This is a genomic window from Cellvibrio chitinivorans, from assembly GCF_035117775.1.
GTDB lineage: Bacteria > Pseudomonadota > Gammaproteobacteria > Pseudomonadales > Cellvibrionaceae > Cellvibrio > Cellvibrio chitinivorans.
In genome coordinates this window covers 1,499,458-1,557,128 of record NZ_JAYKKN010000001.1, presented here as the reverse complement: position 1 = coordinate 1,557,128, position 57,671 = coordinate 1,499,458, and the positions used below count along the sequence as shown (strand labels likewise).

The 57,671-nt window shown below is 48.8% G+C and carries 48 protein-coding genes (2 of these 48 only partly in view); 22 read left to right on the top strand and 26 right to left on the bottom strand.

The features are described from left to right. The 3 genes in view from SPL68_RS06545 to SPL68_RS06535 are tightly spaced (each overlapping or abutting the next) and all read right to left on the bottom strand, a layout consistent with a single transcriptional unit that may run on beyond the window. On the bottom strand, positions 1 to 588 hold the 5' portion of the coding sequence (locus tag SPL68_RS06545) for a COX15/CtaA family protein (protein WP_323814275.1). Its footprint begins 510 nt before the window's first position; the window shows 588 of its 1,098 coding nt (coding positions 1-588); its start codon is at positions 586 to 588; its stop codon lies beyond the left edge, outside the window. Further along, positions 585 to 1,124 (bottom strand): hypothetical protein, encoded by a 540-nt coding sequence (locus tag SPL68_RS06540; protein ID WP_323814274.1) that lies wholly within the window; start codon positions 1,122 to 1,124, stop codon positions 585 to 587. Before SPL68_RS06540 ends, SPL68_RS06545 begins: the two co-directional genes overlap by 4 nt. After that, entirely contained in the window at positions 1,121 to 1,864 is a 744-nt protein-coding gene (locus SPL68_RS06535) for an SURF1 family protein (protein WP_323814273.1), read from the bottom strand. Before SPL68_RS06535 ends, SPL68_RS06540 begins: the two co-directional genes overlap by 4 nt. Before the next feature lie 26 nt (positions 1,865 to 1,890). Here SPL68_RS06535 and SPL68_RS06530 point away from each other — a divergent pair, with 26 nt between their 5' ends. After that, positions 1,891 to 2,100, top strand: coding sequence for a DUF2909 domain-containing protein (locus tag SPL68_RS06530; protein ID WP_323814272.1), 210 nt, complete (start codon positions 1,891 to 1,893; stop codon positions 2,098 to 2,100). A gap of 35 nt (positions 2,101 to 2,135) precedes the next feature. On the opposite strand, the gene SPL68_RS06525 is transcribed toward SPL68_RS06530, so the two are convergent. From SPL68_RS06525 to SPL68_RS06480, 10 genes are all read right to left on the bottom strand, one after another. Further along, complete coding sequence (locus tag SPL68_RS06525) at positions 2,136 to 3,017, bottom strand: cytochrome c oxidase subunit 3 (protein WP_323814271.1); 882 nt, start codon at positions 3,015 to 3,017, stop codon at positions 2,136 to 2,138. Positions 3,018 to 3,059: 42 nt separating this feature from the next. Beyond that, positions 3,060 to 3,587, bottom strand: a complete 528-nt coding sequence (locus tag SPL68_RS06520) for a cytochrome c oxidase assembly protein (protein ID WP_323814270.1) — start codon at positions 3,585 to 3,587, stop codon at positions 3,060 to 3,062. Positions 3,588 to 3,626: 39 nt separating this feature from the next. Further along, complete coding sequence (gene ctaD, locus SPL68_RS06515; RefSeq protein WP_323814269.1) at positions 3,627 to 5,234, bottom strand: cytochrome c oxidase subunit I; 1,608 nt, start codon at positions 5,232 to 5,234, stop codon at positions 3,627 to 3,629. A gap of 2 nt (positions 5,235 to 5,236) precedes the next feature. After that, positions 5,237 to 6,397, bottom strand: coding sequence for a cytochrome c oxidase subunit II (gene coxB / locus SPL68_RS06510; protein ID WP_323814268.1), 1,161 nt, complete (start codon positions 6,395 to 6,397; stop codon positions 5,237 to 5,239). Between the two features lie 641 nt (positions 6,398 to 7,038). Then, positions 7,039 to 7,851 (bottom strand): symmetrical bis(5'-nucleosyl)-tetraphosphatase, encoded by an 813-nt coding sequence (locus SPL68_RS06505; protein WP_323814267.1) that lies wholly within the window; start codon positions 7,849 to 7,851, stop codon positions 7,039 to 7,041. A 39-nt stretch (positions 7,852 to 7,890) separates the two neighbouring features. After that, a complete protein-coding gene (gene apaG / locus SPL68_RS06500) occupies positions 7,891 to 8,259 on the bottom strand; it encodes a Co2+/Mg2+ efflux protein ApaG (protein WP_416377409.1) in 369 nt (122 codons plus the stop codon). 1 nt (position 8,260) lies between these two features. After that, on the bottom strand, positions 8,261 to 9,100 hold the full coding sequence (gene rsmA / locus SPL68_RS06495) for a 16S rRNA (adenine(1518)-N(6)/adenine(1519)-N(6))-dimethyltransferase RsmA (RefSeq protein ID WP_323814266.1): 840 nt from the start codon (positions 9,098 to 9,100) through the stop codon (positions 8,261 to 8,263). 22 nt (positions 9,101 to 9,122) lie between these two features. Next, a complete protein-coding gene (gene pdxA / locus SPL68_RS06490) occupies positions 9,123 to 10,127 on the bottom strand; it encodes a 4-hydroxythreonine-4-phosphate dehydrogenase PdxA (RefSeq protein WP_323814265.1) in 1,005 nt (334 codons plus the stop codon). Positions 10,128 to 10,263: 136 nt separating this feature from the next. Beyond that, positions 10,264 to 11,580 (bottom strand): peptidylprolyl isomerase, encoded by a 1,317-nt coding sequence (locus tag SPL68_RS06485; protein ID WP_323814264.1) that lies wholly within the window; start codon positions 11,578 to 11,580, stop codon positions 10,264 to 10,266. A 15-nt stretch (positions 11,581 to 11,595) separates the two neighbouring features. After that, positions 11,596 to 14,142 (bottom strand): LPS-assembly protein LptD, encoded by a 2,547-nt coding sequence (locus tag SPL68_RS06480; protein ID WP_323814263.1) that lies wholly within the window; start codon positions 14,140 to 14,142, stop codon positions 11,596 to 11,598. A gap of 180 nt (positions 14,143 to 14,322) precedes the next feature. On the opposite strand from SPL68_RS06480, the gene SPL68_RS06475 reads away from it, so the two are divergent. Further along, on the top strand, positions 14,323 to 15,423 hold the full coding sequence (locus SPL68_RS06475; protein ID WP_323814262.1) for an aminoglycoside phosphotransferase family protein: 1,101 nt from the start codon (positions 14,323 to 14,325) through the stop codon (positions 15,421 to 15,423). Continuing rightward, positions 15,420 to 16,109, top strand: a complete 690-nt coding sequence (gene murU / locus SPL68_RS06470) for an N-acetylmuramate alpha-1-phosphate uridylyltransferase MurU (protein ID WP_323814261.1) — start codon at positions 15,420 to 15,422, stop codon at positions 16,107 to 16,109. The genes SPL68_RS06475 and murU overlap by 4 nt, the downstream gene beginning before the upstream one ends. A 21-nt stretch (positions 16,110 to 16,130) precedes the next feature. On the opposite strand, the gene SPL68_RS06465 is transcribed toward murU, so the two are convergent. Continuing rightward, the gene (locus SPL68_RS06465) at positions 16,131 to 18,572 is read right to left on the bottom strand and encodes a mechanosensitive ion channel family protein (RefSeq protein ID WP_323814260.1); all 2,442 of its coding nucleotides are present in this window, start codon (positions 18,570 to 18,572) and stop codon (positions 16,131 to 16,133) included. A 240-nt stretch (positions 18,573 to 18,812) separates the two neighbouring features. Here SPL68_RS06465 and SPL68_RS06460 point away from each other — a divergent pair, with 240 nt between their 5' ends. Next, a complete protein-coding gene (locus SPL68_RS06460; RefSeq protein WP_323814259.1) occupies positions 18,813 to 19,790 on the top strand; it encodes a bifunctional transcriptional activator/DNA repair enzyme AdaA in 978 nt (325 codons plus the stop codon). Continuing rightward, positions 19,791 to 20,753: a DNA-3-methyladenine glycosylase family protein gene (locus tag SPL68_RS06455; RefSeq protein WP_323814258.1), complete on the top strand. Its 963-nt coding sequence runs from the start codon at positions 19,791 to 19,793 to the stop codon at positions 20,751 to 20,753. It abuts the gene before it with no gap. Here SPL68_RS06455 and SPL68_RS06450 read toward each other — a convergent pair whose 3' ends face one another. The 5 genes from SPL68_RS06450 to SPL68_RS06430 all read right to left on the bottom strand — a co-directional run bounded on the left by SPL68_RS06450 (position 20,754) and on the right by SPL68_RS06430 (position 29,223). Then, on the bottom strand, positions 20,754 to 21,227 hold the full coding sequence (locus SPL68_RS06450; RefSeq protein WP_323814257.1) for a tetratricopeptide repeat protein: 474 nt from the start codon (positions 21,225 to 21,227) through the stop codon (positions 20,754 to 20,756). It abuts the gene before it with no gap. A 32-nt stretch (positions 21,228 to 21,259) separates the two neighbouring features. Next, on the bottom strand, positions 21,260 to 22,102 hold the full coding sequence (gene yghU, locus SPL68_RS06445) for a glutathione-dependent disulfide-bond oxidoreductase (RefSeq protein WP_323814256.1): 843 nt from the start codon (positions 22,100 to 22,102) through the stop codon (positions 21,260 to 21,262). Positions 22,103 to 22,335: 233 nt separating this feature from the next. Further along, complete coding sequence (locus SPL68_RS06440) at positions 22,336 to 22,719, bottom strand: hypothetical protein (protein ID WP_323814255.1); 384 nt, start codon at positions 22,717 to 22,719, stop codon at positions 22,336 to 22,338. A 293-nt stretch (positions 22,720 to 23,012) separates the two neighbouring features. Then, on the bottom strand, positions 23,013 to 27,200 hold the full coding sequence (locus SPL68_RS06435; protein WP_323814254.1) for a sulfite reductase subunit alpha: 4,188 nt from the start codon (positions 27,198 to 27,200) through the stop codon (positions 23,013 to 23,015). A gap of 337 nt (positions 27,201 to 27,537) precedes the next feature. Next, positions 27,538 to 29,223 carry a methyl-accepting chemotaxis protein gene (locus SPL68_RS06430; RefSeq protein ID WP_323814253.1) on the bottom strand — a complete coding sequence of 562 codons (1,686 nt, stop codon included), beginning with the start codon at positions 29,221 to 29,223 and terminating at the stop codon, positions 27,538 to 27,540. A 173-nt stretch (positions 29,224 to 29,396) separates the two neighbouring features. On the opposite strand from SPL68_RS06430, the gene SPL68_RS06425 reads away from it, so the two are divergent. From SPL68_RS06425 to SPL68_RS06400, 6 genes are all read left to right on the top strand, one after another. Continuing rightward, on the top strand, positions 29,397 to 31,247 hold the full coding sequence (locus SPL68_RS06425; RefSeq protein WP_323814252.1) for a hypothetical protein: 1,851 nt from the start codon (positions 29,397 to 29,399) through the stop codon (positions 31,245 to 31,247). Between the two features lie 320 nt (positions 31,248 to 31,567). Beyond that, entirely contained in the window at positions 31,568 to 33,676 is a 2,109-nt protein-coding gene (locus SPL68_RS06420) for an EAL domain-containing response regulator (RefSeq protein ID WP_323814251.1), read from the top strand. Between the two features lie 526 nt (positions 33,677 to 34,202). Next, positions 34,203 to 35,264 (top strand): cellulose binding domain-containing protein, encoded by a 1,062-nt coding sequence (locus SPL68_RS06415; RefSeq protein ID WP_323814250.1) that lies wholly within the window; start codon positions 34,203 to 34,205, stop codon positions 35,262 to 35,264. A gap of 27 nt (positions 35,265 to 35,291) precedes the next feature. After that, positions 35,292 to 38,687 (top strand): DUF1592 domain-containing protein, encoded by a 3,396-nt coding sequence (locus SPL68_RS06410; RefSeq protein WP_323814249.1) that lies wholly within the window; start codon positions 35,292 to 35,294, stop codon positions 38,685 to 38,687. A 45-nt stretch (positions 38,688 to 38,732) separates the two neighbouring features. Further along, complete coding sequence (locus SPL68_RS06405; protein ID WP_323814248.1) at positions 38,733 to 39,959, top strand: DUF1552 domain-containing protein; 1,227 nt, start codon at positions 38,733 to 38,735, stop codon at positions 39,957 to 39,959. Positions 39,960 to 40,080: 121 nt separating this feature from the next. Beyond that, complete coding sequence (locus SPL68_RS06400; RefSeq protein ID WP_323814247.1) at positions 40,081 to 40,647, top strand: DUF2214 domain-containing protein; 567 nt, start codon at positions 40,081 to 40,083, stop codon at positions 40,645 to 40,647. Positions 40,648 to 40,804: 157 nt separating this feature from the next. On the opposite strand, the gene serB is transcribed toward SPL68_RS06400, so the two are convergent. Then, positions 40,805 to 42,034 (bottom strand): phosphoserine phosphatase SerB, encoded by a 1,230-nt coding sequence (serB, locus tag SPL68_RS06395; RefSeq protein ID WP_323814246.1) that lies wholly within the window; start codon positions 42,032 to 42,034, stop codon positions 40,805 to 40,807. Between the two features lie 327 nt (positions 42,035 to 42,361). On the opposite strand from serB, the gene SPL68_RS06390 reads away from it, so the two are divergent. After that, positions 42,362 to 43,504, top strand: coding sequence for a hypothetical protein (locus SPL68_RS06390; protein WP_323814245.1), 1,143 nt, complete (start codon positions 42,362 to 42,364; stop codon positions 43,502 to 43,504). Here the strand turns inward: SPL68_RS06390 and SPL68_RS06385 are convergent. Continuing rightward, the gene (locus SPL68_RS06385) at positions 43,494 to 43,622 is read right to left on the bottom strand and encodes a hypothetical protein (RefSeq protein ID WP_323814244.1); all 129 of its coding nucleotides are present in this window, start codon (positions 43,620 to 43,622) and stop codon (positions 43,494 to 43,496) included. The two genes, SPL68_RS06390 and SPL68_RS06385, sit on opposite strands and share 11 nt — an antisense overlap. Positions 43,623 to 43,745: 123 nt before the next feature. Between SPL68_RS06385 and olsF the strand changes: the two genes are divergently transcribed. From olsF to SPL68_RS06335, 10 genes are all read left to right on the top strand, one after another. Beyond that, entirely contained in the window at positions 43,746 to 45,533 is a 1,788-nt protein-coding gene (gene olsF, locus SPL68_RS06380; protein WP_323814243.1) for a bifunctional ornithine lipid synthase OlsF, read from the top strand. Between the two features lie 88 nt (positions 45,534 to 45,621). Continuing rightward, positions 45,622 to 47,028, top strand: coding sequence for a UDP-N-acetylmuramate:L-alanyl-gamma-D-glutamyl-meso-diaminopimelate ligase (mpl, locus tag SPL68_RS06375; protein WP_323814242.1), 1,407 nt, complete (start codon positions 45,622 to 45,624; stop codon positions 47,026 to 47,028). Between the two features lie 8 nt (positions 47,029 to 47,036). Further along, positions 47,037 to 47,504, top strand: coding sequence for a hypothetical protein (locus SPL68_RS06370; protein ID WP_323814241.1), 468 nt, complete (start codon positions 47,037 to 47,039; stop codon positions 47,502 to 47,504). A 182-nt stretch (positions 47,505 to 47,686) separates the two neighbouring features. Further along, a complete protein-coding gene (locus SPL68_RS06365; protein ID WP_323814240.1) occupies positions 47,687 to 48,325 on the top strand; it encodes an RpiB/LacA/LacB family sugar-phosphate isomerase in 639 nt (212 codons plus the stop codon). 133 nt (positions 48,326 to 48,458) lie between these two features. Next, a complete protein-coding gene (locus SPL68_RS06360; protein WP_323814239.1) occupies positions 48,459 to 49,076 on the top strand; it encodes a flavin prenyltransferase UbiX in 618 nt (205 codons plus the stop codon). 24 nt (positions 49,077 to 49,100) lie between these two features. Further along, positions 49,101 to 50,000 carry a hydroxymethylglutaryl-CoA lyase gene (locus SPL68_RS06355; protein ID WP_323814238.1) on the top strand — a complete coding sequence of 300 codons (900 nt, stop codon included), beginning with the start codon at positions 49,101 to 49,103 and terminating at the stop codon, positions 49,998 to 50,000. Between the two features lie 117 nt (positions 50,001 to 50,117). After that, on the top strand, positions 50,118 to 50,408 hold the full coding sequence (locus tag SPL68_RS06350) for a DUF2288 domain-containing protein (RefSeq protein ID WP_323814237.1): 291 nt from the start codon (positions 50,118 to 50,120) through the stop codon (positions 50,406 to 50,408). Positions 50,409 to 50,439: 31 nt separating this feature from the next. Next, a complete protein-coding gene (locus tag SPL68_RS06345; RefSeq protein WP_323814236.1) occupies positions 50,440 to 51,981 on the top strand; it encodes a S41 family peptidase in 1,542 nt (513 codons plus the stop codon). A 12-nt stretch (positions 51,982 to 51,993) separates the two neighbouring features. Further along, positions 51,994 to 52,437 carry a GNAT family N-acetyltransferase gene (locus SPL68_RS06340; RefSeq protein ID WP_323814235.1) on the top strand — a complete coding sequence of 148 codons (444 nt, stop codon included), beginning with the start codon at positions 51,994 to 51,996 and terminating at the stop codon, positions 52,435 to 52,437. A 25-nt stretch (positions 52,438 to 52,462) separates the two neighbouring features. Beyond that, entirely contained in the window at positions 52,463 to 52,876 is a 414-nt protein-coding gene (locus SPL68_RS06335) for a DUF6524 family protein (RefSeq protein WP_323814234.1), read from the top strand. A gap of 71 nt (positions 52,877 to 52,947) precedes the next feature. Here SPL68_RS06335 and SPL68_RS06330 read toward each other — a convergent pair whose 3' ends face one another. The 5 genes from SPL68_RS06330 to SPL68_RS06310 form a co-directional block, all read right to left on the bottom strand. Continuing rightward, a complete protein-coding gene (locus tag SPL68_RS06330; RefSeq protein WP_323814233.1) occupies positions 52,948 to 53,697 on the bottom strand; it encodes a fibro-slime domain-containing protein in 750 nt (249 codons plus the stop codon). A 190-nt stretch (positions 53,698 to 53,887) separates the two neighbouring features. Then, positions 53,888 to 54,427, bottom strand: a complete 540-nt coding sequence (locus tag SPL68_RS06325) for a TFIIB-type zinc ribbon-containing protein (RefSeq protein ID WP_323814232.1) — start codon at positions 54,425 to 54,427, stop codon at positions 53,888 to 53,890. Between the two features lie 41 nt (positions 54,428 to 54,468). Next, positions 54,469 to 55,155 carry a phospholipase D-like domain-containing protein gene (locus SPL68_RS06320; RefSeq protein ID WP_323814231.1) on the bottom strand — a complete coding sequence of 229 codons (687 nt, stop codon included), beginning with the start codon at positions 55,153 to 55,155 and terminating at the stop codon, positions 54,469 to 54,471. A gap of 8 nt (positions 55,156 to 55,163) precedes the next feature. Further along, positions 55,164 to 55,670 (bottom strand): rhomboid family intramembrane serine protease, encoded by a 507-nt coding sequence (locus SPL68_RS06315; RefSeq protein WP_323814230.1) that lies wholly within the window; start codon positions 55,668 to 55,670, stop codon positions 55,164 to 55,166. Positions 55,671 to 55,720: 50 nt separating this feature from the next. Beyond that, positions 55,721 to 57,671, bottom strand: partial view of a DNA repair ATPase gene (locus tag SPL68_RS06310; RefSeq protein ID WP_323814229.1) — the end only. It continues 3,356 nt past the right edge of the window; 1,951 of the gene's 5,307 nt are visible here — the last part of the coding sequence; the start codon falls outside the window, past its right edge; the stop codon is at positions 55,721 to 55,723.

The window sequence follows — 57,671 nt, the reverse complement described above, 5'->3', positions numbered from 1 at the left end:
CAAAGAAATTTGTATTACCAAGATTAATGCAGCCAAATACCCCATAGGTAAAAGTGCACGAAGCGCAGGCTCAGAATAGGCATTGGCAACTTTTGAACTTTCATCCATATTTATTTTTTTTGCTTTCCAATAAATTTCTGCACGCAACAAAGCAAGCAGCGTAAATAGAAAAAACCCACCTAATAAATGCCCCAACACAATCAGAGGCAATAAATTCAACGTAACCGTCCACATCCCTAAGGCTGCCTGAAAAATAACAAGCAGCAAAATACTCACGCTAAGCAACCGATACTGTTTAATCCACCTGCTCATTATTGCAATTGCCAATACACAGACCCCCAACAGTCCGGCAATATAGCGATGCAGCATTTCGTTATGGGCCTTATGAGGTTCTATATTTGCACCAGGATATCTTTCTTGCGCGGCTTCGATATGGTTTTCATGAAATGGGGCGTGAATTTTTCCATAACAACCCGGCCAGTCAGGACACCCCAGTCCAGCATCGGTGAGCCGCGTATAGGCTCCAAGGGCAATGACCATGAGTGTTAACACCAGAGTGAAATTGACCAGTGCAGTAAAACGATTCATGCTCCACTCCTGTCGTAATTAATTAGGCGCAATAAGTCTGTACGAATATCTTTGGCCAGAGCATTCATATGTTCAGCATCCGTTGCGACCGGATAACGCAACAACACCAAACCGCGCTGATTAACAATCACTATTTGATTTTTTAATTCCGCTGCTACCGAAGGCTCTGGAATCCATTCAACCGCAGGGAATTGATTTAACTGAATAGGCTTTTGTTGCGCCATAATTGACGGTTTTATTTTTAATTGTTTTCGCCCCATACCCGCATAAAGTTGCTGCAGGGTAAACAGCGCTTGTTCGCATTCTTGTTTACAATCATCAGGCTGCACATAAACCAAATGCCAATGCACCTGCTCATTCAATAAATTTTCAGATTCGGAACTGGCAGTGGGCAATAACTGAATATCGTGCTGCATCCACTCGCCTTTATTGGTGCTGCCTTGGGAAAACCATCCCATTGATAAACATAACTGAGCTGCAACTAAAGGAACTGCGGCACAAGCAATAAAAAGAATAAAAAACTTACGCGCAGTCATTGTTTCATTCCTTCTGAATATTTATGCGAGCTTGCAATTACTCCAACCACAACCAAAGCAATTGCCAATAAAAACCATTGTACGGCGTATGCCTTGTGTCGCTCTGGAGGCAGAACTACAGGGCGATAATGAATCTGAAATGGAGAGTCGGCTTCCTGATACAAAACACCTTCAACGGGAGACTGTGTTAAAAACTCTTCCAACTGTGCCGTATCTACCTGCTGGATTCGCATCGGCCATGCACCTTTATTTTCGATATTATCTCCCAACAAAACTCCTTTAGTTTGGGTGCGAAAAATTCCCTGTATCCGTAGCAGCTCAGGAATAGTTATTAGCGGCAATGAGCTTCTGTCATTAGGCGCCGCAACCCACCCCAAATTAACAAGTAACGGAGTGGAGTTATTCGCTGATTCAACATCAGTTACCGCAATTACTACGTCGTAACCAATACGGCCACTCACTACACGGTTATCGATAAGCCATACTATTGGGGAGATCCAGCGCGTATTAAAATCCATTTTTAATCCATCGCGCTCAACAGGCTGCTTCGACAATAAGCCTGCTATGTTTGTCACCACTTGTTGCTGTGATTCCGCAATACGATTGAGTGTTTTGGTTTTTTCTTCTGCGCGTTGCCACTGCCAATAGGACAAACCTAATAACAACATCAATGCAAACAAATTCACCAATAACCATGGCCAACGAATTACCCAATAGCGATTGAACGCTATAATGGTCATACACTCACTCCTAAAAAGGTGCTGTCATGTTGGTCAAAATTATTTTGGTATTGTTACTGGCAATCGTTGTTTTCAGTTTATTCCAAGCCCTATTTGTCATGATGAAAAATGACGAATCCAGTCCTAAAATGTCAAAATACTTGGGCAGACGACTAATCTTTTCAGTGACAGTAATTGCACTGCTCATCATTCTTTTACTTACCGGTGTAATCACACCTCATCAACGCCCATATTAATTTTAAAAAATATCGTCGATTTACCGCATGCACACTTAGAGCACATAGACAAAAACAAATAAGTTAAGCCAGACAACATCAACAAAATGCCAATACCAAGCCGCAGCCTGAAACCCGAAATGACGCTCAGGGGTAAAGTGGCCTTTGATCAGAATACGCAGGAAAATAACGCCAAGAAAAATTGCACCTAGCGTGACATGAAGACCATGAAAGCCAGTCAATAAAAAGAAAGTATTGCCGTAGACGCCTGAATCCAAACGCAAACCTAGCTCGTGGTAAGAGTGCGCATATTCATAGCCTTGTAAAAATAAAAAGCAGATACCGAGAATAATTGTCAGCAACAGGAAAAATCCCAGCTGGGTATATTTACGCTGCTCAATTCCGATGTGTGCAAACTGAAGGGTGACGGATGACACCAATAAGATGATTGTGTTGTATAACGGAATTCCCTCCCAAGGCATCGCCTGAGTCGCTGTTCCACCGGGAGTTGTTGTTAATGGCCAGATGGCTTCAAAATTGGGCCAGAGTATTTCCCCCGTCATCACATTATTACTGGCGCCATCCAGCCAAGGAACGGAAATCATTCGCGCATAAAACAGCGCTCCAAAAAATGCCATAAAAAACATAATTTCAGAAAAAATAAACCAACTCATTCCCTGCCGAAACGATCTATCCATTTGCTGGCTATAAAGGCCACCCATAGATTCATCGATCACATTGCCAAACCAACCGAACAGCATATAAATCAGCAACGCAAATCCAGCAATCAGTAAAAAAACACCCATGCCGTGTTGATCTTTCGCAAGTGCATTGACCCAGAGCGCGGCACCATAACCCAACAAAAACAATGCTATCGCACCGACAATTGGCCAACTACTTTGCGCTGGCACATAGTATTTTTGATTAACCGCGCCCATGGTATTTCCTCCATTAACACTGATTAAACTCGACTGAAACTGCTATCGACCCGCTGTTTGCAGTACGCTTCTGTATAACCGGTAGGACAAGGTGATAGTTGAAAACTGCTCTGGCAAATCAGGGTCTATATAAAACTGAACCGGCATTGCTTTGTGCTGATGCGCATCCAGTGGCTGCTCTACAAAACAAAAGCATTCAATTTTTTTAAAATAGCGCGCTGCTTCGCCGGGCGACACCGATGGCACAGCCCTGCCAATCATCGCCTCACCGGCCAAATTTTCTACCAAAAAATTCACCACCATTACCTGCCCGGGATGAACATTGACACTGGCAATTTCTGGCGCAAAATTCCAAGGAATAGCCGGATCACGGTTTGCTAAAAACTCCACAGAAATATTACGGCTAGCATCGATTCGGCGCGCCGCTGGCGCAGCCTTGTTTTCTGTTTTTCCATTAATACCTGTATAGCGGCAAAACACATCATACAAAGGCACTAACGCAAAACCGAACGCAAACATGCCAATGCAGATCAGTACTAATTTTCGAATTAATAATTTGTGCGAGCCCATTCGTTACCCCGTCACACTTATTAATAAAATTAATTCAACTTAGTTCACTTTAGGCGGCTCTTGAAATGTGTGGTAAGGCGCAGGGGATGGAATTTCCCATTCCAAACCTTTTGCTCCCTCCCATACTTCACTGGTTGCTTTAACGCCTTTTCCACGGATGCAACGCACTACACCCCACACAAATAACAGTTGTGACAAACCAAACAAGGCGCCACCTATGCTAATAAAGGCGTTCATATCGGCAAACTGTAAAGCGTAATCCGGTATGCGCCGCGGCATGCCGGCAAGCCCGACAAAATGCATGGGGAAAAACAACATATTGACTGATATTAGAGAACACCAAAAATGGCATTGCCCCAAGCGCTCGCTATACATCACGCCGGTCCATTTTGGAATCCAGAAATACACTCCAGAAATAATTCCAAAGAGCGCACCAGTTACCAACACATAATGAAAATGTGCAACAACAAAATAAGTATCCTGATACTGAAAATCGGCAGGAATAATTGCGAGCATTAATCCTGACAATCCGCCAATAGTGAACAGCACAATAAATGCAACTGCAAACATCATCGGAACTTCAAACGTCATAGAGCCGCGCCACATAGTGGCAACCCAGTTAAAAACTTTTACACCTGTAGGAACTGCAATCAGCATGGTGGTGTACATAAAAAATAATTCAGCGGCGACAGGCATCCCCGTGGTAAACATATGGTGCGCCCACACAATAAAAGAAAGGAAAGCAATGCTTGCAGTGGCAACCACCATCGATTCATAACCAAACAGTGGCTTGCGTGCAAAAGTGGGAATAATGCTGGAGATAATGCCGAATGCTGGCAAAATCATGATGTACACTTCGGGGTGCCCAAAGAACCAAAAAATATGCTGGAACATTACCGGGTCACCACCACCTGCCGCATCAAAAAAACTGGTGCCAAAATATTTATCCGTTAACACCATAGTCACCACACCAGCGAGCACCGGCATAACAGCAATTAATAGAAATGCCGTAATCAACCAAGTCCATACAAACAATGGCATTTTCATCCAAGTCATACCCGGCGCACGCAAATTAAAAATAGTGACGATTACATTCATCGCGCCCATGATCGATGAAATACCCATAATGTGTACGGCAAAAACAAAAAATGCGGTGCTGTCATTGGAGTAGGTTGTTGACAGGGGCGCATAGAACGTCCAACCCGCAGCGGGGCCGCCACCTTCCATAAATAAGGTGGATAACAAAATAATAAAGGCCACAGGCAGCAGCCAAAAACTCCAGTTATTCATGCGCGGCAGTGCCATATCTGGAGCACCGATCATTAACGGGATCATCCAGTTAGCCAGCCCTACAAAGGCAGGCATAATCGCGCCGAACACCATCACCAATCCATGCACGGTTGTCATCTGATTAAAAAAATGCGGATCGATAAATTGCAATCCAGGCTGAAATAATTCCGCGCGAATGACCATCGCCAAACTACCGCCAATAAACAGCATCAGCAAAGCAAATAATAAATAGAGTGAGCCAATATCTTTGTGATTGGTGGTAAGCAACCAGCGACTGAGCCCTTTGGGTTTGTGGTCATGGTGATCATCTTGATGCACATCACTCACATCCAGAATATTTGAATTTTCTGTGCTCATTATTATTCTCCTGCGCCAATTGCGGCAGCTACATCTGCCACTTGCACCGTGTCACCGGTATTGTTGCCCCAGGCATTACGCTCGTAAGTAATCACCGCAGCCAGCTCGCTGGTGGTTAATTGTTTAGCGAACGCCTGCATAGCAGTTGCGGGTTTTCCGAAGACAACAATGTGAATATGTGCGGAAATATCAGTCGTTGCGATAGGACTGCCTTTTAATGCGGGGATGGCACCTGGTAGCCCGTCACCAGAAACCTGATGGCACACTGCGCAATGGCTTTCGTAAACTTTTTTCCCCTGAGCCATTAACTCATCCATGCTTTGCGTTTGCTGCGCTGCTTTTTCTGCCTCAGCTTTTGCTTGTGCCTGCAATGCAACCTGCTCTTGCGCCCAAGCATCAAACTCTTCCGGTGTTTTTACATCGACAACCACCGGCATAAAACCATGATCTTTACCGCACAGCTCAGCACATTGCCCACGATAAGTTCCGGGCTTATCAACTTTGGTCCAAGTCTCATTAATAAATCCGGGATTGGCATCTTTTTTTATAGCAAACGCTGGCACCCACCATGAATGAATCACATCATCGGAGGTAACCAGAAAACGAATTTTTTTATCGGTAGGGATAACCAGAGGCTTATCAACTTCACGCAAATACAACTCAGTTTTTTCAGCATTATTTTCGATTTGATCACGCGGGGTAGCTAACATGGAGTAAAACTCAATTGGATAATCCATGTATTTGTAATGCCATTTCCATTGCGAACCGGTGATTAATATCGTGAGATCCGCTTTGGATGTATCCTCCATCGCAATCAGTGTTTTACTGGCAGGAATCGCCATTACCACTAAAATCACGACTGGAATTGCAGTCCACAACAATTCAATTTTTAAGCTGCCGTGAAATTGCGCTGCCCTGGCACCTTTGGATTTCCGATGATGCAGAATCGACCAAAACATAAGCGCAAATACAATCGCACCTATCGCACAACAAATATAGAAAATCGCCATATGCAGGTTATAAACCTGATGGCTAATATCGGTTGCACCGCGGGTCATGTTGTATCTTTCAGTTTCAGCCTGTAACGAATTACTGATAAAAAAAACCGATATCAGCAGAAAATAATTCATTACATTTGTTAATCCTGACAAATAGCGTTTCACTGCACGACTCCTTCTTGTGGCTTTTTATGACTATGGCCTTTTGATATTGGAAACGTGTAAAAAACAGATGAGCAAAGCCACCCCGCGAGGACGCAGGATTTTTTAACCGCTTTATTAATACAAATTTTGCGAGCTGGATTTGATCCAGCAACAGGAATCAGGTGAACACTTCAGTCAACTTTTTAACTAACCACTCGATCAGCCTTGCAGTTAACCCTTTATTCAACAAGCCCAATAAGGCGCGACCTGACACAGAATAGCCAACCGGCTATAGGCGGGGGACAACTTGCGAAAAGCGGACTCACAGTCGCTTTTCAAAACCCAAGTCTTTGAGATTCAAAGACATTCAGCCAGAACACAGGACGTACCATAACCCGAATAAACATCGGAAAATCGGACACCTAAATCCCAACAACATCTACGTACATCATCGAACAATACAGTCGAGCAACATTATTAGCGCTCAGCTATTCTCAGGAAACTCAGAATAAAAAGAATTGAGAACAAAAAGCTACTCGACGGATTAACTATAATCCCATCGGTTCAAAACGCAAGCTACTGCAGTAAAACAAAATTTCTGACCTAAAACACAATCTTTATAGAAGAAAAGATTTTATTAAGCGAGACAATTAAAGAGACAGTTATGCAGGACAGTCACATGAAAAGCGCTGCTCATCTTCCAGACGCAGCGCCGTTAATGAGCCACCCCATACACAGCCGGTATCCAACGCATAGACATGACTAACGCCCGAGCGGCCTTCAAGTGCGGCCCAGTGGCCAAATAGAATTTTTTGGTTGCGCGTTTTGCGGCGCAAAAAAGAAAACCAAGGCGCAAACCCGACAGGCGCTGCCTCAGCACTCTCTTTAGTTTGCAGTTCCAATTCGCCATCGGCATTACAAAAACGCATGCGGGTAAAGTAATTAGTAATCAAACGCAGGCGATCAATGCCAGACAAATTATCATCCCAATTACAGGGATAATTGCCGTACATACTTGCCAGAAACTCTTCTACTTTGTCGGACTGAAGTACATTTTCAACTTCGCATGAGTAGGTCAAAGCATCGGCCAAATCCCATTGCGGCGGGATACCTGCATGCACCATAGTAAAACCTGATACTTCATCATGATGAACCAGTTTTTGTTGGCGTAGCCAATAGACTAAATCTGCACAATCCGGTGCATTTAATAATTCATCGAGCGTATCGTTTTTGTTACGTTTGCGCAGTCCGTAATAAACCGCAAGAAAATGTAAATCGTGATTGCCTAAAACGACAGTAATGGAGTCACGCAGTTGATATAAAAAACGCAAGGTGGCGAGAGTATCTGGCCCGCGGTTAATCAAATCACCAGCGAACCAGAGTTTGTCATTGAGGGGATTAAATTCGATTTTTTTTAACAGACATTGCAGCGGCTCAAGACAGCCTTGTACATCACCGATTGCATAAGTCGCCATTTCAATACCTGTTAATTTTTTAAAACTTTATGAGATGGATTAGTGCAATGCGCTTGGAGGAACCAACGCAAAAGTCGGAATAGGAGCATCAAACATTGCACCGTCATCAGCGCGCATATGATAAGTGCCTTCCATAATACCGGTTTCGGTTTCCAAAATTACACCACTTGTATAGGTGTAACTTTCACCGGGTTTTAAATGTGGCTGCTCACCCACTACACCTATGCCCTGCACTTCTTGTAATTTTTCATTGGCATCGGTAATACGCCAGTGACGGCTGATTAATTGCGCAGGAGTATCGCTCTTGTTCGCTATTGTAATGGTGTAGGTATAAACGTAGCGACGCTCATGGGGCGTAGATTGCGCCTCCATATAATTGGTGCGCACTTGAATCTGAATGTCCGACATATTAATCAGCCTCTTTTATTGACTGACCATTTAAAGACAATTCACCCAGCAAATTACTCATGGCCACATATTCAGGCAAACTGATTTCTTCAGGGCGCAACTGCAAATTCACCGGTAAGGATTCCATCTGCTCCGCGCTCAACAATTGTTTGAGCGAGTTGCGCAGTGTTTTTCGGCGCTGCTGAAACGCAACATTCACCAGTGTTTCCAAAGTTTTAATATTGTTGGCCACATAAGGCAAGTTGGCGTAGGGCGTTAGGCGCACAATTGCTGAATCTACCTTAGGTGCAGGATCGAAGGATGTCGGTGGAACATCAAACAAATCTTCAACCGCACAGTAATATTGCACCATAATCCCCAAGCGCCCGTATGCGCTCTCACCCGGTTGCGCTGCCATACGCTTAACCACTTCCTTCTGCAACATAAAGTGCATGTCTTGCACTTTATTTGAATAGGTGAGCAGATGAAAAATTAATGGAGTTGATATGTTGTACGGCAAGTTGCCGACGATACGTAGCGGGCGATTATTTTTAATAATTTGTGCAAAATCAAACTGCAAGGCATCGGCCTGAAACAGTTGAAAATTTGGATGCTTTTCAAACTTTACTTTTAACCAGGGCACCAAATCGCGATCTAATTCGATCACGCTTAGGTTATCGCAACTGTCGGCTAGCAATTGCGTAATCGCGCCCTTACCCGGCCCGATCTCGACAATCAAGTCCTCTTTTTGCGGATGCACCGAGCGCACTATGTCGCGGATAATTCCGTGATCGATTAAGAAGTTTTGGCCAAAGCGTTTACGTGCTTTGTGTTGCGATTCGTGATTCAGTAATTTACTCATGGTTTATCGTTCTATCAAAAAATTAATTCAGCGCAGCGTGTTTTGCTTCAACCATCGCCAATGCGTAATGTAATGCAGTGCGTAAACTGCCCAAATCCGCTTTTCCTGTACCCGCCAAATCCAATGCAGTTCCATGATCAACAGACGTGCGAATAATCGGCAAGCCCAAGGTTATATTGACTGCTTGACCAAAACCTTTGTATTTCAAAACAGGCAAGCCTTGGTCGTGATACATCGCCAACACCGCATCGGCGTTATCCAAATATTTAGGCGTGAATAAAGTATCGGCAGGTAGAGGGCCGACCAAGTTCATCCCGCGCGAGCGTAACTGTGCAAGAACAGGTTCGATCACCTCAATTTCTTCGCGCCCGAGATGGCCGCCTTCTCCCGCGTGAGGGTTTAAACCACACACCAGAATACGCGGCTGGGCTATACCAAATTGCACCTGCATATCGCGCTGTAAAATTTCAGTGACTTGCGTGAGTTCATCTTTGGTAATCGCGGCAGCAACATCCTTTAGCGGCAAATGTGTTGTTGCAAGCGCTACGCGCAAGCCTTCAGTGGCAAGCATCATCACCACTTTTTCAGTATTCGTTTTTTCTGCGAGATACTCAGTGTGACCACTAAACGCGATTCCTGCATCGTTGATAATACTTTTTTGCACTGGGCCAGTAACCAGCGCAGCAAAATGCCCGGCAACACAACCCTCAATCGCAGTATCCAGTGTGCGCAAAATGTAAAACGCATTTTGTACATTCAACTTGCCCGGTTCAGCGGTTTGTGCAAGTACGATGGGTAATACTGCCAACTCGCCTGCAACGCTTGGGCGCGGGGCTTCCTGTAAATTAATTTCACGTAACTGCAGCTTTAATCCCAACTGCTGAGCGCGCGCTTGCAACAGCTGTGGGTCGGCAATCGCAACAATTTCATGCTGCTGCGCTTGCTGCGCAAGTGTCACCACCAGATCGGGGCCTATACCTGCCGGCTCACCGGGTGTAAGTGCAATTCGATAACAGGGATTCTTCATTGTTTGACCTGACAAAAGCTTGAACCAGCAGACAAAAAGCAGATTTCAAAAAGCACAACGGCTAAAAACAGAATTGCGTTAACTCACTCGTGTTGCGCAATCTATTTTTAGCCGCTGGTACCAGCAAAGCCTGATACTAGAGTTTAACTTCGACGTAAGCCTCTTCGCGAATTTGCGTAAGCCAGAGTTGGAACTCTTCTTCAAAACGACGCGAACGCAATACGTTGGCGGCTTGGTTGCGCTTCATTCTATCGCTCATATCTTCTTTGCGACGCTCTAACACTTGCAAAATGTGCCAGCCGAATTGGCTCTTAAACGGACGAGTAATCCCATTGATAGGGGTGTTGCCCATCGCCTCTTCAAACTCGGGCACAAACATTCCCGGAGTGGCCCAACCCAAATCGCCGCCGCTCAACATGGAGCCAGTATCTTCTGAATTTTCACGGGCCAATTTGCCAAAGTCTTCGCCCTTTTCAATACGCGCTTTTAAATCCAACAATTTTTGGCGCGCTTGGGCGTCATCCATAATTTCTGATGTTTTTATCAGAATATGGCGGGCGTGGGTCTGCTCAACCAATTGTTCGCCACCACCACGCTGCTCAATATTTTTAAGGATATGGAAACCTGCACCACTGCGGAAAGGTTTGGATACCTGACCAACAGCGAGATCAATCATTTTATTGCCGAACAACTCTGGCAACTGCGCCAGTTTGCGCCAGCCAATATCACCACCTTGCAGAGCCGCTTGGTCATTGGAGTAGCTGATCGCCATTTGCGAAAAATCACTGCCGGATTGCAGCTTTTGGTAAACATCATTGGCTTTTGCTTCGGCGGCAGCGATGGTGTCAGCATCGGCACTACTGGATACCGCAATCAAAATATGGCCAATATGAAAGTCCGGTGAGGTGGCAAACTTGCCATCGCTCGATGCAAGGAAGTTATTAATATCCTGATCCGTGACTTTAATACGACTATTAACAACACCCTGTTGCAAGTGACTAATGGTCAACTCATTGCGCATTTGCTTGCGCAAACCATCGATTGTTAGACCCTGACGAGCCAAATCTGCTTCAAGTTGCGCCATAGTGATTTGGTTTTTTTGCAAAACGCGACCAATGGCTTGATCGATTTCCGCCTCATCCACATTGATGTCATAGCGCTCGGCCATCGCCAGCTCAATACGCTCAAGAATCAACTGCTCCAGAATTTGTTTATTGAGCACATCTTCCGGTGGCAATTGCTGATATTGGCCTTGCAGGCGCTCCAGAATTGATGCTTTGCGATCATTCAATTCACTTTCCAGCACTACGTCCTGATCAACAATCGCTACCACACGATCCAGAGACACAGCATTGCTTTGCGCAAAGCCAGGCTGACTGGCGGCCAGCAAGCCGCCGAGCAATATAGTCCAGCCCATACGCAATACATGTGGCTTGTTTTGGTTCTTACTCATAATTCAATCGCTGCTTTATTGTAGAGATACTTCACGCTCGCCGTAGCCAATCATGGCCTTGTCGAGCAGGTTGCTAATTCGTCGACTAATACTACCGAAACCGCGTAATTGCACTTCGATAAAAATGCCGCGGTCATAGTCGTCATGGGTGAGATTTTCCATAAAGCTGGCGCTGTAATCAAAATCCAACCATTGGCGCGCTAATACACGTACACGATAGCAGCAGTCGGTGTATTCGAGCCCGGCAAAGGTGTCGAGTTCCGCATCATAGGTAAAATCGTAGTTAGCGCGGGCAATTAGTGCCCATTGATTAGATACCGGCCAGAGGGTAGTAATGTCGATTTGGTTAAGGGTTTCACCAATACTTGGCGATGTTTCCAAAGGGCTAAGCGTAATAGGGTCGCGACTGTAGCGATAACCCAAGTTGAAAATACGATACTGCTCATCCATGTAGTTCACGCTAGTACTAATGGTTTTCACTTCATCCAATTGGTGATCATAGAGCACATCCCCACTAAAACGCAGATGGTCGCCAATCTGGCCGCTCGCCTGCCCTGCCAGCGCCGAGCTGGTACGGGTATTGGCATAGTCGTCATCGTCATTGAGGATGCTGATTTCCCGGTCTTCAAAGTAGTTGATCTGACCGATGCTCAAGCGCAAGCGCTCAATGCCAGTGCGATCTTCTACGAAACGGCTGGTCACCCCCAAAGCGAGATGATTGGCATCATCAAGGCGGTCGCCGCCGGAAAAGCGTGAGTCGCGGAATAATTGGTTGTAGGTGAAGATCAAATCCGATGTATCAAAGTTGACGTAGCTGCTATCGGAAGTAAGGCCATAGAGCGAATCCTGATTTTCATAGTCGCGGTACAAATAAAACGCGCGCGGCTCCAGTGTTTGCACATAGTCGTCGCCAAACCAGTTTTTATCGCGCTCAAAGTACAAGCCCATATCGAGCGAGCCTTGTGGTGTAGCAAATTGCTGACTGGTATCTGCATCCGCATTCATATTGATTGCATCCAGCTCGTAGCTCAGGGTTTTCACCCCGACACCTGGCTTGATGTAACCAGCGGTGAACTCTTTATCCCACGTCAGTTTATAGTTGGTGCGCACACGCTCACCTACAATCAAATCCGCCTTGGACTGCGCACGACTCGGATCTATTTCAAAATACTGATTCATATCGAAATTGGTGTATTCGTTATCCAATTCGATCAACCAATCATTCACTCTATAGCGGCCATCAGCATGCAGGCGCGGTAATTCACGATAGGGTAATTGCGAGCTGGTGAGCAGACGAAACTCTTCTGCCTTGGCACCAAAATTCCAGTTTGGACTTTTATAGCCGGCCGATACTAACTGGCGAATGTAAGCTTGACGGTTATCATCAACGGCGCTTCTATCGATGTCATGGATATAGTCGGTGTCGCTGACATCGGTAAAGTCGATCAAGGTTGACCAGCGCTGTTTGCTGCCACCCGTTTGAAAAAGATTGTACTGCCAGCGATCTTTGCCCAAGTAACTTTCATCATCCTGATCATCATCTCGGCCTCGATCACGATCATCGCCGAGAAAGCTGCCAGTCAACACTGTATCAAACGAACTGGACATATGACGGAACTCGGACTCCAGCATATAACCGTGATCCTCCAGATAGCGAGGATTGATAGTTGCGTCGTAATTGGGTGCGATATTCCAGTAAAAAGGCACTTCGAATTCATCTATGCCATCACTCCCGATCCCCACTGAGGGAAACAGAAAGCCAGTCAGACGATCAGGGCCGATAGGAAAACGAAAATAAGGTGCATAGGCGACCGGTATGTCTTTCACATGCAAGCGCATATGTTTAGCGGTGCCGTAGTGTTTCTCGTTATAGAGCGTGATATTGGAGCCTTTGATCAGCCAAGTGTTATCGCCCGGCTCACAGCTGGTAAAGGTGCCTTGATCAAGACTGATAATTTCATCGCCAATTTTATTCAGGTTTTCAGCGCGGCCGCGTACACGAGTTTCGTAGAGCACAAAACGAGCACTGTCCAAGCTGGCATTGCCGGTATTGGTATCGATTTTGGCGCTATCGGCGCGCAATAACATGCCCGGTTCCCGCACTTGAATATTGCCGTTTAATTCGGCCTTGCGCGAAACATTATCGAAACTGAACTCATCGGCGCGAAAGGAACGGCGCCCTTGAGTCAGGTAGACATCATCGCGCATGATGAATTTGGTCTGCCGCTCGGACTCCGAGTAATCCGCCGTGCCAAAGATATTGGCACTTTCCGGGTCGAGTTCGGACTCCGCATCGTTACGCGGTGGCGCAATATAAGCGCCGCAGCAGGCGGCAGGCACCAATGCACGCTGCTCGGGAGTCAGTTCCTCCAAAGGAATCCAATCCAATTCACGCAATTGTTCATTGGGGTCTTTTACCTTGGTTGATGCGTCATCGGCCCAACTCAGGGGGGCAGCCAATAACAACACGCCTGCACACTGTGCTGCAACACACAGAGCAAGACGGGAGCGAAGGAATTTATTGCGTAGATTTTGCTGGGAATGTTTCTGGTTTGAAGCCATTAACCGCGGTCTCAAATAGGCGCGCCATACATATGCCGCCGAAAAAATTGATGCGATTCTACTGTAAACAACCTGCACTGGGAATGAATTGGGGGAAATCACCTGACTGGGGTAGAATCCGGCCAATGAATACCGCTACAAAATCGCGAATAAACCTTCAAACCCGAATTCGGAATCTGCATGACCACAACCCAACCCCATGCTCCTGGTGACACCCGAAAGTTAGCACTCGCTAACTGGGTAACACAGCAAACATCGCCCGACCAACACCCCATCCAATTACAAAGCTTGGGAAGCGATGCCGGTTTTCGCCGCTATTTTCGCTATCAATCGCCATCGCAATGGCTGGCCGTTGATGCGCCACCTGCCACTGAAGATACCGTCCAATTTCTCGCTATCGCCCGCCTTCTGGAGCAACGGGGGGTGCGCAGCCCGCGCATAGCCGCAGCCGATGCCGAGCAAGGTTTCCTGTTGGTTGAAGATATGGGCGACCGCTTGTTCTTCCGCGCAGTAAATAGCGACAACGCCGATCAACTCTACTCACAGGCGATTACCACCCTGTTGCAGATTCAGCGTTGTAATGATGATCCAATCATTCCGCGCTACGACCGCGCCCTGTTGCGCCGCGAACTGGAGATATTCAGTGAGTGGTTTGTCGGACAGTTGCTCGGCTACTCGCTTAACACCGAGGAACAAGAGCAGTTGGATCAGCTGTTTACCCAGTTTGAAGACAACTCGATCAACCAGCCGCAAAGCTTCGTGCACCGCGACTATCACTCGCGCAATCTCCTGTTGGTCGATGACGGTTCGCTCGGCGTGATCGATTTTCAGGGTGCACTTTGGGGCGGCATAACCTATGACTTGGTATCGCTACTGCGCGATTGCTATCTGCGCTGGCCTGCGGAACAGGTTAAACGCTGGGCGCTGGAATATCGCCAGCAAGCTATTAGCAGCGGCACTATTCCCGAAGTAAGCGAAGCGGAATTTTTGCGCTGGTTTGATTGGCTCGGTTTGCAGCGCCATATCAAAGTGCTGGGCATATTTGCACGTTTGAATTTACGCGATGGCAAAAGCGGCTACCTCAACGACTTGCCCTTGGTGATTCGCTACACCTTGGAAGTGGCAGACGACTACGCCGAGCTGCGCCCTTTTGCCGACTGGTTTACGCAGACACTCCTACCGCTGGTACAACAGCAGAGCTGGTATCAGGATTATCAAACAGCAGGCGAACAAGCCCTCAATAAAGACACAGCAGGCGCCCAAGAAGTAGGTAATAAATGAAAGCGATGATTCTCGCCGCCGGGCTCGGCAACCGCATGCGTCCACTCACCGACCACACCCCCAAGCCGCTGCTTTGCGCAGGCGGTAAACCGCTGATTGAATATCACTTGGAAAATTTGCAGCGCGCTGGCATTCGTGAGGTGATTATCAACCTCGCCTATCTCGGCGAAAAAATTCGCGCACATCTAGGAGACGGCCAACAGTTCGGATTGCAGATTCACTACTCCACCGAACCCGAACCGCTTGAAACCGGCGGGGCGATTTTGCATGCACTGGATTTACTGGGCGATGAGCCGTTTTTATTGATTAATGGCGATGTCTGGTGCGATCTGGAATTTGCACATCTGGTTCAGCACCCGCTCACTGAAAATCAACAAGGCCATTTGTTATTAGTGCCCAATCCCGATTTTCATCCACTCGGTGATTTTGCACTTGCCGATAATGGTTTGCTGCTTGATGACTTGGAAAAAACACATCCACAACGATTTACTTTTGGTGGAATTAGTCTGCTAAAACCAGAGTTAATCAACAATTATCCCGATAAACGCCAAAAGTTTCCCTTGGTAGAAGTACTACGCCGCGCAATTGGTTTGCAACAACTGAGCGGCGAGGTTCACAACGGCCACTGGAGCGATGTTGGAACCCCCACGCGCTTGCAGGATTTGGAAAATTATTTGCAAGGCTAATTATTTATTTGCCATCAGCATTCAGCATACTGATGGCGGATTGGTTAAATTAACCTGACGAAAAATTGCCTCTGCTTCCGGCGACACACTGCGTACATGTAAATCCTGCTGGGGAAAAGGAATTTCGATTTCTGCTTCATTAAGTGCAGTCAGGATACTAGCAAACAAATTACTGCGAATTTGCGTCCAGTTATCTATGTCGTAAGTCCAGGCGCGCACCACAAAATCCAATGAACTCGCACCATAACCCGTCATCAAAGCTACAGGCGCAGGCTCGGTAGAAATGCCCGGCATAGCGCGCGTAGTCTCCACCAAAATCGGCAAGAGTTTCTGCACATCCGTGCCGTAGGCCACACCGATAATTAAATCGATACGGCGACGGCTATCCATTAAGGTCCAGTTAGTTAAATTATTCGATACCAAGGTGCCGTTGGGCACTACTACATCGGCGCCATCAAAGGTGCTGATAATAGTTGCGCGCAAACCAATTTGACGTACACGGCCAGACACACCGGGCAAATCGATAATGTCGCCTGGTTGAATCGGGCGCTCAAACATCAGCACCAAACCCGACACAAAATTGCTGACGATATTTTGCAAGCCCAAGCCAATACCAACACCCAAGGCACCAAACATCAACGCGAGCTGGCCGACTTTAAAACCCGCTGCCGAGAGCGCAATTAAAAAGCCTAGGATGAGCACTGCATAATAGGAGAGTGACGCAATACTATTGCCCACGCCGCGCGGCAATGAAAAGCGAGAGAGAAGTTGATCGCGCAATAAAAACCGCACCAACGCAGCCGACCAAAACGCAATCAACACTGCAATGACAAATGCCAACACATTGCCGACGCTGATGGAGATCGCCCCCATCTCCACCGTGAATGCCAAAAAGTCGCGAAACCAAGCATAGACAGGGCGCAGGATGCGAAAGCGATCCATGGTGTAAATCGCCCAAGCAATAAGCGCTGCAAGCATTAATCCCTGCAGCAATTTCTGCTGAATCGCTGCGGCTTGCATGCGCATCACCATCATCGATGCGATGGCTGGCTGGGCAATCACCACTTTCAGCAGCGCCGCGCACACACTCACACCGGTGTAGAGCAACAATCCCATATAGCCGCTATCGATCAGGCCGCCGACCAGCATATCGGCCAGTGACAGATTGCCTATAAAGTTGACCAGAATGGACAGGCTCAACAAGCTGACCGCCCACCAGCCGATAAAGCGTACGCGCACGCGCAGTGGGGAATTGGCACGCTCATGTTGGCTCCAGCGCCATTGCAACCAGAGGATCACCACCAGCGCGATCACCGCCAGCCCGAGAATGAATAGGCGATATAGGAAATTACTGCCCATCAGCAGGAAACCAAACCGATCCAGCACATAAAGCCCGACCGCCGCATAGGGCCAGAAATCCAGCAGACGCACGCTTTGCTGCGGCAGTAATCGCAGCAGCGGAATGAATGCCACCAGCAGCGCCACTTCCATCAAAATTTGCGGGGCGTTTGTTTCAAATGCCATCGCCAGCAAACTGGCCAACAGCAACCAGGATGAAATCGGGCGCTTCAACACACGAGCGGTAGCCGTATCTTCCGCCAGAGAAGGGGTACGAGAGTAAATCCGCATTAACCACAGCAATAGCAACAACACGGCGATTTGAAGTACCCGTACGCCGCGGATACTTTCGGCATTACCGGCAGCATAATCCTGCGCAAACCGCGTCTCGACTTCAAAACCATGCTGAATGGACTCCAACGAGTTCTGATCGGTATTGCGCCAGAACTCAGCTCGCCACAGAGGTTCCACGTCATTCATAAGCAGGCCGCGATCAATAGTTTCTATCGCCGTCGCCACATCGTTGCGGCCGGATTGGATGTTGGCTTCCACCAGACTGGCACGACGCGTCAGGCTCCCCAACTGCGCCAAAGGTGTCGATAAACCTTTCTCAGCCTTGCGGATATCACTCAGGATGGTATCGATTTGGATGCTTAATGCTTCAGGCAAACTGGATTCGGCCGATGCGGCTTTGGTCGCAGACCATGCGGCATAGCGTTGCGACAACTCATCGGCGAGCTTGTTGTAAGGCGCTGACACATCGCGCATGTCCTCCTGCCAACGCGTAAACCGCCGCGCATCCAATTGCCAGTAACGATCAAGACTCTCCAGCCGCGCTACCGGTAAATCGGGCAACTCATCGCGATCAAAGGTGGTTTTTTTCTCATCAATGGAGCGGGAAATTTCACTTAAGGGCGCCGCCAACAGCGTCTCGGGCGACTTCTCTTTTAACTTGCGGGCCACCCGCGCCAACATGCGTTGATCCTCATTAGCGCGATCAATGATCTCGGAAACAGGAATAGGCTCCACACGCGCTGCAGCATCAGCCTCGTCGGCGGCACTTTGCGCCTGCACCAATGAACTACTTAGGGCGATAACCAAAGCGATAAACAGGAGCGACAGCAAAACAGCCCGTGAGGGCAAAGGTATCAAGCGGGCAATTCCCATTTATCCATTCTCCTTACAGCATGGTCGGGGCAAACAAGTGGTAAAGCACTGGGGCAGGTATAAGAGTAGGCCAGAAAGATAACCTAAAAAATGAACGTCTAATAGTTCGAATGCGACCGCAAGATTTAGGCTGTCACTGGGCGATCTAACCGGTAAAGTGCCACCAACAGGATAAGACGCAGGCACCGAGTGAAAACTATGGCAAGCAAGACAACTGAAAATGACAGTGCTATCGATCATCGGCGCTGGCAAATGCTCGGCAGCACAACACCGTCTGAACCCTTCTTTTATGCGGTGATTACAACGGGAATTTACTGTCGCCTCGGCTGCCCGTCGCGCAAACCCAAGCGCGACAATGTGCGATTTTTTAATACTGCGGCCGATGCTGAACGCGCCGGCTTTCGCGCCTGCAAACGTTGCCATCCACAAACGGCTGCGGCTGATAGCCAAATCACTGAGCGTATCCAACGCTTGTGTCGATTAATTGAATCCACCGCCGATGAACTATCACTCAGCGCACTTGCGGAATACGCGGGCATTAGCAGCTACCATTTACAGCGGCAATTTAAAGCCGTCACCGGTATTAGCCCCAAAGCCTACGCCAAGGCGCATCGCCAATCTTTAGAGTCAGCCATGCCAAAACCATCCAAAAAACCTGAAACTATTTGCTACTCATTGAATGCATCATCGCTCGGAAAATGTTTAATCGCACAAAGCGAAAAAGGCATTTGCGCAATTTTATTAGGCGATGAAGACGCTGCATTAATTGCTGAATTAAAAAGTCGCTTTCCACACGCTGATTTGCAATCAGCTGATCAAACCCTATCCGATTCACTGCAACAACTTATGCAAGCCATCGAATCGCCCGCACAGTCGCTAAACCTGCCGCTGGATATTCGCGGCACATTGTTTCAGCAGCGCGTGTGGAATTTGCTACAAAAAATTCCGGCAGGTGAAACGCGCAGCTATACCGAAATTGCACAACTGCTCGGCGCGCCAAAATCGGTACGCGCTGTCGCCAGTGCCTGCGCTGCCAATGCCTTGGCGATTGTGATTCCCTGCCACAGAGTCGTGCGCAGCGATGGCAATCTGGCGGGATATCGCTGGGGATTAGAGCGAAAAAAAATATTGCTGCACCGCGAACAAGATCCGACCTATGAACAAGATCAAAGCTAAATGCAAATTTCGCTCTCGATAACACTGCCGGAAGATTTCCGTCGCGTCGATTTTCTCGCCTTTCACCAGCGCGACAACCAAATGTTGGCTGAGCGCTGGGACACTACCGACGACTCAACACAATGCTTTGATAAAGGCATTATTTGGAACTCGATGCCATCCCGTTTAGCGTTCAACTTTTCAGTTCAAAACCAAGTAGAAATTGTTTTGGAAATTGACTCTGGCCGCAAAAAAATCAACACCGAACAAACTCAACAACAGCTACAAAAACTTGCGGCTCACATGCTGGGGTTAAATCAACCCACTACCGAATTTGAAGCCTTTGCAGCCAAACACAAAGACATTAAAAAGTTAATCGCCAAACAATCCGGCCTGCGCGTACCGCAAGCGGCATCGCCTTTTGAAGCCATAAGCTGGGCAATTATCGGGCAGCAAATCAGCTTGGGCGCCGCCACTTCATTGCGTCGCAAACTTATCCAGCGCGCAGGTATTCAGCATTCATCTGGCATTTACTGCTATCCCCAACCCGAGCAAATTCTCGTACTCACGGAAGATGACCTGCGCGCGTGCAGTTTTTCCGCAACCAAAGCGAAAACTCTGCTCGCGCTTGCCAATGTAGCTCAAAAAGGTGAGTTGCCACTGCAAGTCTGGCTGGATGATTTTTGGAATGGAAACACGCTTGATGCAGAAACAATTTACGCACAGCTAATTGCTATACGCGGCATAGGCCCTTGGACGATTCACTATGCCTTACTGCGAGGATTTGGCTGGATGGACGGTTCACTGCATGGCGATGTCGCCGTGCGTCGCAACTTGCAGAACTTATTAACGGCGCAGAAAAAATATTCAGGGGCGGAGAAAATATCCGCAGCAGAAACCGAACTCTGGCTCGCCGGATTTTCACCCTGGCGAGCCTTGGTCGCAGCCCATTTATGGGCGATGCAAAAAGCAGATGGGTATTAATTAACGCGACTGAATTATCTTCAACTCTTCGCGCGCAAGCTCAACACCTTCCTGCGCTGCGTCTTCCATCAGTTTTAAGCCTCTGGCTTTATCCTGCTTAAGATCACTCACGCCGTAGTACAGATTAAAACCGTAAGTAAATTTTGAATGCGCATGACCTTGGGCGATGGCGCGCTCAAAATACTCGCTGGAGCTTTTGGCATTGGCAGCGGCAAAATCGCCATACAAACCAATCACACCCAAACGGTAGGATGCCTCGGCAACACCACCTTCAGATGCCTGCTCCAGCAACTTCATGCTGCGCACTTCAAATTCTTCTTCTGTCTCGCCGGTAGATTCCAAACTAAAACTGGAATACAAAAACTGCGCATAGGCATCGTTTTGTTCAAGATAAGGCGTGAGCAATTCATAGAGCGCCTCAACTTCACCTTCATCTAACAACGCTTCGGCTTTTTGTTTGATCTCGTTTTCCATTTTTACTCACTTAATTTTTTCAAAAAAAATCATTAGTCCAAATCGCTTGCTTGATGACGCTCAGGCACTTGCAATGCCTCCTCGCCCCAAGTGCGATTAACCCGCTCTCCGCGCTGCACCGCTGGCCGTTCGCTAATTTCTTTACTCCAGCGCAATACATGACGATAGGATTTAACATCCAAAAATTCGGCTGCTTCATACAGTTTGCCCTGCACCAAGGCACCGTACCATGAATAATTTGCCATATCAGCGATGGTGTATTCGTCACCACATAGATAGCGCCGTTCCGCCAAATGGCGATCCAACACATCTAGTTGCCGCTTTACCTCCATCGCATAACGATTAATCGGATACTCCAATTTTTCAGGTGCGTAAGCATAAAAATGGCCGAAGCCACCACCTAAAAATGGTGCGCTGCCAATCTGCCAAAACAACCAGCAAAGGCATTCCGCTTTGGCAGCAGGATCGCGAGGAAGAAACGCTGAAAATTTTTCGGCGAGATACAACAAAATCGCGCCCGATTCAAATACGCGTGTAGGCGGATTGGTAGACGTATCCAACAAAGCAGGAATTTTGGAATTAGGATTAACCTCCACAAAACCACTGCCAAATTGATCGCCCTTACCTATATCAATTAACCATGCATCGTATTCAGCATTCTCTTTTCCTAATGCCAAAAGTTCCTCTAACAGAATCGTAACTTTTACTCCATTTGGCGTAGCGAGCGAATAAAGTTGTAAGGGATGCTTCCCTATATTAAGCGCCTTCTCATGTGTGGCACCGGCTATAGGCCGATTTGTACTCGCAAAAGCACCGCCCTTATTTTGCTCCCACGTCCAGACTTTGGGTGGAGTGTAGGAATTTGTTGTGCTCATAGCGCTCTCCTATTCTGATCAGGCGAATTCGGTTCAAGCCGCCTTTATATATAGAAATACAGGTTTTTCGGCATACTGACTTTAACATCAAATAAGTGACTAGGCCTTCGGTTAAATCATCAGACCAGGGATTCGCTTGAATTATCCTTCCAAAAAAAATCCCCCGCAGAATAACCTGACGGGGGACTTGGGAAATGCAAAGCTTTGACGTTGATTCGTCTAAGCCACGATTTTTACTTCGCCAATGCTTCCAGCGCTTTTTTGGCATCAGGGCTAACACTGTGATTCAAACCAATCACAATTTCTGCCAGTTGTTTTTCTTCTGCCGTTGCAGATTCCGCTGCAGCAAGGGTTTTCAACTTAGCTACATCATCGGCTTTGGGCGCATGCTCAACGTTATGAATTGCCTGAGCAATAGCGCGAGTGGCTTCACTGTTAGCTTCGTCCTTACTGATCGCTTCCAGCGTAGCTTTCTGCTCAACAGATGGATAATGGTTCAGCTCGGTAAGGATGCGCGCCATAGTGGAAACCGCGCTGGACTCCGCAAACGACGGCATTGCAACAGCCAGCAAAGTAAACAAAGCGATAACAGCGGCGGAAAAAGTTTTGCGTTTCATCTTTCTTGCTCCTGAATAGTTATGGTTGGAAAAGCGTGAATATCAAACGGCGCTGATTATAGAACGACCAGCATAAATCAGTTTGTGATCTGAGACGCTGAATGGGGATTTGGCGTAATGCGAGAGGATTAGATTGTTTTTGTAGGTTGGGCAGCAATGCCCAACATTTTCGCAATTGGATAGATTAGTTGGGCATGGCTGCCCAACCTACGAGTTAAAAAAAATCCCCCGCTAATTTCAAATTAACGGGGGACTTTAAAGATGCGCGGGGCGTTTGGAGTTACATCGCGGAGTTAATACACATCCCGCAAATAGCGTTTATCCATATTTAATTTGCGGATGTAGTTAACGGTTTCGGCTTCGTCGAATTTTCCGTATTGCTGGATAATGTCGCGCAGGGCTTGGTCTACGTCTTTGGCCATGCGGCTGGCGTCGCCGCAGACGCAGAAGTAGGCACCCTCTTCCAGCCAATTCCACAATTCTTCGCCGCGTTCACGCATACGATCTTGCACGTAGATTTTTTGCGATTGATCGCGCGAGAAAGCCAAACTCAATTCATTGAGCAGACCGTCTTTTTGGAATTGCTGTATTTCATCCTGATAATAAAAATCCGTCGCGGCGTGTTGTTCGCCGAAGAACAGCCAGTTTTTACCCGCATCGCCGCGCGCTTGGCGCTCTTGCAGGAAGCCGCGGAATGGCGCAACACCAGTGCCAGGGCCAACCATAATTAATGGGGTATCGCCTTTTTCTGGAACATGGAAATGCTTGCTTGGCTGCACAAAGATGGGCACATCCACACCACTTGCACGATCAGCAAGGAAAGTAGAGGCAACACCTTTGCGGATTTTTTTGCTGTCGCGGAAGCGAGTGTAGCGCACTGCCGATACGGTTAAATCAATACGATTCGGTTGCGCTTTGCTACTGGAGGCGATGGAGTACAAACGCGGTTGAAGGCGTTTTAGTACCGCGATAAATTCTTCCACATTTGCACGAACAGGGAACTCTTGCAGAATGTCCGCCAACTGGCGGCCGTAGAGCCACTGCTGTAATTGCTCTTTTTGATCTGCTTCCAATAATTTTTTCAACTCTGCGCTTTTGGAGCGCTCGGCAATAAATTGCAGCGCTTCCAAACTCGGGCGGCAGACTTCGTAATTTTCAATTAAGGCGCTGTGCAGGGATTTTTCGCGCGTATCCACTACCACCGGTGCTTCGGCATTTAAATTAAGCGCTTGCTCAAGTTCAAATACATAATCGGGGCAATTTTTTGGCCAGATGCCGAGCGCATCGCCCGCTTCGTAGGTGATGCCGGACTCGCCCAAGTCAAAACCAAATTGGCGAACATCTTTACCTGAACCTTCTGCACTCAAACGATTATTCACCGTCAAGCGCGATGCGTAGGGATTGGCTTTTGTAAAGCCTGATGATGCAACAGTAGACATAGATGAAGATGCGCTCGCTGAATTGCCTGTAGAACTGTTAACAGCTCCTGTTGCGACAACATGCGGAGCCAATTGTTCTTTGAGCTTAGCAAACCATTCGCCCGCTGGGGCTTCAAAATCGGTATCGCAATCCACACGCTCAACCAGCGCTTTAGCCCCCAGTGTTTGCAAGCGCGCAAATAATTTTTTGCCGTGACCGCAGAATTGGTCGTAATTGGAATCACCCAGCGCTAATAAACCGAACTGCAATTCACTGAGCGATTGCATGGCGTCATCCGTCAACTGACTCCAGAAATCGCCACCATTATCGGGCGCATCGCCATCGCCAAAGGTGCTGGTAACAAACACCACAAATTTATCGGCAGCGAGTTTTTCCACCGAATAATCATTCATGGATTGGAAATTCACCATCCAACCCTGCGCCGATAATTCCTGTGCAAATTTTTGCGCGAGGGTTTCCGCATTGCCGGTTTGCGATGCCCATAACAGCGTGAGCGATGGTTTATTTGCAGCAGGCACTGCACTCACCCCCAAAGGCAACACACGCGAGAACATGCCCGCAAGCAAACCATTTACCCAATCGCGATATTCAGGGCGGATGGGCGCATCGCTCGGCAAGGCTGGCACCGCCTGAATAAGCTTGGCGCTGGTTTGTAAACCGCCAATGAAACCTGCGAGATAATTTTTTTCGCCCGCGGAAAATTGCGGTGCAACCGTTTCTACTACGCCGATTTTTTCAGCGAAGGTGGCAATCAAAGTCATAGCAGTTTCCTCTGCAACGGGCGCAAAGGCCAAGGCAGCAGGTAATTCATAATCGTAATTGTGGGAATCAGAGTTTTCAGCAGAATCAGCAGTACTATCTTCTACAAAAACTTCTACGCGCTTAAGTGCAACAGCAGCGACTTTTAATTCTGGCTGTTGCGATATCGCATCAATTTTGTCGCTGGTGACGGCGTTGATGCAGAGGTTATCGCCGTAGACATCATTCCAGTGAATGGGCGCAAAGCAGCAACCGGGAAGAACACGATCAGTCACCAGTGCAGGCAAAATCGCATAGCCACGGCGCGAGCGAATTTCAACTTTGTCTTTATTGTTAATACCCAATTCCACGGCATCCTGCGGATTAATTTCTACAAAGGTGCCGGGGTTTAATTTATTGAGCGTGGCAATTTTTCCGGTTTTGGTCAGTGTGTGCCATTGGTGTTGCACACGGCCGGTGTTGAGCACCATAGGGAATTCAGCATCGGGCATTTCGGCTGGATTGACATGGGGGCGCGCATGGAAAATCGCTTTGCCGGATTCAGTCGCAAATTGGAAAGTCGGCACTGAACCATCGGCATTGGTTTTCAGTGTTTGGTTAACACCGGTATTTAAATAGCGAATCGGATTGCGATTGGAATTTTCATCGGCACACGGCCACTGTAAAGGATCGACTCGCAAACGCTTGTAACTTACGCCGCGCAGATCGTATCCGGTTTTAGGGTTGTAACTCTGACGAATTTCATCAAATACTTCTGATGCAGAAGTAAAATTAAAGCCTTCGCTAAAACCCATTTCGCGTGCAACACGCGCAACAATTTCCCAATCTGCCATCGCCTCGCCCGGCGGGCTTACGGCTTCTTGCATAAGCGTGATATTGCGCTCGGAGTTGATCATTACGCCTTCGGCTTCTGCCCACAAAGCGCCGGGTAAAAGCACATCGGCGTAGCGATTGGTTTCGGTATCGAGGAAAGCATCCTGCGCGATTACCAGCTCGGCCTTTTGCAAACCTTCAATCACAATTTTGCGATTAGGCACAGAGGCAACGGGATTGGTGCAAATAATCCAGCAAGCTTTAATTTCACCGGCGGCCATGCGCTCAAACATATCCACCGTACCCTTGCCCAACTTGGTACTGATGGAACCCTGCGGAATACCCCAGAGGTCTTCAATAAATTCGCGGTCTTTTTCCACCACCAGAGCGCGCTGCCCCGGCAAGCCCGGCCCCATATAGCCCATCTCGCGGCCACCCATGGCATTGGGTTGACCAGTGAGCGAAAACGGGCCACTACCCAAACGGCAAATTTTCCCCGTTGCTAAATGCAAATTACAAATCGCATTGGTATTCCAGGTGCCGTGGGTGCTTTGGTTTAAGCCCATGGTCCAGCAAGTCATAAACTCGGGCGCGGCGCCGATCATATCGGCGGCTTTGATAATCGATTCAACCGAAAGCCCGGTAATTTCGCTCACTTTTTCGGGCGTGTAATCCGCCAAAAATTCGGGAAAGTTTTCCCAACCCTGGGTGTAGTTTTCGATAAACGTTGAATCGGTTTTGCCATTTTTGTGCAGTAAAAATAACAAGCCGTTTAAGAGCGCGAGATCGGTACCGGGTTTGATTGGCAAAAATAAATCGGCTTTGTCGGCCGTTGTGGTGCGGCGCGGATCGGCGACGATAAGTTTCGCTCCGGCTTTAACGCGATCCATCATGCGCAGATACAAAATCGGATGGCAGTCAGCCATGTTGGCGCCGATCACAAAGAATAAATCCGTGTGATCAAAATCCTGATAGGAACCGGGCGGCGCATCGGAACCGAGCGACAGCTTGTAACCCATACCCGCACTCGCCATACACAGGCGCGAGTTGGATTCGATATTGTTGGTGCGCACAAAACCTTTGCAGAGTTTGTTCACCAAATATTGGGATTCAATGGACATCTGCCCCGAGACATAAAAACTCAGTGCATCCGGCCCATATTGGTCGAGAATTTCACGCAAGCGTTTGGCGGTGTGACTGATCGCCTGCGCCATTGGGGTTTTGACTGGATCGTGCGTGCGCTCGCTGCGCACAAAAGCGGATTCCATGCGGCCGGAATTGGTAAGCGCCTGAGCGCTGGTCTGGCCTTTGGTGCACAAACGACCAAAGTTGGAAGGATGATTTTTATCGCCACTGACTTTGATGACCTTGTGGCCGTCGGTCTCCAGCACCATTCCGCAGCCCACTCCACAGTAGGGGCACACGGAACGCACGGTTTTTTTCTCGTTATTAACAACAGATTCGGACATAGGGCTGCAACTCCTCATTACGAGGGGTTTAGCAAGCGCTATGCCAGTGGCAAGTGATGGCGCCCCGCCCTGCCATATAACGCAGAGCGGGCAGCCAATTTAACAATAACTATTTGATTTAATTAGATATTAACTAAATAAAAACAAGACAAGTAAGAGCCGAAAGGATTTTCAGCTCGCAAGACAACAAAAGCAAACTGCACCCAAGAAAAGCAAAAAACCAATCATCGGGCACCACTTTGTTTTTCATTGGTGCATTAAATTTACTGTGATTAATTTTTAGCCATCACACCAAATCCAAATTTGCACCAAAATAAAACACACAAGACACAAAAAATCAGGTTCTAAATTGCCCAACCAGTTGTTGCAACTCGCCGCCAAGAGTCGCCAATTCCTCGCCTGATTGGCGGGAACGCGCCGCGTATTGGCTGGCGGATTCAGTGGCATCGGCGATGGCATGCATACTTTGGTTGATCGATTCGATTACCTGCGTCTGCTCCTCCGCCGCGGTGGCGATCTGCAAGCCGCGCTGGTTGATGGTGCTGACCTGATGATCGATCAAGGTAAGCGCCGCCGAGGTTTCCGTCACCATCTGCACCGACACATCGCCCTTCACCAGACTGCGTTTGATGGATTCGCTCGCAGCCGAGGTACTGGATTGCAAACGCTGGATCATGCTTTGAATCTCTTGCGTAGAGGATTGGGTACGCGCAGCCAAGGCGCGGACTTCATCCGCCACCACCGCAAAACCGCGCCCCTGCTCACCGGCGCGCGCTGCTTCGATTGAGGCATTGAGTGCGAGCAAATTGGTCTGCTCGGCGATGCCGCGAATCACATCCGAAACGGCGCCAATGCCATTCACATCCTCCTGCAAGCGCTGCAACTCATCAGTATTCAGCCGCACTTCCGACGATAACGCCTGAATGTTATCGATGGATTTGCTGGCGGTAAGCTGGGCGTTTTTGGTACTGGCTTCGGCAGTATCGGCAGCGCTCGCGGCATCCTGCGTGCTTTGCGCGACTTCAACGGCGGAAGCGGCCATCTCATTAATCGCGCTCGCAACTTGCAGGGTTTGCTCGCGTTGTTGGTCGAGGGTTTGGTGAGTCGCTTGAGTATCGCGCGAGACATGCTGGGCGATTTCGGCCAACTGGCGGGTAAGCTGCTGAATGCGCTGCACCATGCCCTGAATGGAATCGACAAACATATTAAAGGCACTGATCACCGCACCGATTTCATCGTTACTGGTACGGGTCAGGCGACGAGTGAGGTCGCCACCGCCGCGCGCGATCTCTTCAAGGCTGCGCACCAAGCCATTGAGCGGCTCCAGGGTTTTATTGGCGATATAAATAGCAACCAGCGCTATCACACCCAACACCAAAACAGCGATGCCGGAAATCCACATCAGCGTCTCGTGAATATGCTCATCGGCCAGTGTTTGCGCCTCGCCAACTACTTTATCGATATTGTCGATGTAGAAACCGGTGCCGATCATCAGATCCCACTTGGGCAGCCATATCGCATAGCTCAGCTTGGGATAAGCGGTTTGATCTTGCCCTTGGCGCGGGAAGTGATAGGTGACAAATCCGCCGCCAGCTTGCCCTTGCTTTACCAGTTCGTTGATCAGGAATACGCCGTTAACATCTTTGTAATCGCGAAAGCTGTCGCCAATCTTGGCGCTATCGCTGCCAGAAAATACGCGGATTGAGTTGCCATCATAGCCAAAGTAGTAGCCATCTTTACCGTACTTGAGTTGCTTGAGCAGATTTAGCGCTTCGGTTTTTTGTGTTGATTCACCGGCGGGTGCGGCGTCGTACAGAGGCTGAACGAGCGAGCGGGCAATATCCAGCGAATGACTTAATTCGGATTTATGCGCTTCAAGCAGGGTATCGCGCAGGATTTCCATGTCTTTATCCACTACCGATTGCATACGTGAACTCACTAGCAACAGCAAAAGGATTAAAATGGCGACACCGGGCACTAGCCCCAGCAAAATGAGTTTGAATTTCATTGAGACAGACTTCATCGAGTTCTCCGAGCTTTTTATTGTTTTGATCAAGCATTAACCGCCGACCATATAGTTATCGCGACTAATTGTAATATGTGTATTTAGATGCACCAGCAAAACCGACCAAAAGATCTAAAATCGTCTATATTCAAGAACATAGTTATAACCGGCAACGAGCAAACGGCGCGCGCATGACCCCAGATCCGCAGATTAGACAACTCCTCAAAAAGCTGAATGTGCCTACCGAAGGGCTGGCGCAGCTGAGCTTTTGCGGGGGTAATAAAGAAGCGCAGGTCAAGGCGTGGCTGCAAAGCCTGCCACTGACTCAAACACAGCAAGTCAGCGCCCAACTCTATATGGCTGTGCACGAACTCAGCCGCTTGCGTACCAGCAGTGAGAATCGCCTGGCGATCCTTGAACTGCTGCGCACACCGATTCATCAAACCCTTAGCGGCCTTGCGCTCAAATACTTAAATCAGCCCTTAATTCTGCCGGAAGCGGCACTTAAAACGGCAACCGTAGCCCAGGCGATTCAAAAACACTTTCTCAATAGTTACCTCGCGGTAGTGAAAGAGATTTGCACCCCGCATGCCACCAAGGTGCCGCCCGAGCAACAGGCGCTGGTGATCCACCGCTCGCTGACCGCCCTAAGCCTGCTGCTACTGCGCTCTTATCAGTTGTACTTACCCGTACCTGGTCAGGTGTGGACAGAAATACATGCCCTCTACCAGTTGGCCTGCGCTCTGGAACTGGAACAGCTGCCGGTGGAGGACAAACTTCCCCATCAACAGGACCTAAAAACCATTCACAATGTGTACTTACGCATACTGTTGCTCGCCAGTGCACGCCCCAACCAATTACGTCAGGATGAAATCGAAAGCACCTATAACGTGCTGGAATTGTTAGCGCCGGGCGCGGAGCTGCACCCTTACCAACCGGGCGGGAAAGAAAATCTGTTTGTGGTTCTGACCGATAGCAATCGCCCTCCGTTTTACAAATCCCACTGGCGCCCCGCCAGCAATCCGGGCGTAGAGCCGCCACTGGAGATTCGCACCAGCCCGCTGGTGAGCAAGCTAAAAGAATTGCAAAGCATTGGTAATGAAGGCGTCGACGCCAGCGTCAGCCAACGCAACCAACTGAACCTGTCGGCAGCGCTGACCAAACATTTGCTTCAGGCCTGGAGCCATTTGGCGCTGCGCAGTTTTGAACGACAGGAGGTAAATGCTGAGATCGAAGTTACCGTCGGCCTGACCAATATCCACTTTCACCTCGCCGATCAGCAGCCCTTTAACCTGTTTTTGAATCAAGGCAGCGCCGTAGCTGGTGCCCCAACCAAAGGCGCCATCTTTCAAAAACGCGGTGTACAGCTGAAAGTAGAAGAGACCAAGAAAACCAGTGACCCTTGGGGCGATGCGTTTGAGATTGTCGGCACCCCCTTTGATGGCCGCGCCCTGCCCACACTGAATATCGAAAAGAAGATTCAATCCCAGGAGCTGGAAAACTATCAAGGGCAGCATCCGGTTTACACAGTGCCGCTGATCGACCGCAGCCTCGGCGGCTACGGGTTGGAGTGGCGCAATGAAATCCCCGTACAAGTTCGCGCTGGCGAATTGCTCGGGTTGCGCGAATACGGGCGCAATAAATGGTCGATTGGCGTAGTGCGCTGGGCACATCAGATCAAGGGCGCAACCCAATTGGGGATTCAGATTATCGCCCCCCATGCGGTGCCAGTAGGTCTGGCGGCGATTCAAAAGACGGGCGGTTTTGCCGAATACCTGCGCGCACTGCAAATTCCCGAGCTGCGCGCGGTGAACCAACCCGCCAGCATGATCACCAATGCCATCACTTTTCACGAACACAGTAAGGCGCGGCTCTACACCCAGCCACAAGCCCACACTGAAACTCCGCACGAAGGCGACAAATCCATCCAGCTTACCCAGCGGATATTTGCGACTGGTGCTTTTAGCCAGTTTGGTTTTCGTGAATTGGCGACGGCAAAACCCGAGCCGCGCAAAGATGATTTTGATGCAGTCTGGGAATAAATCACCCGCTGCGGGAGACTCACTTGCGAACCAATCCACAAAAGCCGCGATCAAATCGCATAAATGGCATGACAAGTTGAGCGTTCCCTCGAATTTAGTAATATACCTAGATCAACCGCATGGACATCCCCCCGCACCAAGGCAAGTAATTGGCGACGCAAGGTAGCGTTTTCGGACTTACCGGTAATCCGTAATATAAAAAGCGGCCCTAAACGCCCAATGATCTTGAGAACCTGTAGCCAAACAAACTCAAACGCCAAAAAAACGCGCTATAGTCAAATTGCGCGTCGCCCTGACTATCGCCTGACAAAAGAAGACTTATGACGACTTCCGATACCATCCGCCTCCTTATTCTGAACAACCAACGCGCCGAAGCCGAGCGTTTGATAAGTATGCTGCATGCCTCCGGCCATCCTTGCCGCGCGCAGCACGTCGAAAGCGAAGAGGCTTTGGTGAAACTCTTGCAGGAACAGAGCTGGGATCTACTGATTGGTAACAACAGCACTACCAGCCCAAGCCCGCAAACCGCGATCAAACAAATCCGCCGCCTGAATAAAGACGTTCCGGTCATTCTTCAATATGAACTCGATGAAGACGACAGCCCCTTTGCCGTGGTAGAAGGCTTGCGTATGGGCGCGAGCGATGTGGTGAATATGGATGACGACCAGCATTTGCTGCTGGTAATTGACCGCGAACTGGCCAACCGCGAACAGCGTCAGGCGCGCCGCAATACCGACCGCCGCTTCCGCGAAGCCGAGCGCCGCAGCCAACAACTGCTCGACAGCTCGCGCGATGCCATCGCCTTTATTCAGGATGGTCTTTATCTCTACGCCAACGACTCTTTTGCCGAGCTGTTTAGCTATCCGAATAAAGACGACATAGAAGCCATGCCAATCATGGACATGGTGGCCGACAAAGATCAGGCGCGTCTGAAAAACTTCCTCAAGGATTTCACTTTCAAAGGCGACGAAGCGGAATCCAGCTCGCTGAGTTTTACCGGCATCACCCACAACGACGAAGAAACCACTATCGATCTGGAAGTCTCGCTGGTCACTTACGACGAAGAACCCTGCATTCAATTCCTCGCCCGCGCATCGCTCAACAATGTGATCGCGGCGGCGAACAATGAGGAACTGGAAGCGCAACTCAAGCAAATCAAATGGCAGGATCTGGTCACTGGCGTATACAACCGCCAATACCTGATCAGCCAGATAGACCACATTATCGACACCGTGGACGAGCAGCGTTACTACTGCCTCTTCTATATAGAGCTGGATCAATTTGGCGAAAAAGTAAAAGACACTTTTGGTGTTGCCGGTAGCGATTTGGCGCTGATCGATATCGCCACCCTGCTGCGCGCCAAAGCCAATACCAGCGATATTATCGCCCGCCTCGGCGACACCACTTTTGCGATTATCTCGCCCAATGTAAAAGCCGATGCCGCCGTTAACCGCGCGACGCAACTGTGTAAGGATCTGGAAGCGCACATTGTCGAGATCGACCAAAAAACTCTGCAAATCACCTGCAGCATTGGTATTTCACTGATTAACGAGACCTCGACCAGCACCAATACCGTGATCGAGCAGGCACGCAAGGCGATGGAAAAAGTCCACGCCAAAGATGGCAACTCTGCACTGCTGTTTGAACCGGATGCGCCCAAGATCGACATCAAAATCGATATCAATGCTGCCATTCAGCAAGCATTGGATAACGACCGTTTCCGCCTGCTATTCCAGCCAATTATCAGCCTGCGCGGTTCCGATGAAGAGTATTACGAAGTCTACCTGCGCCTGATTGATAGCACTGGCGCTGAAATATCACCCAACCACTTCCTTGAAGCCGCTGCCAGTATGAGCGCCGCAACCAAGATCGACCGCTGGGTGATTCTGGAATCGATCAAAATGCTGTCGCAGCATCGCGCCAAGGGCAACAAAACCAAGTTGATTGTGAATATTGGCCGCCAATCCCTGTGCGATGAAACCCTGCTGCCGTGGTTGGGCGTTGCTTTCAAAGCAGCCAAGCTCAGCCCCGATGCCATCGTCTTTCAAGCGCAGGAAATTGATGTCACTACCCATTTGAATGCAGCCAAGCACTTCTCGGAAGGCCTGGAAAAACTTAAAACCAGTTTTGCCATCAGCAACTTCGGCTGCTCGCTCAACCCGTTTAATACCCTGTCCCATGTACCAGTCACTATGATCAAGGTGGACGGCTCCTTTACCACTGACATTCAAAACAACAACGAAAGCCCCGAGACGCTGATCCAGCTGATCGAAAAGCTTAACGGCGAAAGCAAGATCACGCTGGTGCCGTTTGTGGAAAATGCGAGTGTGCTTTCAACCCTCTGGCAAGCTGGTGCCCACTACATTCAGGGGCATTATTTGCAGGAGCCAAGCCAAGGTATGACGTACGACTTTAATATGGAAAGCTGATTTCAGACTGATTCCACAGGTACGAAAAACCCCTTACCTGGTACGGGGTTTTTCACCATCAACGGCTGCCGGTTCGACTTTATGACGAATGCGTGCACAGTTCACAAAACCCATTTTTCACAGTCTTTGCACAATTACTTTTCTTTTTAAGACCCGTTAACCTCCGCGCAAACATCATTCTTATAACAAGATGTTAAAAACCACGTTAGCTTCTACTGAAATAGATTTATCTGACAAATAACCAGAACAAACGATAAAGGCCACACCGAGATGGCTGTTAGATCTATTTCGAGCACTCGCCAAAATCCGATCCTTTTAAGTCGATAGCCCGCCTACTTCGATAGCGCCTGCTATTGCCCTATGCGTTCAGGATCATCCCCACTAACACGCGCAGTAAAACCGTTCAGAACCTCAGACCCAACGACAACAATCACCTACGGGTGTGATGCGGGATAGGTATTTCCGGTGCCTTTGATGGTTTTGCTGCACAGCCGACCCAGTCGGTACTCATCTTCGAGGAAGAGCTATGAGTTGTTTGACATTAATAGCGAAGGAATCTCGCCCAGCAGGTGTGCTCAGTCGCACCCTCTGTGCTTTGGGGTTCTCACTCGCGCTATCTGCTGTGGCGACCAGCGCCCAGGCCGCGTGCCAATATCAGGTAACCGGCCAATGGAGCACGGGGTTTACGGCGTCGATAAAAATAACCAACGAAGGCACTAGCGCCACTAATGGCTGGAACCTCAGCTGGCAGTACGTAGGCGACAACCGCGTGACTGGCGGTTACGACGCCACCTTTAGTGGCACCAACCCTTACACCGCCAAAAACGCCAGTTGGAATGGCAGCATCCAACCCGGCCAAAGTCTGACCTTTGGTTTTCAAGGGACAAAAGGCGCAGCCGCCGCTGAGATTCCGGTATTAACCGGTACGCTTTGTGGCACGACTACCGCTTCATCCAGCTCTAGCTCCAGCTCGATTGTGTCTAGCTCCAGCTCTATAGCACCTAGCTCAAGCTCAGTCGCAACCAGCAGCTCTGTACCCAGTTCTTCGTCGAGTGCGGCAACGGTTAGCCCTTGGGCGCTGAACACCAGCGAGTCTTACCTGAACTTTGCTACCACCAAAAATACCCACAATCTGGAGGTGCATAACTTCACCAGCATCAGTGGCGACATTAATAGTGCAGGTACCGCGACCTTGAGTATCGACCTAAATACGGTCAATACCGGTGTTGCCCTGCGCGATCAACGGATGCGCGACCTGCTGTTTGAAACTGGCACTTATCCGACCGCGACTGTGACAGTTGCAGTGCCAGTAACTCTGATCAGCGGCCTTGCGCTTGGCCAAAGTGCTGCGACTGATATCACCGCCAGCCTCGATCTGCACGGCGTGACCGGCACTATCACCACCAAGGTGGCGGTACAGAAACTGACCGACTCCCGAATTCTCGTGCAAAGCATTGCGCCAGTGCTGATCAAAGCTGGCGACTACTCGCTCACCAATGGTGTTGAAGCCCTTCGCGCGGCAGTGGGAATTGCCTCGATCAGTGTCGCCGTTCCGATGGACTTTGCGCTCGTCTTTGACGCCCGTTAATTGGCAGAAGCATAGAGAGAATCGACTATGAAAAAATTATTGCAACTATCGCTGCTGTCCAGCGGGATCGCCCTCGGGCTGGCTGGCTCAGGCGCAGCACTGGCGCAAGGCGCCTGTAGCGTGAATTTCCAAAGTGAGAATAACTGGGGCGCAGGCGCGCAGTACAAGGTCACTCTGACCAATACCGGCGCGGCCAAAACCAGCTGGGAGCTGTGCTGGACTTACGCCGGCAGCGACAAAATTTCCCAATTGTGGGAAGGCTCCTATACCCAAACTGGCGCCAATGTCTGCGTGAAAAATGTCGGCTACAACGGCAACTTGGCGGCCAACGGCAGCATCAGCTTTGGTTTGATCGCCACCAATCCGGGCGCCGCGCCAACGGCATTTACCCTTAACGGTGCCGACTGTGGCGGCACAGCTAGCAGTTCCAGCAGTGTTGCATCAAGCAGCCTGCCGAGCAGTAGCAGTGTTATCTCCTCCAGCTCCAGCAGCGCTCCGGCTATCGCCGCCCGCTGGTTGCTGGATACCAGCGCATCCACCCTTCACTTCACTACAGTGAAAAAGAGTACCGCAGGCGCGGAAACGCCAGAAAACATGACCTTCAGCCAACTGCAGGGCACTGTTTCTACTAGCGGCCAAGCGACACTGACGATTCCACTGGCGAGCATCAGTTCCGGTGTGGATATCCGCAATACGCGTATGCAAAGCCTGCTGTTTGAGTCCGGCTTTTTGCCGAGCCTGCACTTCACCACCAATCTGGATTTAACCGCGATTGACGCTATGAGCGCCGGTTCCACCCGCACCCAAAGCCTGACCGGTAACCTGGTGCTGCACGGCATCATCAAGCCAGTAACTTTTGATGCATTGATAGTGAAACACGCTAATAACCGTGTCAGCTTTTCACCGCGCAAGCCTATCGTGATCAACTCAACCGATTTCGATTTGAATGCCGGTGTGGAAGCTCTGCGCGCGATTGCCAGCTTATCGACCGTGGGCGAGAAGGTACCTGTGTACTTCAAGATGTACCTGAACCGCGACAATCCCGGCAATCTACCGGCGATTGTGCTGGCATCTGCGCCTAACGCAGCAACCGGCTTAAGCGGCAGTGTGAGCAACGCCACAGGTGCGGCAAGCCTCAACTGGGCCGATGTCAGCAGCGGCGAAACCGGCTTTTTGGTGCGCCGCAGAGCAGCTGATGGCCGCTGGGCAACCGCCACCAATACTGGCGCAAACAGTGTTAGCTACACCGATAACCTGACTACCAGCGGCAGCTATGACTACAAGGTCATCAGCTATACCGATAGCATTCCTGCGGCGGCAACCAGCCCTATCACCCTGACATATGAAGGAACTAGTTCTTCAGCAAGCAGTGCCTCCAGCACCTCTTCTGATATCACCAACTCCTCCAGCAGTGTGGTTTCAAGCAGCATAGGCAGCTCCAGCAGTGCCGGTGCAATCGTGGGCAACGCCACTAACGGCGCGGCTCTCTGGACGCAACGCGGCTGTGTTGGTTGCCACGGTGTAGACGGCGAGAAGAATGCCGATGGCTCAGTAGTATTGGCGCCGCTCAACCCGAACCGCTCGGTGTACCGCCACTCACATGACACCCAGGACCGCGCGCTGCGCGACTTTATCGCCCTGTGGATGCCACAAGGCAACGAAGGTTCTTGTACCGGCCAATGTGCGGCTGACCTTGAAGCTTATCTGTTCACCTGGCGTCGCCCAAGCGATGGCATTCCCGATAAACCTGCCACCGCGTTTAGCTGCCCATCGAGCGGCCCAAGTTATGGCCAGCGCACCCTGCGTTTGCTGACCAAGGCGGAATACCAACGCTCGATTCGCGACTTGGTGAACTACCAAGCGGATCTGCTGGCGAGCCTGCCGGATGACTTTATCTCGGGTGCGTTTGTAAACAACAACACAGTGCAGATCGATAAGAGCCGCTACACCAGCTATGTGTCTAACGCCGAGCGTATCGCCGCCGATGTGGCCACCCGCTGGAATGGGTTGCTGGCGTGTACACCAAGTACTACCAACAACACCTGTGCCGACAAACTGGTGAGCGATCTGGCGCCGAAAGTTTTCCGTCGCCCGCTGACCAGCACCGAAGTTACCGCTTACCAAGGCTTGGCGCGCGGCACTACCGGCTCACGCACCCAAGCAGAAGGTATGCAATTGGCGCTGGCGGCGATGCTGTCATCTCCGCAATTCCTGTATCGCTCGGAAGTGGGCACCGCCACCAGTGGCAATGTCTACAAACTCGACGGCTATGAGATGGCGACTTACCTGAGCTACACCCTGACGGGTAGTACGCCTAACGCTACCCTGTTAGCGGCAGCGGCCAACGGCACGCTCAACACCGAAGCGGGTATTCGCCAGCAGGCGGCGATTCTGCTCAATGCAGCCAATACCAAGTTGTTGCTGAACGACTTTGTAAACCGCTGGTTGGCGACCGAATCGCTCACTACCCAATCCAAAGATGGCATCGCCAACTTCACTACGCTCGCGCATGACATGCAGTTGGAGCTGGGCAAAAACTTCGCCAGCGCCATGCTCGATAGCAGCGCGACTTTTGCCAGCATCTACAACCCGACCTACACCATGGTGAACCAGCGTTTGGCGACTCACTACGGCCTGCCATTTAGCGGTACTCAGGATGCCGACGGCTTTGTGCGCGTGAATACCAGCGACCGCGGCGGGATTCTGACCTCGGGTGCGTTTATGTCGCGCTATGCAACGCCAGCGGATTCCAACCTCATCACCCGTGCGGTGGCAGTGCGCCGCAAGTTGATGTGTCAGGACATTCCCGAGCCACCAGCGGGTGTATCACTTGACCGTGAAGCTTTGGCCAAACGCGATGCAACTTTCTTCAACGATCCTAAAACCACCCAGCGCATGATTGCCGACCGCATCACTGTGGGCACTACCTGCTCCAATTGCCATGCGGAAATCATCAACCCGCTCGGTGGTGGCATGGAAAACTTCGACGCCGCTGGCCGTGTGCGCAGCACCGATCTGAAGGGCAACGCAGTCGTGACTACGGCGACCTTCTTCTCGCCCTACCAGCATCTGCAATTCCTCAACGACCCGGATCGCGTTATCCACTCGCCCGCTATCACCTTCAGCGGTGCCAAGGATCTCGCGCGCACTATGGTTGAGCATCCGCTGGTATCCCAGCAGGCGCAAACCTGTCTGGCGACCCAGTTTGTGAGCTACAGCAGCGGTATCAACTCCTTGTTCCTGATCGATAAGGATCCGGCGCGCTTGGTAGGCAGCGTCGAGATTCCTGCGGCAGAGAAGACCGGTTATCGCTGTGAAATTAACAACCTGACCAATGTGCTCAGCACTCGTGGTCCACGTGCAATGTTGGAAGAACTACCAGCGTTGAATTCCGTGATCTACCGGCAGGAGTGGGCGCGCTAATGCGCCCCCGCTTCCCTCGCCCTGTTAATGAATTGGAGTCACACAATGAACTATAAAGATTGCTTCGATAAAGAGCGCAGAGACTTTCTGCGCATCGTCAAACGCGCCGGTATTTCTGCCGGTGCGCTGCAAGCCTCGGCGATGATCGGCGGTGTAATGATGGCGCGCGTCGCAGAAGCGCAAACCACACCGACCAAGTGTGTATCGGTATTTATGCCCGGCGGTTGTACGCCCGCCAAGTTCTTCCCAACCGGTAGCACCCTGCCAATCCAGACCCAAGCGCTGCAATCCCACTACAGCGCAGGCCGTATCGCGCTGCTCAAAAACGCCACCATGATGCAAGGCGGCCACGGGGTGATGTTCACCCGCTTTAACGATCCTAATCCTTGGGGTAAACAAAGTTTCGATGTGAACCTCGGCAAAACCATAGGCGCCAACTTTCCGGTGAAGTGCTTGAACCTCGGGACTACACCTGTGACTGAGCTATCGCGCGAAGGCAATGCACAGATTCCAGCGATCACCAGCCCGCAGGCGGCGCTGGATATTCTCTTCTCTGGCGGTGGAGGCAATGGCGGCGGCAGCGTGGCACCGCGCAAGTCGTTAGTAGATGTGCATTACGCGGCGGTGAACGAGTTAAAAACCAAATTGGGACAGCACGAACTGGCCAAGCTCGACAGCCACTTCACCGCGATCCGCGAACTGGAAGACTCTATCGCCACCACCAACCCCGGCAATGGCGGCGGCACCTGTGCACCACTGTCAAATACCAACGCAGTTGGCTTTGATGCCATGTCGAAAATGATGACCGATATCGCCGTGCTGGCATTGCACTGCAACCTGTCAGCATCTGTATCGCTCGCTTTTGGTACCGACGAGCACTTGCACTTTCTCGATAAGGTCGCCAAACCACGCGCGTCACATGACTCGCACCACAACCAGGGCAATCCCAACTACGCCGGTTTCTACGACGAAGATGTTGCCTACTACATGTCACTCACCAAACAACTGCTCGACAAGCTGGAAAGCAACGGTCTGCTCAGCTCGACCGTAGTGGCTCAGGTGTCGGACATGGGTAACGTGGATGCGCACAGCGGCCAGAACACACCATTCCTCGTAGCGGGTGGTGGTGTGCGCGGCGGCGTGCTGGATGTGGGCGGCTTGTCGCAAACCGCCCTGTTCCAAACCGTTGGCCTGCATTTGCGCGCCAACCAAGGGCCAAATGGAGCGGCCTTTAGAAACTGGGGATCATCAACCATTGCCGGCTTGTTCTAATCCGGGTGAGAACAACCGTGTAATAAAAAACGTGGCAAAACCCGATGCAAATCGGGTTTTGTTCGCACTAAAAAAGTAGCACCCCATACTAAAAATTCGTCTTCAAAAAATGGCATTCATTATGAAAACACTAATCGTCTACGCTCACTTACTTGCCGCCTGTGTGGCTGTCGGAATTTTGTTGATGCAGGATTTGGCGCTGGCCAAAACGCGCGGCAAAGCACTATCGACAACAGCGATCAAGGATCTGACCAAATCGGCCGACATTATGTTTATGGCGCTGATTGCATTGTGGATTAGTGGTTTGGCGCTGGTGCTGCTCGGGTATATCGAAAACCCGGCGCAGTATTTAATGAACGAAAAGCTCTGGGCCAAATTTACCGTGGTGTCGATTCTGACCCTGAACGGCATCGCCCTGCACTATTTCAGCTTCCCCCGCGTCACCTGCGCGCGCGGCTTTTTATCGGTATCGGGAGTTGAACAATTATTGGTAGTTTTCACCGGCGCCATCTCCACAGTGTCATGGCTATTCGCCTGCTACCTCGGCATAGCGCGCCCCTGGAATTACACCGTCGAATACAGCTATGTGATGACTATTTACGGCGGCCTGATCATCTGCGCAATTATTGTCGCCGGCGAAACCCTGCGTTCCATGCGCCGCGATGAACTGCCGCTGCTGACCGAATAATCATTAACTAATCGGCAGGGATACAGGCCGAACTGCAACAAAACCTTTAAGCGAATACCTGGCGGGATTCGCTTTTTTTGTGCCTGCAAAAACGAAAAAGGAGCGCAGTGCGCCCCTCTCATACATCATTAACTTGCTCATCAAACCGAGCGAGAAATTACAGCAATTTATCTCTTTCTCTAAAGCCCAGCAGATACAAAATTGCATCCAATCCTAAATTGGAAATCGCGTGTTCGGCAGAGGCTTTTACCAGCGGTTTTGCGCGGAAGGCGACACCGAGACCGGCGACGCTGAGCATCGGCAAATCGTTGGCACCATCACCCACGGCGATAACTTGTTCGAGCGCGATACCTTCCTGCTTGGCCAACATTGCGAGCAGTTCCGCTTTGCGTTGGCCATCGACCACTATACCTTTGACTTCGCCGGTGACTTTGCCATCGACAATATCCAGCTCGTTGGCGTAGACGTAATCTATGCCAAGTTTCGTTTGCAAATACTGACCAAAATAATTAAATCCACCCGACAGAATCGCGGTTTTATAACCGAGTTTTTTGAGCGAGGATATTAATTTCTCCGCGCCTTCGGTGATGCGCAACTCTTTCGCAATGCCCGCGAGCACTGATTCATCCAAACCTTTGAGCAAGGCCATACGGCGCGCAAAGCTCTGTTTGAAATCCAACTCGCCGCGCATCGCCAACTCGGTAATTTCCGATACCTGCTCACCCACGCCAGCGGCCTTTGCCAGCTCATCGATCACTTCCGCTTCGATCAGCGTTGAGTCCATGTCAAAACACACCAAACGGCGGTTGCGGCGGTAGACGGTATCGCGCTGGAAGGCGACATCGATATTCAAACGCGCGGATAAATCCATAAAGTCGCTACGCAGCGCAACCAAATCGGCAGGCATTCCGCGTACTGAAAACTCCACGCAGGCACTGCCCGCATGAGCATCACCTGCATCCAAATCCGCAAGGGATACACGGCCTGACAAGCGGCTGATGCTGTCGATATTCAAGCCGTGACGCGAGGTAATTTCGGTCAGCTCAGCGATCATCACCGCATCAATCTGACGCGCGAGCAAAGTGACTATGTGGCGGGTTTTGCCCTGCTGTTCAGCCCATTGCTCGTAACTGTCGGCAGCAATGGTTTGAAAGCGCACCTGAATTCCCAAGGGCTGGGTGGCTTGCTGAATCTGCTCCAGCAGCTGCGTGCGCGCATCGCCAACCACCGGCAACTCGATCAGAATGCCCAGCGCGAGGGTGTCATGGATGACCGCTTGGCCAATATCCAATACGCGGGCACCAGCACGCGCTAATACATGGGAAATTGCGCGGGTGACGCCGGGTTGGTCGTGGCCCGATGCGTTAATCAGTAGAATTTCGTTCACAAAGCCTCTCTCATCACAGAGCTTGCTATATAAAGGAGCCAAACCCGCCTCACCTTTCGGTCGCCGTGATGGTGTAAGCTGGGGGCGCTTGCGTAAAGACGCGCATTCTAGCGGAATTCAAAGCGCCTCACAGCAGCTTATCCAAGCGGGATTCAACGGCCATAGCGCCAGCCGCGTCTTAACGCATATGACTGACTTAGGCTAGAATGCGATTTCACGCGACAGTCGTAACAGTATGCGCGTGTGCCGCATCTCAAATCCCGACAGGAACCGGGGTTTTCCCAAGCAAGATGAACGCAACCAATAGAGCACGGACTTAACAACAAAATGGCATTGATCAAAACCTATCGCAGTTACCCACAACTCAGCCTCTGCAGCCTGTTGCTGCTCGCACTCGGCGTATTTGGCGCCTGGGCATACATTCATAACAGCGAACAAAATCAGCGCGAGCAGATTGGCCGCTACGGTCAAGTACTCGCCACCAGCGCCGCCCGTCAGGCGGTCAACGCGACCTTGCAACAAGACTTGGTTAGTTTGCAGGCGATATTGTTAGAAGTTGGCCAATATCCCAACGTAATCGGCGTGACCATCCACAACGTGGAAAACAAATTGCTGGTGCAAAACGGCTTTAAACCCAATCAGGAAATTACCGGCCGCCGCTACAGTTTTTCAGCGCCTATTGCACTGCACAATAATGTCGCCGGTTATTTGGAAGTGACGCTCGATGTGCCGCGCTACAGCGAGCGCGACTATCGCTTTTTTATGCTGTGGATGGCGGCGATTTTCTTCTCGCTGCTAGTGATCTGGTGGTCGATCCAACGCCAGTGGTGGTCGCAGCTCAAAGATAAGTTGCCCACCGCGAGCGAGATAGTCACCGCCGTGGTCGAGAAAATGCCCACCATTGAAGACGTACCAGAACCCGAGCCGGAATTACCCAAACAAGTATCAGTGCGTTTGAGTTTGAACATTCTCAACATGGGCAAGCTGTACCAACAATTAAACAGCGAAAGTTTTGCGATAGTACTGCGCCGTTTTGAAAAACAATTGCAGGGCGTACTGAATTTATACAGCGGCGAGCGCCAAATGTTATCGGGCGAAACCTTGATTATCGACTTCACTGGCGAAGCCTTTTACGAGTGCAGCTTCCGCGCCGCCTGCGCCGCGCAATTGCTCAATAGCCTCACATCCCAAAGCCCCAGCCCGCGTTTACATTTAGCGGCGGCAGTACATGAATTATCGGCGCCCGTCAGCTCCAACAAATCGCTGCTGAAAGATTTTGTGGTGCAACACAACAACTATTTAAAACCCGATAAAGGCGAAATCTTAATTAGCCAACGCTTGATCGACCACGACCTGCAAGAACACTTGGATATCGTCAGCGACAGCGGCAAATTAATCGGCCTAAAAGCGCCTTATGCAGCGCTGCTTGCGAAGCAGGAAGAGCAACTTGTAGGTGCCACTACGGCTTAGCACATTCTCTCAGTATGGATTCCGGTGTTGCTGGCGAGACCGTCTGCTGCATGGATGCAGCAGTCGAGCCTACATGGATGTATTCACGGCGCGTCTCGCTAGTAATACCGGAGTCCATACATCTCTCACCAAAGAAACATCGCCCCACTTTTCTGTCACACTTCTGCAATCATTCCATCACATAACCGTCACGCATCAGTCATAACCTTGCAGCATCGCCCATCGCAAGGTTGTGATTACCATGCTCAATATTGAACAATCGCTCAGTAACAAATTCCCCGGTTTTACCCAGCAGTCGCCCATAGTGCGCAACTCCACGCTCAGCATTTTGCGCAAGCTGACACACGAAAAAGAAATCAATGCATTTTTGCGCGAGCACGAAGGCAATCGCGGCATCGATTTTATTGACCGGATTTTTGAATATTTTAATTTCAGTTACAGCATTTCCCAGCGCGAGCGCAACAACATTCCATCACAAGGGCGCGTCATTATTATCGCCAATCATCCTATTGGATCACTCGATGGTTTAGCCTTGGTGCGCTTGGTTAGTGAAGTACGCAAAGACGTAAAAATTATCGCTAACGATATGCTGATGGCGTTTGAGCCACTGCACGATTTGTTACTGCCGCTCGACAATATGACGCGCGCCGCTTACAAACAAAGCTACAAAAATATTGTGCAAGCGTTGAATAACGAAGAGGCGATTATTATTTTCCCGGCGGGCGAAGTATCACGCGCTAGCCCAACTGGCATTAAAGACGGCAAATGGCAGGCAGGTTTTTTACACTTCGCGCGTAAAACCAAAGCGCCGCTGCTGCCGATATTTGTATCCGCTAAAAATTCCATGCTGTTTTACAGCGCCTCGATGATTTTCAAACCGCTCGCAACTGCTTTGCTCGCACACGAAATGTTTAACAAACACTCGGCCGAGATTAAATTCCGCGTGGGCGAATTGATTCCACATCACGCGCTGGAATCCGATCAGCTTGCCGACAAAGCACTGATTAAACGTTTGAAAAAACACGTGTATAAAATCGGCAAGGGAATCGCATCCAAAAAAAATCGCACGCCGGTTTTTGTGACCGAAAAAACCATCGCCCACCCGGAAGACCGCGCGGCATTAAAGAAAGAATTAAAAACGGCACAGGTGATTGGCAATACCCGCGACAATCACGTTATTTATTTGTGCGATTACGATCAACACCCCGTAGTGCTGCGTGAAATTGGCCGCTTGCGTGAACAGACTTTCCGCTTGGTAGGCGAAGGCACTGGCAGCCGCCGCGATCTGGATAAGTACGATCACTACTATCGCCACTTGGTGTTGTGGGATGAAGAAAAGCTGTGTATTGCAGGGGCGTATCGTTTGGGTGAATCACACAAATTGATGAAAAAGCGCGGCGCAAAATCGCTCTACACCGCTGAACTGTTTGATTTTAATTCATCGCTCACACCTTATTTGGAACAGGGCTTGGAATTAGGCCGCAGCTTTGTACACCCGGATTACTGGGGCAAAGCCAGTTTGGATTATTTGTGGCAAGGCTTGGGCGCGTATTTATCGCACCATCCGCAAGTGCGCTATGTATTTGGCCCGGTGAGCATGAGCGCACATTATCCAAAAGCGTTGCGCGATTTATTGGTGTTTTATTACGACCGTTATTATTCCATCAAAAATGCCAACGATGAAAGCCTCGCCGAAGGCAAACATTTGCATGAAATCGAAGAGGATGTACTGATCGATTTACAACATCGCTTTGCAAAATTGGATAGCGAACAAGGTTTCAATTTGTTGCAAGACGAATTTAAAAATCACGACTGCAAAATTCCGGTGTTGTTCAAACAATACGCAGGGCTTTACGAAGAAGGCGGCTACAACTTGCTCGCCTTCAGCGTAGATTCTGAATTCGGCAACTGCGTTGATGGACTCTTTATGGGCGATTTGAGCTGTATGAAGGCTGCAAAACGCGCGCGCTATTTGCCCGATGTGCCAACAACTAAAAAGACCGATGCAGAAATCGCAGTGGCTGTGTAAGCCTTATCAAACACAGAGCCTGCGCCTGTAACCACTGACTGCATCATGCTAAGCTCACTACCATTTCATCGAACTGGTAGTGAGCACTATGCATATTCATATTCTCGGCATCTGCGGCACTTTTATGGGCAGCCTCGCCCAACTCGCTAAAGAACTCGGCCACCGCGTCACTGGCAGCGATGCCAATGTCTACCCGCCCATGAGTACACAACTTGAGCAAGCGGGCATTGAGTTAATTCAAGGTTTTGATCCTGCCTATTTGCAGCCACCACATATGCCGACGCCGCCGGATTTGGTGATCATCGGCAATGCCATGAGCCGCGGCAACCCCAGTGTGGAATATGTGCTGGATAGCGGTATGGCCTACACCTCTGGCCCGCAATGGCTGCGCGATCATGTACTGCAAGGCAAATGGGTTTTGGCCGTTGCGGGTACTCACGGGAAAACTACAACCTCATCCATGCTTGCATGGATTCTGCAATACGCAGGTATGGAGCCAGGTTATTTAATTGGCGGCGTTACCAAAAATTTCCCCACCTCTGCACGCTTGGGTGGCACACCATTTTTTGTGGTAGAGGCCGATGAATATGACAGCGCCTTTTTTGATAAGCGCTCCAAATTTGTTCACTACAATGCACGCACGGTGATTTTAAATAATCTGGAATATGACCACGCCGATATTTTCCCCGACCTCGCTGCCATCCAAAAACAATTCCATCATTTAGTGCGCACGGTTCCCAACAACGGCTTATTAATTTCGCCGACGAATGACAAAGCACTCGCCGACGTTATCCAACAAGGCTGCTGGACACCGCAACAACAATTTTCCGTAATCGATAGTGAAAAATCAGCAGAAGAAAATAAAGCCGAGTGGCAAGCGCGGTTAATTAATCCAGACGGCTCTGCATTTGCAGTGCTGCATAATGGCGAAGAAGTTGCACAAATTAATTGGGCACAAACCGGCATTCACAGCGTCAACAACGGTTTGGCCGCAATGATCGCCGCACGTCATGTCGGCGTAACACCTGAACACTCAGCAAAAGCATTGGAGCAATTCGCCGGTGTAAAACGCCGCATGGAATTGCTCGCCGATGTACACAGCATTAGAGTCTACGACGACTTTGCACATCACCCTACCGCGATCAAAACCACCCTCGCCGGTTTGCGCGCAAAAGTGGGCGACGAAAAAATCATCGCCATTATCGAACCCCGCTCCAACACCATGCGCATGGGCGTACACAAAAACGCGCTCAACAAAAGCATCACCGACGCCGACGATGTTCTTTGGTATCAACCAGCCAATGTCGATTGGGCAATGGACGAAGTCGTCAACAAAAGCCCCGTTCCCGCAAAACTGCTGCGCGACCTGGACGAATTAATTCACACTGCTATTTCCATCAGCGAACCTAATACACATATTGTGATTATGAGTAATGGCGGGTTTGGTGGAGTACATCAGAAGTTGGTGGATCAGCTGACTAAGCATGCGCTGTGATATAAAAAATGGCTCTACTTCGGATTTCATTTTTATTATTTTTCGCTTTTATTCTAGGCTGCAATTCGACGCCGAATACAAATCCATTGATTGGGATTTGGGAACGCGACACAGAAAAAACAGCCTATGAACTTTCACAATCAAAAAGCAAGCATCTCAAAGAGTATCAGCTTGTTATTGAGGCTATCCGCTGCGAAGAAACAGGAAGTTGCTTGCGTACCATTTTGGAATACACAGATAGTGAAGTCTTTACGAATCTCTATGATAAAGACGGAGCAAGAATAAGCAGAGAGTCAGCAAATTATCGCCTCATTACTATCAACGGAAAATATACAATCGCAACGGAATACCCAGCCCAAAACATCATCGAAGAGGTGCCCTTAATAACAAAGAACAATCAGCTTTGCTTCGAATTGACCTACAAGGGCTTTACTTGGCGTGAGTATTGGCGCCGCCATAAAGCGCCTATTGATTAGTTGAAATCTACTCTTGAGAGTGAAAACAGCCCAAGCATCGTCCAAAATACACCCATTCCCTTCAATTACCCTCCATCCCCCTATATCATTAACACTTCTGCGAAATCTCGGTCATTACCGTCAAACAGCGCCAAAGAGCCTGTCTTTACCTCTGTATTCCACTTTTCAAGAGAGCTTTTGCCATGAAAATTGCATTAATGAACGAATTCAGCCAAGCATCCAAAAACGCGATTGTGTTGCAACAGCTTAATGATGTCGCCGCCGTACAAAATCACAGCGTATTTAACGTAGGCATGAGCGATGACAATGACCACTATCTGACTTACATCCACTTGGGCGTTATCGCCAGCTTACTGTTGAACTCAAAAGCGGTAGATTTTGTTGTGAGTGGCTGTGGTACCGGCCAAGGCGCGATGATGTCACTCAACGCGCACCCGGGCGTATTCTGCGGCTACTGCATTGAACCAACCGATGCGTACCTGTTTGCACAAGTGAACAACGGCAACGCGCTGGCACTGCCATTTGCCAAAGGTTTTGGTTGGGGCGCCGAATTAAATATTCGCACTATTTTTGAGAAAGCTTTTACTGGCGTACGCGGCCAAGGTTATCCAGCTGAGCGCAAAGAATCGCAAGTGCGCAACGCGGGTATTCTTACCAATGTGAAACTGGCAACTGCAAAAAATTATCTGGATGGCTTGCGCGCGATTGATCCGGAAATCGTAAAGACTGCAGTAACTGGCGAGCGCTTCCAAGCCTGCTTCTTTGAGCACTGCCAAGTAGATGAAATTCGTGCATTTGTAAGTGAAGTATTGGGAAAATAAATCCCTCCCCGCCCTCCCTTTTTCAAAGGGAGGGAGTAACCTTTCTCTAATATAAAGAGAAACAGTAATTCCCCCCTTTGAAAAAGAGGGGCTAGAGGGATTCAAAATCAAATAGCATCTGAGGGCGCAGCAAATGACTCAACTAAAACAACGCACAGTTACTCTCGCTATTACCGGAGCTTCCGGTGCGCAGTATGGTTTACGGTTGTTGCAGTGTTTGCTCGCTGCCGATTGCAAAGTGTTTTTGATGATCTCCAGCGCAGCAGAAGTTGTTATTCGCACTGAAACTGACTTGGACTTACCACGCGATATAGATGAACAACAAGCACTGTTGTGCGACCTCTACGATGCTAATGAAGAACAACTGCAACTACTCGCCAAAGACGATTGGTTTGCCGCAGTCGCATCCGGTTCCAGCTCACCAAGTTCGATGGTAATTTGCCCCGCAAGTGGCGGCACCCTTTCCGCCATCGCACATGGTGCCAGTAATAATTTAATTGAGCGCGCTGCAGATGTTGCATTAAAAGAACGCCGCAAATTAATTGTGGTGCCGCGCGAAACCCCCTACTCCGAAATCCATTTGGAAAACATGCTAAAGCTCACTCAAATGGGCGTGATAGTTTTACCCGCAAGCCCAGGCTTTTATATGCAACCTCAATCAGTAGAAGAGCTTATCGATTTTATTGTGGCGCGTATTCTTGATCAGCTTGGTGTGCCACAAACTTTAATGCCGCGTTGGGGCGAAGATTAATAGCGGGAAAATAAATTAAATATCATGAGCACTTTACCCAAAAAAGTCCGCATCGTTGAGGTCGGCCCACGCGATGGCTTACAAAATGAAAAACAATCCATCCCAACAACAGCAAAAATTCAATTAATTGAAAACCTTGTTGATGCTGGACTGAATTACATTGAAGCTGGCAGCTTTGTAAACCCGAAATGGGTTCCGCAAATGGCCGATAGCAACGAAGTATTTTCCGGTATCACCCGCAAGCCCGGTGTTACTTACGCCGCGCTTACACCCAACTTGCAGGGCTATGAACGCGCTCTCGCAGTAGGTGCAAATGAAGTCGCTATTTTTGCCGCTGCATCTGAAGCCTTTAGCCAGAAAAATATTAATTGCTCGATCAGCGAAAGCATCAAACGTTTTGAAGCACTTATTGAATCGGCAAAACAACAGAACATTCCAGTGCGAGGTTACATTTCCTGCGTACTCGGCTGCCCTTACTCAGGTGCGATTGATACAACGACTGTTGCCAACATCGCCAATGAATTATTTGCGATGGGCTGCTACGAAATTTCTTTGGGCGATACCATCGGTGTAGGCACAGCAGGCCACACTAAAAAATTAATTGAAGCTGTAGCGCGCGATATTCCCATCGGAAAAATTGCTGCGCATATGCATGACACTTACGGACAAGCGCTTGCCAATATCTACGCTGCGCTTGAAATGGGTATAAGCGTTATAGACTCATCCGTAGCTGGCTTAGGCGGCTGCCCTTATGCCGCAGGCGCAACGGGGAATATCGCCACCGAAGATCTCGTCTATTTATTAAATGGCCTTGGTATTGAGCACGGTGTAGATTTGGAAAAATTAATCGCCGCAGGCAATACCATCAGCAATGTATTAGGAAAACCAACCAATTCAAAAGTCGCTAAAGCGATGGGCACATAAATCCCCCTAGCCCCCTTTTTCAAAGGGGGAATTGTTACGCACTTTTTTCAAAGAGAGGAGGCTTACTCCCTCTCTTTGAAAAAGGGAGGGCTGGGGAGGAATTAAAAAAGAGGTCATATGAACAACGAAATCGAACAACAAATAAATTTGCAAACCGCACAGATCCGCTGGCATGAACTACAACGCTTCTTCGCCAGCGGCAACGCCATAGCAGTAGACGCAAGTCTGGATTTAACCCATGTAGCCGCACAAATCGTTGCTGATAACGCCGCGCAAATTAAAGACTGGATGGAAGCAGGTTTAGTCGATGCGGTAAAAGACACTCAAGCTCAACAATGGTACGAACAGGATGCATTGGTGTGGGCAGTAGTGATAAAGCCTTGGGTGTTAGTGCAAGCTAAAAATTAATCAAAAAAAGATCAGGGAACGAGCCACTATAATGATAAAAAATATTTTCACTGCGTTTTTTGTTGCCATAGTTTTATTACTGATAACGGCAGCCATTGTTTATGCTGCTTATTTAACGCCACAGAAGCGAGCTGCCGCTCACCTGGAATACATTCACACATCAATTAGCGAGATGCATCCAGCCATGCTCGAACCAAACGCAACAGCATTCCATTCTTGGCACAAAGATGGATTTCAAAAAGCAAAAGGGTTATTAGCACAGGTAAACTCACAAGCAGATGAAATAGCGCTGATTAATTTTTACTTGGCGGGCTATCAAGACGCGCACTTAAGCGGTCACTTAGATCACATACCCTATCAATCACTTGATCTAAGAAAAGACATTTGGACCGGCTGGTTATTGAAAGCAACCAATAAGGGATATTTCGTTACTTATAGCAAAAACGGAGAAGCTTACCCGCCAGAAAAATCTCATCTTATTAGTTGTGATAACACTGAAATTGATGTGCTCTTACATGAACATTATGCACCCTATATCGATAATCGCTGGCACATTTTAAAAACGCGAGACTCTGCGGCAAAAGCATTAACGCAAGATAGAGCAACTATAGGAGTATTAAATCGACCAGCACTAAAGCAATGTACGTTTGAAATCAATGGCGCTGTCAAAACCTACCCCATCACTTGGCTGGCAATCAGTGAAGATGATGCTTCTACCATTAGCTCACACTACCAGTATCCATATCATCTTCCTTCACTATTTCAACCTGCACCCGATACAGTTTGGATCCGCGCGCGTGATTTTGGTCTATACACACAAGAGGCAGTGAAAAGCCAACAACAATTGCTTCATGATATTTCAGCTGCTTCAAAAGAGAACTCACTAATCATCGTAGATGTCCGAGGTAATAGTGGAGGCAATTCAATAAATGGGACCGATATCATAAGCGCCATATTCAATTACGATGAAAAAGCAAAAGAATATGTCTTCAATGAGTACAATTATAGGCTGCAGGGAGCACAGCCTATTTATCGAGCAAGCTGGCAGCTTTACTGGTCTTATGACTATAGCTATAAAAAAATCATTGCCAATCACGGCAAAGAGTCAGAGTACGCACAATACATGGAAAAGTTTTTGGTTCGCTTAAAAAAAGCCCTCGATGCAGGAGAGCAAAGCCTTCCCCAAAACGAAACACCAATTGAATATAACAGTGGCGATGCACCAACTGATGAATGGAAATCAACGAAAAAACTGCTATTAATTACCGATAAAACTTGTGTTAGCGCCTGCCTCGACTTTGTCGATCTCATTAAACTTTTGCCTAACACCCTGCATCTTGGTGAGCCCACGGAAGCAGATACGGCTTATACCGAAATCGCCTTCATGCAAAGTGAGTACGCCAGAGAAAAATTTAATTTTCTGGTTCCGGTGAAGAAATGGAACAAACGTATGCGCAAAGATAATCAGCCCTATACTCCTGATGTAACTTACGAGGGCGACATGAGTGATGATAAAGCGCTACAGCAATGGGCACTCACACAAGCCAAACAATACTTTGGTTTAACTCAATAAAGGTACATACTCATGCCCACAATTCGCCGCGCTATTGCCAGCGATGCAGACGCCATAAATAAGCTTTATAGCCAATTAACGGCGCTATCTCCTCCTGTTGTATTGGCTAAGCGCATAGATTTTGTTTCAACTACCGACCACACCTACTTACTGGTTTGTGAAAGTGATACCAATGTAATAGCTACCGCACTTGTATGTCTATGTCAGGATGTTATGTATGGTGACCAGCCATTTGCAGTAGTTGAAAATGTTGTTGTGAGTGGGGATTATTTGCGAAAAGGAATCGGGAAGCAGTTGATGGAGTATATTGAAAGCCTCTGTTTGGAAAAAAATTGCAGTAAAATCATGTTACAAACCAATAACAAAAACCACGGAGCAAGAGATTTTTATAGCGCCTTGGGCTACAGCTCGGACGCTAAAGTGGGTTTTATTAAATATCGCCGCCATTTTTCTTAATATTTTTTATCAGTAAGGAATAATTATGAACCTAACCACCTCCGGTGTCGCAGTACGTTTTATTTTCGCGTTGCTGCTCGTACTGCTTAGCTACAACCCCAGCGGTTACTCTTTTTTTCATTGGGCTTATAACAGTTTGGATAACATCACCCCTTATGTGGTGATAGCCGGAATTTTGTTGTTAATTGGCTGGGGGGTTTATGTAAATGCCACAATAAACTCGTTGGGAATGATTGGGGTTATCGCGTTTTCCGCTTTATTTGCCTGTATTGTGTGGCTGTTTATTTATTGGGGATTTTTAAGTGTGTCCAATGTTTCGGCGATGGTATGGGTGATTGAAATTCTGTTGGCGGCATTACTTGCAGTGGGTATGAGTTGGTCGCACCTTACCCGTCGCATGAGTGGGCAAGTGGATGTTGATGAGATTGAAGATCGCTAAAAAAACAAAGCCCCGAGAGCAATTCGGGGCTTTGTTTCGCTAGAATAAATTATCAATGCTCATTAAATAATTTAACATTTCACCCTTCGGCGCGCAGCGCCTAATCCAAACAGACCCAAGCCCAACAATAATAACGTCGATGGCTCAGGCACAAGCGTCCTATCAGTCAATTGAATCGATGTATCAATTCTGAAATTAGATTCTGTTGTATGCCGCTCGGCAAAAAACAAATCAAATGAATAGTCCTCTCCGACAATCAACCCTAAGCTGTCAAGATTGATAGATCTAGTTTCGGCGCTGTGCACACCGCCTATATCTATAACCAATTGATCATCAATAAATACCCACAAATCATCATCACCGGTAAAGGTAAAGGTTTCACCGCCACGATAGGTAAATGCTGAGTTGAGTCTGAAAGTAAAATGATAATTGTGTGCGTAGCCTTCGTTTCCACCTAACAGGCCATCAAGCGGAAAAAAACTGTTGCTGGAGAAAGTATAAACATGCGGATCAGAAGATGCGGAATTATCCAGCGTAATGGTGTAAGGGATTTCCCCAAAATGATCGGTACCATCTGCATACCAATCTGCAAAATTCTCGGCGTTTGATAAGGAGGTGCCGCCGTCATATACCGGCGTACCATCCGGGCCGAGGGTTGGCTCCACCAAACCGGTCACTGTGCCGCAGCACCAGTTTTGAAAATCGGCATGGAGTTGACTGATATCACGCAAGATTCCGGTGAGATCAATTGTTAATGCATTAGCCGATGCCGTGAAACCTAAAGTCGCAATAAACACACTGGTTTTGATAAGTTGCCGCATGACACTCTCCCTACATCCTTCAATGAGATGAGTAACAGACAACCAAAAAGCAAATCATATACCAATTATAAATTCGTCTTAAAAATCAAACGCTCAATTAACTGGCATAAAAGCACGACATACATCCATGTAAAAAAGTCTGACGCGACTTATATCGCTAAATTGTTAGTATTTAGAGGTTTATGCTCTATTAATCATTATGTGTAATTAAATACTGTTTAATGTCATCCACTTGTGGCTGCTTATAGAGCCACTCTTTAAAATCACGCGCCCTATCAAACACATCCTCTCCCAATAATTTTTCATAACGATCATTGATCGAGTTTTCCTGCCGCTGCTTACGAATGTTTCGCTGCCATGCATCGGTAAAAATTTTTGGCAATTTACCGTGTAAATCCAGTCGCTTTAACAGCTGCCATTCGCCTTGATCCAACCAGGCTTCATCGCAGGATGGGCACAAATCCAATTTGTGGTTTGACTCGGGGCCTATCTGGTATTTGAGCATCAACCGACTGCACTTAGGGCAAGAATGTACAGATTCCGATTCCTTCACTTCCATTGCATCTTCGACTTCATTCGCTACTGCCTTATCAGCATAGCGATCATGCCAAAAACGATAATTGATTAACGAAACCAAAGTCCCCTGACACACAGGGCAACCAGCAACAATTAATCCCGGCTCTAATTCCTGTGGTTCCAGCTGAACATTTTTACAATTGCTGCAGTACATTCAAACTCCTAATAAACCTGATTAAAACGAAAGGGATAGAGCTATTTAAAATCTTGCCACAAACGCTCGAATTCAGCCAAATAAGCGGTGACGAGTTTGGGTTCATCGGTCACCAAAATATTTTCCTGATTATATTCAGTAGCTGAGCGAGTCCAATTAAAACTGCCGTTTACAAGTATACGTTTGTCGATAATCGCAAATTTGTGGTGCATATGATTTTCACTGGCATCCATGCGTACCGGCACCCCAGCATCGATCAAACGATGAATATCACTTCCCTGATCCAACGCCTTGTCATCATCGGTAATGATGCGGACACTTATGCCGCGGTTATAAACTTCGATAATAGCTTCGGCCAGGCGATCATCGGAAATAGTGAATACGCTAACATCCAGCGATTCACGCACACCAACTAACAAATCCAATAATTTTCTGCGGCAATTTTCGCCCGGGCTGAAATGTGCCTCGGCAATAGAAGAGTTCTCGGCCTGACGAAAATTATCGATTGTCTTGCTTAGCTTTTCCAACCAGAGCAAAGTCGCTATAGCGTTTTCACCACCGCTTTGAATGGGTTCGCGTGCCAGTTGAAAAGCTTTGTTGCGCGCAAAAGCAATATCATCATTAACCAAACAAGGCAAAATTTCACGCAGCTCAAGCACCTCTGATTGGCTTAATTTAAAGTCGTCCAAACTCGCGATCAACCATTGCTCTAATTCTTGCTGCCGCATAAAAATCCTTACCTTTTATTTTTAAATAGCCGGTGCTGTACAAATGCGCAAGCCACACCGGAAATTGCACCAAACAAATGTGATTCAAACGAAATTCGCGGATCAGCCGGCAAGACTCCCCAAAGCATTCCGCCATAAAAGAATATAACAACCAGCGCGATCACAATATTAATAAAGCGGCGATCAAACCAAGCAGTTGCAATCGTCAGGCTCCACAATCCAAAAATCCAGCCACTGGCACCAATATGCAAAGCGCTACGCCCAAAACACCACACCAACAATCCGGTTAATGTGATTATGAAAAAGCTGCTCCACAAATAACGTCGCAATGAATGAAAAAATAACAGACCGCTGAAAATAAAAAAACCAAATAGATTGCTGAGCAGATGAAACACACTGCCATGCAAAAAGGGGGCAGTGTAAATCCAAGGCAGCGAGTCTAACTGCCTTGGAACAAGACCAAATTGATACAGCCAGCCATGAAAAACCCAGTTAAATACCTGAGCCGCAATCATCAGCCCTGCAAACAAAAACAACCAACGAAGTTTAGAAGATAAACGCCGCATCAGGGTGAATCAGTTGCAGGTGGAGGCGCTTTGGGCTTTCTAGTAACTGCCAGCTCTTGTTGCAGGGTTTTAATTTGCAAAGATACCTCTTCAATTTTTTCGTGATTGCGCAAATCAATATCCAGTTTTTTATCCATATTGCGCACCAGCGGCAAAATGGCACCCTCCAGGGTTTTTGCTAACACGCCAAGCACCTTATCCAAATCCGGTAATGGTTGATTAACCACTTCTACGTTGGGTGCAGCTGGCGGAACCAGTTTTTCCAAACGCTGTAGCGATTCATTTACCAAATGAACAAGTGCAGAGTTTTGGTTTGTAACCGAATTATCTGCTTCCGGTTTTTTACTGGCAGCGCTGGCAATTTTTTGCACACCTTCCGCAACATCCGCCAACTGCACTACCAGTTTTTGACCGGTATCTGCTGAATCACCGCCCATAGCTTTATTGCGCAAGAAATCTTTTTTGATTTGTTCCCAGCGCGTTGTTTGCTCAGTGGTCATATTGCCACGCAATTCGGCCAGCTTAAGCAAGTTGCTCTCCGCACCGGTGGTAAGCATTTGTGCTTCACCTAAATAGTGATCGGCAATCATTTGCATGAGTTCAGCATCATTCATTACCGCTGAGACTTTTTCAGTCATCTTATTCATATTGCGATAACTACCCTGCAATTTGAAGGATGGCTCCAAGCGGAATTTATCGTCTTGCGCGGCTGAGGCTATGTATTGCTGGTTAATTTTCAAAATCACTTTCTGGATTTCAAATAATTTTTTTAACACGCCAACAATTTCATTTACTTCTGCGCCCGAGTAAGTGTGACTTAAATCAGTGGTGGCAACCTGCTCACCTTTGCTCATGGCGATAAATTTATACACATCCTGCATATCGCGCAGCGCCAGAGGAGCAAGTACAGCATTGGATGTCAGCGAGTTTTCGATATAACTCAACGCAAACTGTTCTTCCATGCCGCCAAGGATATCACCGAGGTTATAAATATCCGCACGGTTGGCAAGCATATCCGGCACTTTGAATGCTTCGCCAGATTCGGTGTAAGGGTTACCCGCCATACACACGCAGAATTTTTTTCCGCGCATATCATAGGTTTTGGTTTTTCCTTGCCACACACCTTCAATGCGACGAGTACCATCGCAAAGCGAGATAAATTTTTGCAAAAATTCCGCATTGGTGTGCTGAATATCATCGAGATAGAGCATCACATTGTTGCCCATCTCCAACGCCAGATTAAGTTTGATCAACTCCTGCCGCGCGGTGGCATTGGGTGCTTGCGCCGGGTCAAGCGATAACACATCGTGACCGAGTGATGGGCAATTGATTTTCATAAAAATCAAACCCAATCGATTCGCCACATATTCCATTAATGTGGTTTTGCCGTAACCGGGTGGCGAGATCATCATCAACATACCCATTAAATCGGTACGTTTATTTGCGCCCAGTGCGCCCATTTGTTTGGCGAGGTTATCGCCAATAATTGGCAAGTAGGATTCATTAATTAAACGGTTGCGCACAAATGAGCTGAGTGGTTTTGCCTTGAATTCATTCAAGCGCAGGCTACTTCGCTCCTGCTCAATAATTTGCTGGCGTACCTGCAAGTAGCGCTGATATTGCGGCACAACTTCATAGCGATGATGCGCGAGCCGCTGCACAAACTCGTCCACCGCAAAGGCCAGAGAACGATTCTGAATGCGCGGGTGCTCGCCGAGCAATCCGGATATTGTTAGCTCCAATTCAACTTCGGTATAGCGGCGATCCAAACGTTGATCAGTTTTTAAAACCGCTACAGCTTCAGGAATATAATGTTGCAAATGATCCAGCTGCTGATCTTTAATCAGCGCTTGCAACCAGGCAGCAGTTAAATTCCAACGCTCCGCCGGCCAACCTTGCATTTTGGCCAATACGTCTTGATAGTGGCGCCAGCTTTTATCATCCAATGAT

Coding starts and splice junctions, on each gene's coding strand:
- SPL68_RS06540 (WP_323814274.1), bottom strand. CDS start 1,124: ATGACTGCGCGTAAGTTTTTTATTCTTTTTATTGCTTGTGCCGCAGTT.
- SPL68_RS06535 (WP_323814273.1), bottom strand. CDS start 1,864: ATGACCATTATAGCGTTCAATCGCTATTGGGTAATTCGTTGGCCATGG.
- SPL68_RS06530 (WP_323814272.1), top strand. CDS start 1,891: ATGTTGGTCAAAATTATTTTGGTATTGTTACTGGCAATCGTTGTTTTC.
- SPL68_RS06525 (WP_323814271.1), bottom strand. CDS start 3,017: ATGGGCGCGGTTAATCAAAAATACTATGTGCCAGCGCAAAGTAGTTGG.
- SPL68_RS06520 (WP_323814270.1), bottom strand. CDS start 3,587: ATGGGCTCGCACAAATTATTAATTCGAAAATTAGTACTGATCTGCATT.
- ctaD (WP_323814269.1), bottom strand. CDS start 5,234: ATGAGCACAGAAAATTCAAATATTCTGGATGTGAGTGATGTGCATCAA.
- SPL68_RS06505 (WP_323814267.1), bottom strand. CDS start 7,851: ATGGCGACTTATGCAATCGGTGATGTACAAGGCTGTCTTGAGCCGCTG.
- apaG (WP_416377409.1), bottom strand. CDS start 8,259: ATGTCGGACATTCAGATTCAAGTGCGCACCAATTATATGGAGGCGCAA.
- rsmA (WP_323814266.1), bottom strand. CDS start 9,100: ATGAGTAAATTACTGAATCACGAATCGCAACACAAAGCACGTAAACGC.
- pdxA (WP_323814265.1), bottom strand. CDS start 10,127: ATGAAGAATCCCTGTTATCGAATTGCACTTACACCCGGTGAGCCGGCA.
- SPL68_RS06485 (WP_323814264.1), bottom strand. CDS start 11,580: ATGAGTAAGAACCAAAACAAGCCACATGTATTGCGTATGGGCTGGACT.
- SPL68_RS06480 (WP_323814263.1), bottom strand. CDS start 14,142: ATGGCTTCAAACCAGAAACATTCCCAGCAAAATCTACGCAATAAATTC.
- SPL68_RS06475 (WP_323814262.1), top strand. CDS start 14,323: ATGACCACAACCCAACCCCATGCTCCTGGTGACACCCGAAAGTTAGCA.
- murU (WP_323814261.1), top strand. CDS start 15,420: ATGAAAGCGATGATTCTCGCCGCCGGGCTCGGCAACCGCATGCGTCCA.
- SPL68_RS06460 (WP_323814259.1), top strand. CDS start 18,813: ATGGCAAGCAAGACAACTGAAAATGACAGTGCTATCGATCATCGGCGC.
- SPL68_RS06455 (WP_323814258.1), top strand. CDS start 19,791: ATGCAAATTTCGCTCTCGATAACACTGCCGGAAGATTTCCGTCGCGTC.
- SPL68_RS06450 (WP_323814257.1), bottom strand. CDS start 21,227: ATGGAAAACGAGATCAAACAAAAAGCCGAAGCGTTGTTAGATGAAGGT.
- yghU (WP_323814256.1), bottom strand. CDS start 22,102: ATGAGCACAACAAATTCCTACACTCCACCCAAAGTCTGGACGTGGGAG.
- SPL68_RS06440 (WP_323814255.1), bottom strand. CDS start 22,719: ATGAAACGCAAAACTTTTTCCGCCGCTGTTATCGCTTTGTTTACTTTG.
- SPL68_RS06435 (WP_323814254.1), bottom strand. CDS start 27,200: ATGTCCGAATCTGTTGTTAATAACGAGAAAAAAACCGTGCGTTCCGTG.
- SPL68_RS06430 (WP_323814253.1), bottom strand. CDS start 29,223: ATGAAGTCTGTCTCAATGAAATTCAAACTCATTTTGCTGGGGCTAGTG.
- SPL68_RS06425 (WP_323814252.1), top strand. CDS start 29,397: ATGACCCCAGATCCGCAGATTAGACAACTCCTCAAAAAGCTGAATGTG.
- SPL68_RS06420 (WP_323814251.1), top strand. CDS start 31,568: ATGACGACTTCCGATACCATCCGCCTCCTTATTCTGAACAACCAACGC.
- SPL68_RS06415 (WP_323814250.1), top strand. CDS start 34,203: ATGAGTTGTTTGACATTAATAGCGAAGGAATCTCGCCCAGCAGGTGTG.
- SPL68_RS06410 (WP_323814249.1), top strand. CDS start 35,292: ATGAAAAAATTATTGCAACTATCGCTGCTGTCCAGCGGGATCGCCCTC.
- SPL68_RS06405 (WP_323814248.1), top strand. CDS start 38,733: ATGAACTATAAAGATTGCTTCGATAAAGAGCGCAGAGACTTTCTGCGC.
- SPL68_RS06400 (WP_323814247.1), top strand. CDS start 40,081: ATGAAAACACTAATCGTCTACGCTCACTTACTTGCCGCCTGTGTGGCT.
- SPL68_RS06390 (WP_323814245.1), top strand. CDS start 42,362: ATGGCATTGATCAAAACCTATCGCAGTTACCCACAACTCAGCCTCTGC.
- SPL68_RS06385 (WP_323814244.1), bottom strand. CDS start 43,622: ATGGACTCCGGTATTACTAGCGAGACGCGCCGTGAATACATCCATGTA.
- olsF (WP_323814243.1), top strand. CDS start 43,746: ATGCTCAATATTGAACAATCGCTCAGTAACAAATTCCCCGGTTTTACC.
- mpl (WP_323814242.1), top strand. CDS start 45,622: ATGCATATTCATATTCTCGGCATCTGCGGCACTTTTATGGGCAGCCTC.
- SPL68_RS06370 (WP_323814241.1), top strand. CDS start 47,037: ATGGCTCTACTTCGGATTTCATTTTTATTATTTTTCGCTTTTATTCTA.
- SPL68_RS06365 (WP_323814240.1), top strand. CDS start 47,687: ATGAAAATTGCATTAATGAACGAATTCAGCCAAGCATCCAAAAACGCG.
- SPL68_RS06360 (WP_323814239.1), top strand. CDS start 48,459: ATGACTCAACTAAAACAACGCACAGTTACTCTCGCTATTACCGGAGCT.
- SPL68_RS06355 (WP_323814238.1), top strand. CDS start 49,101: ATGAGCACTTTACCCAAAAAAGTCCGCATCGTTGAGGTCGGCCCACGC.
- SPL68_RS06350 (WP_323814237.1), top strand. CDS start 50,118: ATGAACAACGAAATCGAACAACAAATAAATTTGCAAACCGCACAGATC.
- SPL68_RS06345 (WP_323814236.1), top strand. CDS start 50,440: ATGATAAAAAATATTTTCACTGCGTTTTTTGTTGCCATAGTTTTATTA.
- SPL68_RS06340 (WP_323814235.1), top strand. CDS start 51,994: ATGCCCACAATTCGCCGCGCTATTGCCAGCGATGCAGACGCCATAAAT.
- SPL68_RS06335 (WP_323814234.1), top strand. CDS start 52,463: ATGAACCTAACCACCTCCGGTGTCGCAGTACGTTTTATTTTCGCGTTG.
- SPL68_RS06330 (WP_323814233.1), bottom strand. CDS start 53,697: ATGCGGCAACTTATCAAAACCAGTGTGTTTATTGCGACTTTAGGTTTC.
- SPL68_RS06325 (WP_323814232.1), bottom strand. CDS start 54,427: ATGTACTGCAGCAATTGTAAAAATGTTCAGCTGGAACCACAGGAATTA.
- SPL68_RS06320 (WP_323814231.1), bottom strand. CDS start 55,155: ATGCGGCAGCAAGAATTAGAGCAATGGTTGATCGCGAGTTTGGACGAC.
- SPL68_RS06315 (WP_323814230.1), bottom strand. CDS start 55,670: ATGATTGCGGCTCAGGTATTTAACTGGGTTTTTCATGGCTGGCTGTAT.